This is a genomic window from Streptomyces sp. B6B3 (assembly GCF_039871525.1).
Taxonomy (GTDB): Bacteria; Actinomycetota; Actinomycetes; order Streptomycetales; family Streptomycetaceae; genus Streptomyces.
Window position 1 is genome coordinate 1 of sequence record NZ_JBDPLU010000009.1, and the last position, 55042, is coordinate 55042.

Below are 55042 nucleotides of genomic sequence, written 5' to 3' on the forward strand. Positions count from 1 at the left end.
CACGTGTTACTCACCCGTTCGCCACTAATCCCCGACCGAAGCCGGATCATCGTTCGACTTGCATGTGTTAAGCACGCCGCCAGCGTTCGTCCTGAGCCAGGATCAAACTCTCCGTGAATGCTTCAAACCATCCACGCGAGCAAGAACATCCTCGCTGAATGCGCCAAACAAACCCCAGGAAACCCCAAGGCCCTGTCTGGCAGTCAAATCATCTGGCATTGACAACATGACACGCTGTTGAGTTCTCAAGGAACGGACGCCACTCGGACGTTTCCGTCGCGTTCTTCCTCCATATTAGCCAACTTTCCTTGCGGATCCTAATCCGCTCTTCCCGGGTCGCTTTTCGGCGCACCGAAGAAACCCCGAGAGGGAAAGTCGTGGCTGAGATGGTAGATCGCTTCCCCGGCACCGCTCCCCGCACTGTCCCGCGTCTAGCCGTGAGCTAGATCGTTTGACCGGCTTCATGGAGCATGCCGCTTGAAGCGACTCGACCAACGTTACGACCTTGTCCCCTCGTCGTCAAGTTCAGCGGTTTCCGCAGGTCGGGTGTGGCGCGGATGGGCCCGGTAGGGACTGACCGTGGGGTCGGCGTGGATCCAGAAGCGCCAGGGCGGGAGGGCGCCGTCACCGCGGATGCCGGTGCGCGGCCCGCTCCTGATCAGCTCCCCCGGCGGTGGCTCGCCGTGCAGAATGCCCAGCTCAGAACCGCCGCAGACGTCGGTGCCGTCCAGGCCGCGGTCCAGGGCGAGGGCCGTGGCCAGTCTCGCCGGCCCTCGCGCCAGATCCGCCTCGACCCGCGACGACGGTCGTCGGCTCCGCGCCAGCTCGACGCCCGAGAGGACCTCGCCGGCCCGCAGCAGCACACCGCGGGCCTCGTCCGGCGGGCCGCAGACCAGGTTCGCGCAGTGCCACATCCCGTAGGTGAAGTAGATGTACGCGTGTCCCGGCGGCCCGTACATCGTTGCGTTCCGCTTGGTGCGCCCGCGGTAGGCGTGCGAGCCGGGGTCCCGCTCACCGTCGTAGGCCTCGACCTCGGTGAGCCGTATCCGGATCTCCCCCTCGGCCCCGTGGCGCACCAGGGTCCGACCGAGCAGGTCGGGGGCCACGTCCAGGACCGGCCGGTCGAAGAAGTCCCGGGACAGCGGTCGGTCCGCTCGGGCGCCTCCACTCATCGTTCCCTCCTGGTCCCTCCCCGTTCCGCGCGCTCCGGCCGGCGGCCGACGCGAGCTCCGACCCTAACGCCCACGACGCGCGGACCCGGGTGGCGCTGGCTAGGCTGACCCGGGCCAGAGATCCGTTCCACGAGGAGGTTTCGACATGCCCGAGTCGCCGCGGCGCCCGCTCCCCCACGACTTTCACCCTCCGGTGGCGTCCTTCACCGTGGTCAGCGACGACGTGCGGGACGGGGAGACCCTGAGCGACGCCCAGGTACAGGCGGCCGGGAACACCTCGCCGCAGCTGAGTTGGAGCGGCTTCCCCGCGGAGACCCGCAGCTTCGCCGTCACCTGCTTCGACCCGGACGCCCCGACCGGGAGCGGCTTCTGGCACTGGGTGCTGTTCGACATCCCGGCCTCGGTCACCTCGCTGCCGACGGGCGCGGGCGGCGGCGACATGGCGGGGCTGCCGGCGGGTGCGGTGCACGCGCGCAACGACTACGGCAGCCGGGACTTCGGCGGCGCGGCGCCGCCGCCCGGTGACGGTCCGCACCGGTACGTGTTCACGGTGTACGCGGTGGACTCCGAGAAGCTGGGCGCGAACGCGGACTCCAGCCCGGCGGTGGTGGGCTTCATGCTGCGCTTCCACGCGATCGGCCGGGCGCAGCTGATCGGCGAGTACGAGAACCCGGCCGCGGGCTGACGGGCTCCCACCTCGCCCTTAATTGCGTTGTCCGTCACACCGGCCGCGGGCACAGTGGTGCCATCCCGCCACGGGGCGGGGGGACACGTGGGAGGTGGGCGGGATACGGCAGACCCTTGTGCTCAACGCGAGCTACGAGCCGCTGTCGACGGTGGCGCTGCGGCGCGCCGTCGTCCTGGTCCTCCAGCACAAGGCGGTCGTCGAGCACGCGCATCCGGGTCTGCGGGTGCGGGCGGCGACGCTCGACCTCCCGGTGCCCCAGGTGATCCGACTGCGGCGGTTCGTGAAGGTGCCGTTCCGACAACGGGCCCCGTGGTCGCGGCGCGGCGTGCTGGTGCGGGACGGGCACCGGTGCGCGTACTGCGGTCGCCGGGCGACCACGATCGACCACCTCGTGCCCCGGTCCCAGGGTGGCCGGGACACCTGGCTGAACACCGTGGCGGCCTGTGCGGAGGACAACCATCGCAAGGCGGACCGGACGCCGGCGCAGGCGGGGATGCGCCTGCTGACCCAGCCGTTCGAGCCGACCCCGGCGGACGCGCTGGTGCTGGCCCTCGGGCCGCGGGACGGGGACGCCGCGCTGCCCGAGTGGCTGCCGGTGCCTCAGGCCGCCGGCGTCTGATCGCTTGATCGCCGATTGTTCGGATCGGCCGATCGTCCGACGTTCCGCTGACAACGCCGCCCCGCCGGCCTCAGGGCCGTGGCGGGGCGGCGGGCTGTCGCCGGGGGTGGGGCGAGTCGCGGGGAGGGACGCGCTATTCGATGCGCGGCCGCTGCTGGTGGATGCCGCCCGGCTTGTCGAACCGGGGGGACGCGTCGCCGCCGTCGCCACCGCCCTCGCCGCCGCCGGAGCCCCCGTTCGCGAGCTTGCCGAGGTTGCCGCCGAGCCCCTTCAGGGCCTCGCCGATCTCGCTGGGCACGATCCACAGCTTGTTCGAGTCGCCCTCGGCGATCTTCGGCAGCATCTGGACGTACTGGTAGGAGAGCAGCTTCTGGTCGGCGTCGCCCGCATGGATCGCCTCGAAGACGGTGCGGATCGCCTGGGCCTCGCCCTCGGCGCGCAGCGCGGACGCCCTGGCGTCACCCTCGGCGCGCAGGATCTCGGCCTGCTTGGAGCCCTCGGCCTGGAGGATCTCCGACTGCCGGACGCCCTCGGCCTGGAGGATCGCGGCGCGCTTGTCACGGTCGGCGCGCATCTGCTTCTCCATCGAGTCCTGGATGGAGGTCGGCGGCTCGATCGCCTTGAGCTCCACGCGGTTGACGCGGATGCCCCATTTACCGGTGGCCTCGTCCAGGACGCCGCGCAGCGCGGCGTTGATCTCCTCGCGGGAGGTGAGGGTGCGCTCCAGGTCCATGCCGCCGATGATGTTCCGCAGCGTGGTGACCGTGAGCTGCTCGATGGCCTGGATGTAGTTGGACACCTCGTACGTCGCCGCGCGGGCGTCGGTCACCTGGTAGTAGATGACGGTGTCGATGTTGACGACGAGGTTGTCCTGGGTGATCACCGGCTGCGGCGGGAACGGCACGACCTGCTCGCGCAGGTCGATGCGGTTGCGGATGCGGTCGATGAACGGGACGACGATGTTGAGACCGGCGTTCAGGGTGCGGGTGTAGCGGCCGAAGCGCTCGACGATGGCGGCGCTGGCCTGCTGGATGACCTGGATCGTCTGGACCAGCGCGATGACCACCAGCACCACCAGGATCACCAGCACGATGATGATGGCGTCCATCGTGTATTCCCCCTGCGGCTAGCTGAGTTGGAACAGTTGTCGGTGGAGTGACCGGTCCATCACATCACGACAGCGGTGGCTCCGTCGATCTCGACGACGCTGACCTGACTGCCGGGTTCGAAGGTGTCGTCCTCGCTGAGGGCGCGGGCGGACCACGTCTCCCCGGCGAGCTTGATGCGTCCGCTGGAGCCGTCGACGCGCTCCAGCACCACGGCCGACCTCCCCATCAACGCGTCGACGCCGGAACGGGAGCCCAGGGGCTGTGGCCCGGATCTGGCACGACGTGCGACGGGCTGGACGGCGAGGATGAGGGCGGTGGACACGACGGCGAAGACGACCACCTGGATCACCAGGCTGTCGGTCATCCCGGCGGCGACCGCGCCGGCCACCGCGCCGGCGGCGAGCATGCCCAGCTCCGGCATGGCGGTCAGGACGAGCGCGATCGCGAATCCTCCGGCGGCTATCAGCCACCACACCCAGAAGTCCACGATGTCATGGTAGTTCGCCCGTCAGGCGCCGAACAGGGGTCCGCGACGCGTCGTCAGCTCAGCGGCAGGCCCTGGGCGGTCCACCGCTCGCCCTGCCGTTCGACGATCAGCGGCAGGCCGAAGCAGTGGGAGAGGTTGGTGGACGTGAGGGTGGTCTCCATCGGGCCTGCGCTGAGCACCTGGCCCTGCCGGATGAGCAGGGCGTGGGTGAAGCCCGGGGCGATCTCCTCGACGTGGTGGGTGACCATCACCATGGAGGGCGCGTACGGGTCCCGGGCCAGCCGGCCGAGGCGGCGCACCAGGTCCTCCCGGCCGCCGAGGTCGAGCCCGGCCGCGGGCTCGTCCAGGAGCAGCAGTTCGGGGTCGGTCATCATGGCGCGGGCGATCTGCGTCCGCTTCCGTTCGCCCTCGGAGAGGGTGCCGAATCTGCGGTCCAGATAGGCGGTCATGCCGAGCCGGTCGAGGAACGCGCGGGCGCGGCGCTCGTCGATCTCGTCGTACTGCTCCTGCCAGCCGGCGGTCATGCCGTAGGCGGCGGTGAGCACGGTCTGCAGGACGGTCTGCCGGCGGGGCAGCTTCTCGGCGAGCGCGCTGCTGGCCATGCCGATGCGTGGCCGGAGCTCGAACACGTCGACGCTGCCGAGCTTCTCGCCCAGGATCTGGGCGGTGCCCGAGGTCGGGTAGAGGTAGCTGGCCGCGACGTTCAGCAGCGTGGTCTTGCCGGCCCCGTTCGGTCCGAGGATCACCCAGCGCTCGCCCTCGGCGACCGACCAGGAGACGTGGTCAACCAGAGCCCTGCCGTCGCGGACCACGGATACGTCCACCAGCTCCAGTACATCGCTCATGCGCGCGGTCTCTCCCCTTGCGGTCGCCGACTTCCGTGCCTGGCACTGTCCCGGGTCGGGCCCAGGCGAGTCCCCGAGTCAAAACCTACGCCACGCCCCGGCCGTACCGGTCGCCAGGAGGCTCGTTGGGCTCTCTTCCCTAAGGTAGAGGTCATGTTGGATGAACCACGTGCGGGGCGGCTGGCCACCTGGGGGAATGCCCTCTTCGCCGGACTTGTCTCGCCGGACGACGCGGCGATGCGGACGGTGGGCCCCGATGCGGTTCACCGGGTCGCCGAGTTGCCGGGCGAGCCGGGCCCGGTGGGGCTGACGCTGGCGTTCGGCCGGCTGCGCGCCCTCGGGGTGGTCGGGCTGCGGGTGGCGCTGCCGGCTCCCGGGCATCCGCTGGGCCTGTGTGGGCCGCCGGAGTTCAACATGGCGGCGCTGGAGGCCGGCGAGGCGGTGCTGACGGCGGCGGGGTCCGAGCGGGCGCCGGCGCTGGGGTTGGTGCCCGAGGTCAACGAGGCGGGGCCGGCGGGCGACGTGTTGACCGAGGTGCTCTGGCGCTGTCTGCCGGTGCGGCAGGCGCCGCCGGCGGACGTGCCGTCGCTCGGCGAGGCGGAGCGGGAGTTGGCCGAGGTGCTGCGCGAGGCCACGGAGGCGCTGACGGCGCTCGACGTGGCGGGCGCGGGGCCGGTGGCACTGGCCCGGCTCGAGGCGTACCGGGCCAGGTCGGGGCCGCGCGAGCTGCTGGCGCCCGGCTATCCGCCGCGGGCGGTGCGGGTGCTGGAGCTGGCGCAGCGAGTGGGCGCGCTGGTGGCGATCGCCGAGGAGTCGACGGAGCACGGCGCGGCGGTGAGCGCGGCGCAGATCGCCGAGCGGGACCGGCTGTTGCGTCCGGTGGAGCGGGCGGCCAGGCGGGCCCGGGTGGCGGCGTACAACGCGTACGCGGAGGAGGCGGAGCGGCAGCGCGGCTGACCGCGACGCGGCCGGGCCACGCCGGGTGCCCCCGGAGCGTGGCTGCTCCGGGGGCCGGGACGACCGTGGGTGCGGTGGCGGCTCAGCCGGCGACGTCCGTCGTCCGGGCCCACGGTGGCGTCAACCCGATCAGTGGTTGACGCTGCTGTTGCCGAAGACGGGGTTCAGCACACCGATGACGTTCACCGAGTTGCCGGTGACGTTCACCGGGACGTGCACCGGAGCCTGGACCACGTTGCCGGAGCCGACGCCGGGCGAGTTGGTGGCGGCACCGTTGGCACCCGCGTCGGCCGAGGCGACGCCCGCTCCCGCGGCGACGATCCCGCCGGCCAGCAGGGTCACGGCGGCAGCCTTCTTCAGGTTCTTCACGAGGTTGACCTTCCTTGCACGTTTTGCGCGTTTTCGCGAGTTTTTGCGCGTTTCGGCTTTCTTATGGCCGCATGCGTTCGCGGCACGCCATGCAGAACGGTTCAACCCCGATCCGGTTGCGCCATTCGGGGGACATTCACCCGACGGTATGAATCTCTGATCAGAAGCTGCCGTTCGGCGGGTTCAGTCGGTGACCCCGTGGCGCACGGCCCACAGGGCCGCCTGGGTGCGGTCGGCGAGGTCCAGCTTCATCAGGATGTTCGACACGTGCGTCTTGACCGTCTTCTCCGACAGCACCAGGGCACGGGCGATCTCCCGGTTCGACCGCCCGCGGGCGATCAGCGCCAGCACCTCGCGCTCCCGGTCGGTGAGCGAGCCGCCCCGCCCGCCGCCCGACGCCTCCTCGGCGAGCAGCGCGCCCGCCACCTCCGGCTGCAGCAGCACGTGCCCGGCGTGCACCGAGCGGATCGCCCCGGCCAGGGCGTCCGGGTCGATGTCCTTGTGCACGTAGCCGGCCGCGCCGGCCCGCAGCGCGGGGACCACGGTGCGCCGCTCGGTGAAGCTGGTGACGATCAGCACCCGGGCCGGGAGGCCGAGATCGCCGAGCCGGCGCAGCGCCTCCACGCCGTCGGTGCCCGGCATCTTGACGTCCATCAGGATCACGTCGGGGCGCAGTTCCTCGGCGCGGGCCACGCCCTCGGCGCCGTCGGCCGCCTCCCCCACCACCTCGATGTCGTCCTGCACCTCCAGGAAGGTGCGCAGGCCGCGCCGCACCACCTGGTGGTCGTCCACGAGCAGCACGCGGATGGCGTCAGCCACCTGGCACCTCCACCTCGATCACGGTGCCCTTGCCGGGCGCCGACTCCACGGTCAGGTCGCCGCCGACGGAGGCGGCACGTTCGCGCATCGACACCAGGCCCAGGTGCCGGCCGGCGGCGCGGACCGCCGCCGGGTCGAAGCCGCCGCCGTCGTCGGCGACCCGCAGCACGGTGGCCAGGCCGCGCCGGAAGAGGCTGACGGCGACCCGGCGGGGCTCGGCGTGCCGTAGCGCGTTGTGCAGGGCCTCCTGGGCCACCCGCAGCAGCGCCTCCTCCTGGGCGGCGGGCAGCGCCCGCACGTCCTGGCAGTCCAGCGTGACCCGGGCCGGATGGGCCCGGTCCAGCACCTGGATCTGGGCCCGGAGGGTGGCGTGGAGGCCGTCCTCGTCCAGTGCCGCGGGCCGCAGCTCGACGACGGCGGCGCGCAGTTCGTCGGCGGCCTCGGCGGCCAGCGCGGTCACCTGGCGCAGCTCCTGCCGGGCCCGCAACGGATCGCGGTCGACCAGGGTCGCGGCGGCCTGGGCGGTGAGGCGCAGCGAGAAGAGCTTCTGCGCCACCGCGTCATGCAGCTCGTGGGCCAGCCGGGCCCGCTCCTCGGCGATGGTCAGCTCGCGGCTGCGCTCGTACAGCCGGGCGTTGGTCAGCGCGATGGCGGCGTGCGCGGCCAGCAGCCGCAGCAGTTCCTCGTCCTCGGCGGTGAAGGCGCAGACGCCGGGGCGCGGGCGGCTGCCCGGCGGGCAGCGCTTGTTCGCCAGGAAGAGCGCGCCGAGCACCTCGTCGCCGTCCACGATCGGCATGCCGAGGAAGTCGATGATCTCCGGATGGGCGCTGGGCCAGCCCTCGAAGCTGGTGTGCTCGCGCACGTCGGCCAGCCGCACCGGGACGCCGTCGTGCAGCATCGCGGCCAGCACGCCGTGCTGCCGCGGCAGCGGGCCGATGGCCTGCCACTGGCGGTCGCTGACGCCGTCCACGATGAACTGGGCGAAGCCGCCCTGGCCGTCCGGCACGCCGAGCGCGGCGTACCGGGCGGCGAGCAGCTCGCGGGCGGAGCCCACGATCGTCTGCAGCACGTCGCGCACCTCCAGGGTGCGGTTCATGGCGAGCAGGGCGGCGCTGACGGCGGCGAGGCCGGTTCCGGGGGCCATCAGGTCCCCCGTCCGGGCGGGGTGCCGCCAGGACGGCGCGAGGGCCGGAAGGAGGCGGGATGGGGCGTCACGCTCTGCACCGTAACGCGGCGGGCCCGCCGGCCGTATCGGGCCCTCGGCGGTGCGTCCTGCGGCAGGAGGCGTAGGACCAGCGACGGACCGCCCGCGCGGGGCTCTCTCCCCGCCGCGCCTCCGGGCACCCGGGGTGCCGGCCCGGACACCCCGGGGTGAGGGCGGTCGGCGGCGGTTGTGAGGCGGCGCACAGGACGGAGGTCCCGCTACGAGGGCGGATAGGAGGTGGGGCGGTCGGGTGGGGCGGTACGAGGGCGCGTCCGGGACGGTCCCGGGCCTCCCGACGGTTCACGATGCGGGGTAGTAGATGACCTCTTTGACCCGATTTTTCGGCCTCGTTAAGACTGGGCGCAATCCCGATCGAAGGCCGTCCGACGCGGCCGGAAGCTGAGGTTGAACTCCATGTCCCTTCGCACCGCCCTGCGCCCGAACCCGATCCGCACCCGCCGCCTGGCGACCGCCGGCGTCGTCGCCGCGTCCGCCGTGACCCTCGGCGTGACCGGGATGTCCGGCTCGGCCAGCGCCGCCGACACCGGCAGCTCCCAGGCCATCGCCCAGGAGATGATCGGCGACCCGGTCCAGTACCAGTGCTTCTCGAACATCGTGTCGAACGAGAGCGGCTGGGACTACACCGCGACCAACGCCGAGAGCGGCGCCTACGGCCTGGTGCAGGCGCTGCCCGCGGAGAAGATGGCGACCGCCGGCTCCGACTGGCAGACCAACCCGGCCACCCAGATCGAGTGGGGTCTCGGCTACATGAACGAGCGCTACGGCAGCCCGTGTGACGCGTGGGCGTTCTGGCAGGCCAACGGCTGGTACTGACCGGCCGCGCAGACAGCAGACCCGCCGGTGGCGGGCATCCGGATCCCCGGATGCCCGCCACCGGCACTGCTGTTCGCTGTTCCCGGCCGCCGTGGCGCCCGTCAGGCGCGCATGACCTCCGGCTCGTGACGGCGCAGGAAGCGCATCACCAGGAAGCCGCAGATCACGGCGATCACGCCGAGCATCGCGACGTCCAGCAGCCACATCCCGGCCTCGTGCTTCCACAGCGGATCGGGGTCGGCGTCCGCCTCGCCCGTCGCCGTCAGGGTGTTCAGGTCCGTGCTGGTGCCGACGCCGGCCAGCGCCCAGCGGGAGGGCATCAGCCAGGCGACCTGCTCCACGCCGAGGGTGCCGTGCACGGTGAACAGCGCGCCGGTGAAGACCAGCTGGATCACCGAGATCATCACCAGCAGCGGCATGGTCATCTCGGAGGTGCGCACCAGCGAGGAGATGACCAGGCCGATCATCATCGAGGTGCAGCCGAGCGCCATGATGACGATCGTCATCTCCAGATACGGGCTGCTCTCGAAGAGCACACCCTCGGCGGGCTCGTCCCGCGGCAGGAAGCCGATCATGCAGAGCAGGGCGCCCTGGATGACGGTGACGATGCCCAGCACGAACACCTTGGACATCAGGTAGGCGGAACGGGACAGTCCGACCGCCCGTTCTCGTTCGTAGATCGTCCGTTCCTTGATCAACTCACGGACCGCGTTGGCCGCGCCGCTGAAGCACATGCCGACGACGATGACCAGCAGGATGATGCTGGCGTCGTTGTTCCGCAGCGGGATGCGGGTGTCCGCAGGGCCGTAGCCCAGGCCGAAGTCGGACGGGATGATCGCGCTGACCAGGCCGAGGACGACCGGCAGCGCCACGGTGAGGCCGAGGAAGCCCTTGTCGGCGACGATGACCGCCGAATAGCGCTTCATCAGCGTCCACACCTGGGAGCCCCAGGTCTGCGCCTTGTGCTGCATCGCGGCCATGGCCATCGGCTGCACGTGCGCGGCCTGCGGCTGCACGGCGTCCAGGTCCGCGGCGTACATCTGGTAGTGCTGGGAGCCGCGCCAGCGGCCCATCCAGTCGAAGTCGCGGTAGTTCTCGAAGGCCGAGAAGACGTCGGCCCAGTTGTCGTAGCCGAAGAAGTTCAGGGCCTCCGCGGGCGGGCCGAAGTAGGCGACGCCGCCGCCGGGCGCCATCACCAGGACCCGGTCGCACAGGCTCAGCTCGGCCACCGAGTGGGTGACCACCAGCACGGTCCGGCCGTCGTCGGCCATGCCGCGCAGCAGCTGCATGACGTCGCGGTCCATGCCCGGGTCGAGGCCGGAGGTCGGCTCGTCCAGGAAGATCAGCGACGGCTTGGTCAGCAGCTCCAGGGCCACCGAGACGCGCTTGCGCTGACCGCCGGAGAGCGAGGAGATGCGCTTGGTGGCGTGCGGGCTGAGCTTGAGCTCGGCCAGCACCTCCTCCACCCGGTTGTTGCGCTCCGCCTCGCCGACGTCGCCGGGGAACCGGAGCTGGGCGGCCAGCCGCAGCGCCTGCCGGATGGGCAGCGCGGTGTGCAGAATGTCGTCCTGCGGCACCAGGCCGATGCGGTGCCGCAGCTCGGCGAAGTGGGTGTAGAGGTTCCGGTGGTCGTAGAGCACCTCGCCGTACGTGGCCGGGCGGTAGCCGGTCAGCGCGCGGAGCAGCGTGGACTTGCCGGATCCGGAGGGGCCGATGACGCCGATCAGCGACTTCTCGGGAACGCCGAAGGAGACGTCGTTGAGGATCGTGGTCTGGCCGTTGTTCACCTGGACGGTGAGGTGGCGGGCGGAGAAGGAGACCGCACCGGTGTCGATGTCCTCCTGGAGCTGGTTGCCCACCAGCCGGAAGGTCGAGTGGCCGATGCCGACGGTGTCGTTCTGGCCCAGGTAGCGGCGGCCGTTCTTGGGCAGCTGCTGGCCGTTGACGTAGGTGCCGTTGTGGCTGCCCAGGTCGTGGATCTCGAAGCGCCCGTCGGCGTGCGCGAGGAACTCCGCGTGCAGCCGGGAGACCTGCAGGTCGGAGACGACCAGCTCGTTCTCCAGGGCACGACCGATCCGGGTCACCTGGCCGACGGTGAGGTGGTGGAACGTGGTCGCCGGGGCCGCACCGCCGCCGCCACCACCCGCGGGCGCGCCGCCCTGGGGGAAGCCCGGGGGCGGACCCTGCGGCGGGGCCTGGCCCGCGCCCTGCGGCGCCATCTGGGGCGCGCCCTGCGGCGGGCCCTGCGGTGGGAAGCCCGGTCCCTGTTGGGGCATCGCCGGCGGCTGGTTGGCCATCGCGGCGGCGGGGGCCTGCTGCCGCGGCACGGGCGCCGAGGAGGAGAAGGTGAGCCGCGGGCCGTCGACGGCGTTGCCAAGGTGAACGACCGAGCCGGGGCCGAGCGGAAGCTGCTGGATGCGCTGGCCCTGGGCGTACGTCCCGTTGGTGCTGCCCTGGTCCTCGACGAGCCAGCTCTGGCCACCCCAGCGGATGGTGGCGTGCCGCCACGAGACTCTGGTGTCGTTGAGTACGAGGTCGCCCTGGGGATCTCGACCCGCGCTATAGGAGCGCGTTCGATCCAAAGTCCATGTCTGTCCGTTCAGTTCCAGTACGAGTTCCGGCACGCCATGCCCCACAAAACAAGTTGTCCCCCGAGAAGACCCCAGGCGGGGTCTAGGGATGGTTGAACATCGTTGGGAACTATTCCAGGCGTGGGCCGTTCGCGTGAACCCACCCCCCGGAAGTCACCGAGCTGGTGCACAGCGTCAGCTTCTTCGTGACGTTCGCTCCCCGCGCCGTTTCCCGCGGGGCGCGGCGGGTCGCGGCGGGTCGTGCCGTGTCCAGGAGCCGGACACCGCGGTCGGCGAACGCCGGGGGGCGACTACGGTGGGATCATCATGAGTGCGCCGCACAACCCGTCCGCCGGCGGCCCGCCCGCCGTGTCCGGCACGGACACCGCCACCCTGCTGGTGAAGATCTTCGGCAGGGACCAGCCAGGACTGACCGCGGGGCTCTTCGACGCCCTCGCCGCGTACGGCGTGGAGGTCATAGACATCGAGCAGGTGGTCACCCGTGGACGGATCACGCTGTGTGCCCTGGTGACCGCTCCGGCCCGCGGCCCGGCGGGTGGAGGGGACGCCGAGGGGCAGCTGCGGGCCACCGTGCACAGCTGGGCTGAATCGTTCCGCCTCCAGGCCGAGATCATCTCCGGAACCGGGGACAACCCGGCCCGCCGAGCCGGGCGCTCCCACGTCACGGTGCTGGGCAGCCCGCTCACGGCCGAGACCACGGCCGCCATCGCGGCTCGGATCGCCCGCTGCGAAGGCAACATCGACCGCATCAACCGGCTGGCGAAGTATCCGGTCACCGCCGTGGAGTTCGACGTGTCCGGGGTGGCCACCGAGCGGCTGCGCACCGAGCTGGCCACCGAGGCGGCGGCGCGCGAGGTGGACGTGGCCGTGGTCGCCTCCGGGCTGCACCGGCGGGCGCCGCGGCTGGTGGTGATGGACGTCGACTCCACGCTCATCCAGGACGAGGTCATCGAGCTCTTCGCCGGGCACGCGGGCTGCGAGGCCGAGGTCGCCAAGGTCACCGCCGCGGCGATGCGCGGCGAGTTGGACTTCGAGGAGTCGTTGCACGCCCGGGTCGCGCTGCTGGCCGGCCTCGACGCCTCGGTGATCGACGCGGTCCGCGAGCAGGTCAGGCTGACGCCCGGGGCGCGGACGTTGATCCGCACGCTGAAGCGGCTCGGCTGCCAGGTGGGCGTGGTGTCCGGCGGCTTCACCCAGGTCACCGACTCGCTGCGGGACTACCTGGGCCTGGACTTCGCCGCGGCCAACACCCTGGAGGTGGTCGACGGCCGGCTCACCGGCCGGGTCACGGGCGAGATCGTGGACCGGGCGGGCAAGGCCAGGTTGCTGCGCCGGTTCGCCGAGGAGGCGGGCGTGCCGCTGTCCCGTACGGTGGCGATCGGCGACGGGGCGAACGACCTGGACATGCTCAACGCGGCCGGGCTCGGGGTGGCCTTCAACGCCAAGCCGCTGGTGCGGCAGGCCGCGCACACGGCCGTCACGGTGCCGTTCCTCGACACCGTGCTGTACCTGCTGGGGATCACCAGGGAAGAGGTCGAGGCGGCGGACGCCCAGGCCCAGCGCTGAGCCGCGCCGGAGCCGGGGCCGGTCCGCCGCGGCTCATTCGTGCGGCGCCCAGTAGGCGACGAGTCGGCCGACCCCGAGTTCCACGGACGGCCAGCCGCCGGTCAGGCTGAGCACCGCCATGGCCGAGGTGGCGAAGCCGCCGCGGTTCATCCGCTCCCGCGCGTCGCCGTCCGCCTCGCGCGCCAGCCCGTCGGCCGCCGCGTGGATGCCGGGGTTGTGACCGACGAGCAGCACGTCCCTGACGGCGTCGTCCACCCCGTTGAGCACGGCGATCAACTCGCCCGCCGACGCCTCGTAGATCCGCTCGTCGTACACGGTCCGGGGCCGCTGCCGGAGCTCCGGGGCGGCCAGCTTCCAGGTCTCACGCGCCCGGGTCGCGGTCGAGCAGAGGGCCAGTTCTGGGGTGACTCCGGCGCCGGCCAGCCAGCGGCCGGCCAGGGGGGCGTCCTTCCTGCCGCGATCGGCGAGCGGACGGTCGTGGTCGGAGACGTCGGGCCAGTCGGCCTTGGCATGGCGAAGGAGAACGATCCTGCGGGGAACATCGACGCTCATGCGCCCCAGCTTCGCACGAAACGTGCTGGCGGTCGCCGGGGTTGACGATCTTCGCCGAACGTCAGTTCAGGGCAACAGCGCGCTGGTGAGGTGGGCGATCAGCTCGCCGGGCGCCGGCGGCTCGCCGAGGGTCTCGCGGTCGGCGCCGGTCCCCCCGAGCAGGAGTGCCAGCAGCGCCGAGAAGGCCACCACGGGGAGCAGCAGGGCCCACCAGCGGAGCCGCGTCCCGACGCCGGATCGGTGCGCGTGGGCGGTCATGGCGCTCGCCTCCATCCGTGTCATGAACGCTGGGAAGAACGCTACGGATTCGCGGCACGGCGGCCCATCCGGTGACCCACCCAGTGACCCCTGAACCTGGCCCCCTAGGGGATGGTGGGGCTAGCACCACCTCGGGGCGGGCGGGAGCCCGAACGGTAGGTCCGGACGGCGGGCTACAGGCGGCGGTTTCGGGTGGCGGTGCGTTACGGTGCGGCATGAGGGTCCTTCTGGTCGCCGGTGCAGATGTCGCAATCCACACCAGGCCAGAAGGCCCTCACCCATTTCGAGATCACACAACCGTGGCGTCCGTCACCAACCTCCGTGACGAGAACACCTAGGGCGAGGCGATCGTCGCGATGACCGCGATGACGACGCTGATCGCCATCATCGCGCCGAGGATCAGCAGCAGGGTCCGCTGGCCGCCTGTGGGGTTCGGGTCGAGCGCTGGCATGGGCACAGTCTCCCACCACGGCCGCGCCCGGCGGTGTCCGGGCGCCGCCCTCAGCCGCCGTCCTCGATCCGGCGGTCCCGGCCGGCGATCACCCCGGCCGCGATCTGCGCGAACATCAGCACCGTGAGGAACGCCAGCGGCAGCTCCCAGCCGCCGGTGGCCTCGTTCATCGTGCCCACCAGCAGGGGTCCCGGCACGCACAGCAGGTAGCCGGTGCTCTGGGTGAACGCGGAGAGCCGGGCCACCCCGTGGGCGGTGTGGGAGCGCAGGCCGATCATGGTCAGCGCGACCGGGAACGCGCAGTTCGATATGCCCAGGAAGAACGCCCATACCCAGGCGCCGCCGACCGGCGCCAGCCACAGTCCGGCATAGCCGATCAGCCCGCAGCCGCCCAGCACGACCGTCAGGGGACCCTGGTGCCGCATCCGGGCGGCGATCCGGGGCAGGACGAGGTTGAACGGCACGCCCACGCCCATGATCACCGCCAGCAGCACGCCCGAGGTGCCGGCCGAGACGCCGGCGTCGCGGAAGATCTGCGGGGCCCAGCCCATGGTGACGTAGGCGGCCGTGGCCTGGAGGCCGAAGAAGACCGCGAGCGCCCGGGCGGTGGCCGAGCGGGTGAGCCGGGGCAGCGCGGTCGCCTCACCCGGGACGGCCGCGCCACGGGCGCCGGTGGCCCCGGCCCGGCCCGCGGGCCCCGGGGCACCGGCCGCGCGGCGCCGTTGGCTGAGCAGCACCGCGATCCAGGGCGGCAGCGCGAGCACCGCCAGCGCCGCCCACACGCTGAGGCCCATCCGCCAGCCGCCGCCGAGGGCGTCGGTGGCCGGGATGGTGAGGCCGGCGGCGGCCGCGGTGCCCAGGGCGAAGCCCGTGGAGTACAGGCCGGTGACGGCGCCGACCCGGTCGGGGAAGAAGCGGGTGACGAGCACCGGCATCAACACGTTGCCGATGGCGATGCCGGCCAGGGCGAGCGCGCTCGCGGCGACGAAGAACCAGGTGCCGCCGGCGAGCGGGCGCAACGCGAGCCCGGCGACGACCGCCGTCAGGCCGAGCAGCATCACGGCCACGGGCCCGTGCCGGCGGGCCAGCCGGGGGGCGGAGAGGCCGACGAGGCCGAAACACAGCGCGGGCAGGGAGGTGAGCAGGCCGGCCACGACGCCGTTCATGTCGAGGTCCCGGCGCACCTCCGCCAGCACGGGCCCGAGGCCCGCGATGGCCGGACGCAGGTTGAGCGCGGCGAGCACCAGACCCGCCATCACCAGCCAGGCTGCCGGGGAGCCGGGAACCGACGGTGCGCGGGAACGCTCCGAAAGGGTACGGTCATCCTTCGTCAACGGCATGCCCAACATCATAGAATCATGGGATGTATCCGTGACCCGAAGGAGTGGCCACGGATCCGGAGAGCCCGGGAGAGATATGTCACTCACCGCGCCCCGCCGCTCGGCCCTCGCCGACCAGGTGATCAACCAGCTGCGCCAGCAGATCACCTCGGGCGCCTGGCCGGTCGGTTCGCGCATCCCCACCGAGCCGGAGCTGGTCGAGCGGCTCGGGGTGGCGAGAAACACCGTCCGGGAGGCGATCCGGGCCCTCGCGCACAACGGGCTGCTCGACATCCGGCAGGGCTCGGGCACGTACGTGGCGGCGACCAGCGAGCTGGCCGGCGTGATGCACCGCCGGTTCGCCGACGCGGATCCGGGCGACGTCGCGGAGCTGCGCAGCGCGCTGGAGGCCGCGGCGGCCCGGCTGGCCGCGCGCCGGCGCACCGAGCGCGACCTGCGGCAGCTGGAGGCGCTGCTGGGCCGGCGCGAGTCCGCGTGGGCGTCGGGACAGGTGGAGGCGTTCGTGGAGGCGGACGCGACGTTCCACATGGCGGTGGTGCAGGCCTCGCACAACGAGGTGCTGACGACCGTCTACGCGGACCTGGGCTCCGTGGTGCGCGCGCTGCTCAGGCACGACGTGGGCGAGGAGCTGCGTCCGGAGGACCATGTGGACCACGCCCGGCTGCTGGACGCGATCCGCGCGACGGACGAGGGGACGGCGGAGGAGGAGGCCGGCTCGTACGCCCTGCGCTGTCGCGCCGTCGCGGAGCGGGCGGCGAACGAGGCGCCGAGGTCCGACGAGGCGTAGCGGCCGGAGCCGCCACGCCTCGGGTGCCGCGGGTGGCGGCCCGCTGCCCGGAGGGGCCGGTCTGGCGGGTCAGGCCCCCATCATGTGGACGCCGCCGTCCACGTGCACGATCTCGCCCGTGGTCTTGGGGAACCAGTCGGACAGCAGGGCGACCACGCCGCGCGCCGCGGGCTCCGGATCGGCCAGGTCCCAGCCGATCGGCGCGCGGGTGTTCCACACGTCGGCGAGTTCCTCGAAGCCGGGGATCGACCGCGCGGCCATCGACTTGATCGGGCCGGCAGAGACCAGGTTGCAGCGGATGTCGCGGTCGCCGAGGTCGCGGGCGAGGTACCGGGTGGTGGCCTCCAACGCGGCCTTGGCCACGCCCATCCAGTCGTACTTTGGCCACGCCACCTGCGCGTCGAAGTCCATGCCGACCACCGAGCCGCCGCGCTGCTCCAGCAGCGGCAGCAGCGCCATGGTGAGGGACTTCAGCGAGTACGCGGACACCTCGACCGCCGTGGCGACGGACTCCCAGCCGGTGTTGAGGAAGTTGCCGCCGAGCGCGTCCTGCGGCGCGAAGGCGATGGAGTGCACCACGCCGTCCAGGCCGACGCCCTCGCCGAGCTGTTCGCCGACCCGGCCGGCCAGCGACGCGAGGTGCTCGGCGTTCTGCACGTCGAGTTCGAGTACCGGGGCCGGCTTCGGCAGCCGTTTGGCGATCCGCTCCACCAGGCTGAGGCGCCCGTACCCGGTGAGCACCACCTCGGCGCCCTCCTCCTGGGCCAGCCTGGCCGCGTGGAAGGCGATGGACGCGTCCGTGAGCACGCCCGTGACGAGGACGCGCTTGCCGGCGAGAAGTCCGCTCATGTCAGTGCCCCATGCCCAATCCGCCGTCAACCGGGATGACGGCTCCGGTGATGTACGCGGCGTCGTCCGAGGCGAGGAAGCGCACCGTGGCGGCGACCTCCTCGGGCTGGGCGTAGCGCCCCAACGGCACCTGGCCGACGATCTCGGTACGCCGCTCCTCGGTCAGTGCCCGTGTCATGTCGGAGTCCACGAAGCCGGGCGCGACCACGTTACAGGTGATGCCGCGGGAGCCCAGCTCGCGGGCGATCGAGCGGCCGAAACCGACGAGCGCGGCCTTGGACGCCGCGTAGTTGGCCTGGCCGGCCGAGCCCGACAGGCCGACCACCGAGGAGATCAGCACCACGCGGCCGGCGCGTGCCCGCAGCATGCCCTTGGTGGCCCGCTTGACCATCCGGAAGGTGCCGGTGAGGTTCGTGTCCAGGACGGCGGAGAAGTCCTCCTCCGACATGCGCAGCAGCAGTTGGTCGCGGGTGATGCCGGCGTTGGCCACCAGCACCTGGACCCTGCCCTGGGTGTCCTCGATCACCTTGTACGCCTGCTCCACCTGCTCACCGTCGGTGATGTCGCACCGCACCGGCAGGCAGCCGCGCTCGGTGAGCTCCGCGGGGGGCTCGCCGGAACGGTAGGTGAAGGCGACCTGGTCGCCGGCGTCGGCGAAACCGCGGGCAATGGCCAGGCCGATGCCTCGGTTGCCGCCCGTGACGAGTACCGACCGGCTCACGGGACCACCCCTTTCTGGTCATGCTGTCGTCGCTCGGCAGACACGCTAGTGCGCGGCGCCGGCGTTCCGGGGCTCGGTGGACGACAGGCGCATCGCCGCCGTCCTGTCGGGTTCCTACAGCCCACCGGCCCGCCATCGGCGATAACCCTTGGGCGCCGCCCGTCGGGGGAGGCATGATCGGACGGGGCGCCACCCACCGCCCCGGTCACCGCCGACGGCGACGGACAGGAGAGACCGTGCCAGACACCGCGTCCAGATCCCTAGACGACACATTTCTCGCGCTCCCGCTGCGGCAACTGGCCGACGCGGCGCTGGCCCGTGCGAGGGCGCTGGGCGCCGACCACGCCGACTTCCGTCTCGAACGCATCCGCGACGCCAACTGGGTGCTGCGCAACGCGCGTCCGGCAGGCATGCAGGACACCACCGACACCGGCTACGCGGTGCGGGTGGTGCACAGCGGCAGTTGGGGCTTCGCCGCCGGCGTGGAGATGACCATGGACGGCGCGGCGCGGGTGGCCGCGCAGGCGGTGGCGATGGCCAGGCTGTCGGCCAAGGTGATCGCGGCCGCCGGCTCCGACGAGCGGGTGGAGCTGGCGCCCGAGCCGTCCTACGGCGAGCAGACCTGGGTCTCCGCCTACGAGGTGAATCCCTTCGCCGTCGCGGACAGCGACAAGACCGAACTGCTGGCCGACTGGAGCGCGCGGCTGCTCGGGGCCGAGGGCGTCACGCACGTGGACGCGCGGCTGTGGGCGGTGCAGGAGAACAAGTTCTACGCCGACACCGCGGGCACGATGACCACCCAGCAGCGGGTCAGGATCCAGCCGGAGCTGACCGCGACCGCGGTGGACGCCGCGAGCGGCGCGTTCGACACCATGCGCACGCTGGCGCCGCCCGCCGGCCGCGGCTGGGAGTACCTGACCGGCACCGGCTGGGACTGGGACACCGAGCTGGACCAGCTGCCCACGCTGCTGGCCGAGAAGATGGCCGCGCCCTCGGTCGAGCCCGGCCGCTACGACCTGGTCATCGATCCGTCCAACCTCTTCCTCACCATCCACGAGTCGATCGGCCACGCCACCGAGCTGGACCGGGCGTTGGGCTACGAGGCGGCGTACGCCGGGACCTCGTTCGCCACCCTCGACAAGCTCGGGACGCTGCGCTACGGCTCCGAGGCGATGAACGTGACGGGCGACCGGACCGTGGAACACGGCCTGGCCACCATCGGCTACGACGACGAGGGCGTGCGGACGCAGTCCTGGGACCTGGTGAAGGAAGGCGTGCTCGTCGGCTACCAGATGGACCGTCGGATCGCCCGGCTGAAGGGCTTCGAGCGGTCCAACGGCTGCGCGTTCGCCGACTCCGCCGCGCACGTGCCGCTGCAGCGGATGGCCAACGTCTCGCTCCAGCCGGCGCCCGACGGGCCCGACACCGAGGAGCTGATCTCCGGCGTGCGGCGCGGCATCTACGTCGTCGGCGACGGCTCGTGGTCCATCGACATGCAGCGCTACAACTTCCAGTTCACCGGGCAGCGCTTCTTCAGGATCGAGAACGGCCGGCTCGCCGGCCAGCTCAGGGACGTCGCCTACCAGGCCACCACCACCGACTTCTGGGGCTCGATGGAGGCCGTGGGCGGTCCGCAGACGTACCTGCTCGGCGGCTCGTTCATGTGCGGCAAGGCCCAGCCCGGACAGACCGCGGCGGTCTCGCACGGCTGCCCGTCCGCGCTGTTCCGGGACATCACCATCCTCAACACCACCCAGGAGTCCGGCCGATGAGCGCCAGCCAGCCGAGCAGACCACACGAGATCGTCGAACGCGCGCTGGCCCTGTCCCAGGCGGACGGCATGGTGGTCATCGCCGACGAGGAGTCGACCGCGAACCTGCGGTGGGCGGCCAACGGGCTGACCACCAACGGCGTCACCCGCGGGCGGCGGCTGACCGTGATCGCCACCGTGGCCGGCGCGCAGGGCGTCTCCGCGGGCGTGGTGACCAGGTCGGCGGTCACCGACGACGAGTTGGAACCGCTGGTGCGGGCGGCGGAACAGGCGGCCAGGCAGTCGCCGTCGGCCGAGGACGCGCAGCCGCTGGCCCAGGACGCGCCCGCCTCCCCCGACTTCGCCGAACCGCCGGCGGAGACCTCCTCCGACGTCTTCGCCGCCTTCGCGCCGGCGCTCGGCGAGACGTTCGCCCGGGCCCGGGCCGAGCGGCGGGAGCTCTTCGGTTTCGCCAGCCACGAGATGGTCTCCAGCTACCTCGGCACCTCCACCGGGCTGCGGCTGCGGCACGACCAGCCGACCGGCAGCGTCGAGCTCAACGCCAAGTCGCCGGACCGGGAGCGGTCCGCGTTCGTGACCACGCCGACCGACGACTTCCGCGACGTGGACATCGCCGCGCTCGACGCCGAGCTGGCCACCCGGCTGCGCTGGGCGGAGCGCCGGATCGACCTGCCGCCCGGGAGGTACGAGACGCTGCTGCCGCCCACCTCGGTGGCGGACCTGATGATCTACCAGCACTGGATGAGCGACGCCCGGAACGCCCACGAGGGGCGGACGGTGTTCAGCCGGGCGGGCGGCGGCACCCGGGTCGGCGAGCGGCTCAGCGAGCTGCCGCTGACGCTCTACAGCGACCCCGCCGCGCCGGGTCTGGCGGCGGCCCCGTTCCTGCTGGCGCACAGCTCGACGGACATCTTCACGCCGGGCCTCTCGGTCTTCGACAACGGCCTGCCGCTGTCCCGGGCCGACTGGATCCGCGAGGGGGTGCTGCACCAGCTGCCGACCAACCGGTACTCCGCCGAGCTCACCGGGCTGCCGGTGGCGCCGCTGGTGGGCAACCTGCTGCTGGACGGGGGCGGCGAGCGTTCGCTGGACGAGCTGGTCGCGGACACCGAGCGCGGCCTGCTGATCTCCACCCTGTGGTACATCCGCGAGGTGGACCCGAAGACGCTGCTGCTCACCGGGCTCACCAGGGACGGCGTCTACCTGGTGGAGGGCGGCGAGGTGTCGGGCGTGGTGAACAACTTCCGGTTCAACGAGTCGCCGGTGGACGTGTTCGGCCGCGCCACCGAGGCCGGCCGCACGGAGCGCTGCCGGTCCCGCGAATGGGGCGAGTACTTCCCCCAGGTCGCGATGCCGGCGCTGCGCATCCCCGAGTTCAACATGAGCTCCGTCAGCCCCGGCGTCTGACCCCTCGGCGCCCGTCCCGCGGCCGGTCAGGCCGGCCGTAGGATGGGCGCCGACCGCTCTCCCCCTCCGACCTCCGGGACTGATCGTGACACGCCTCGGCGAATCCGTGCAGCGCGTTCGGGCGCTGCTGGCGCAGGACCTCTCGACGGACGACACCGTGCGGGAGCTGCTCACGGAGACGGGGGCGCGCCGCTCGTTCGAACTGACCGACCTGTCGGCCAAGGAGCAGGCGGAGCTGATCGCGGGCCGGGCGGTCGACGTGCTGCCGTCGGTCGCGGCGCTGGCCGAGCGGATCGAGGCGGCGCGCGCCGAGGGGCGCGGGCTGCGGGTCAAACTCGGCATCGACCCGACCGCCGTGGACGTGCACCTGGGACACGCGGTGCCGATCATCGCGCTCAGCCGCTTCCAGCGGATGGGGCACGACGTGACGCTGATCATCGGCGACATCACGGCGAAGATCGGCGACCCCTCGGGGCGCTCCAGCGAGCGGCCGCCGCTGACCGACGAGGACATCGCGCGGAACCTGGCGGGCTACCGCGACCAGGTCAGGCCGTTCTTCGACTTCGAGCGGGTGCGGTTCCGGCACAACAGCGAGTGGCTGTCCGGGGTGGCGCTGCCGCGGCTGATCGGCCTGCTGGCGCAGGTGCCGGCCTCCGCGCTGTTGCAGCGCGAGGACTTCCGCACCCGGCTGGAGGCCGGGCACGGGCTCAGCATGTCGGAGCTGATCTACCCGGTGGCCATGGCCATCGACTCGGCGGAGATCGACGCCGAGGTCGAGCTGGGCGGCGTGGACCAGCTGCTGAACATGCAGATGGGCCGGCGGGTGATGGAGATCTACGGGCTGCCGCCACAGCTCGTCGTCACGATGCCGCTGATCGAGGGCACCGACGGCACCGGCGCGAAGATGTCGAAGTCCCAGGGCAACTACATCGCGCTGGGGGCGACCGCCGACGACGTGTTCGGCAAGATCATGTCGGTGCCCGACCGGCTGATGGAGCCCTACCTGCGCGCCTGGACGGAGTGGACGGACGCCGAGATCGGCATGGTGGCCGAGCGGCTGGCGGACTCCTCGCTGCACCCGATGGACCTCAAGCGGGTGCTGGCCGGCGAGGCGGTCACCGCGCTGCACGGCGTGGACGCGGCGATGGCGGCGCGGGCCGGGTTCGCCGCGCAGTTCTCCCGCCGCAGCTTCGGCGAGGTGGCCACGCTGCCCGAGGTGGACCTCGCCGAGCACGGCGCCGAGGGGGTGGCCACCGTGCTGACCCGGGTGCTGGAGTTCACGCCGAGCGCCTCCGCGGCCCGCCGGCTGGCCAAGCAGAACGCGCTGCGGCTGGTGCTGGAGTCCGACGGGGGCGAGCAGCGGGCCGCCGTGCTGACCGAGCCGGACGCCCTGCGCCCGTTGGGCGAGATCGTGGCCGAGCAGCTGGCGGGGGCCAGCGGGACGACCGGGGTGTTCCTCAAGGCCGGCCGGAAGCTGGCCGTGCTCCGCGGTGCCCCGGTCCCCGCGGCCTGACCCGGCGCCCCGCTCCGGGACGGCCGAGTCCACCCTGACCTGCCCCTGAGGTCCGGCGTAGGGTGGGCAGGGAGGGATGGTGATGGGTGTGACACGGCGACGCACACAGGCGGATCCCGCCGTCTTCCGGATCACCAGCGCCCGGCAGAGCCTGGACGACGACGTGCGCGGGCGGCAGCGCCGCTACGTGATCTCGATGCTCGTCCGCACGGCCGCGGTGTTGCTCACCGTGCTCCTGTGGGACGTCAGTCGCCCACTGGCGGTGGTGGCGCTGGTGCTCGGCGCGGTGTTGCCGTATGTCGCCGTGGTGATCGCCAACGCCGGTCGGGAGAACGCGCCGAAGCTGCCCTCCACCTTCCTCACCAGCACGTCCGGGCATGAGCTGCCGCCCTCGGAGCGGAATTCCGAGGACGATGATCACAAGCGGAGCTGAGCCCTCCGCAGAGAAAGCTCAAGAAATCCTCAGATGATTTGAGCGCTTCCGGTGCCGCGGGCCCGGCGTTGCATGTCATACTTCAAGAGCGCTCCGTATCCCCCGTCGGAGCGACGGACCGACGCCGGGCGGCTCCCCCCGTGGCCGCCCGGCGTCGCCATGTTCATCACGTGAGGCACTTGAGGAAGTTGGATGGATTCGGTGTTCGATGAATCCACGGACGGCCCGGTCGTGTGCTCGGCGAAGGGGTGCCGCGCGGACGCCGTGTGGGTGCTCGTCTGGAACAATCCCAAGCTGCACACCCCGGAGCGGCGCAAGACCTGGGTGGCCTGCGCCGAGCACCGCGAGCATCTGAGCCAGTTCCTCGGCGTGCGCGGGTTCCTGAAGGACGTGGTGCCGCTGGAGGAGTGGCGGCGGTCAGCCGCCGATGGCTGACATCGGGCGGCTCGGCTGACGGAACTCCGGCTCGTCCAACCCGGACCCGGCCTTCTTGCCCCACGTCGCGGCCCGCCAGCGGGCGGCCAGCTCGGCGTCGGTGGCCCCGGCGCGCAACGCGCCGCGCAGATCGGACTCCTCCCGGGCGAACAGGCAGGTGCGCACCTGACCGTCGGCCGTCAGCCGGGTGCGGTCGCAGGCCCGGCAGAACGGGCGGGTCACGGAGGCGATGACACCGACCCGCGCCGGCCCGCCGTCGACCAGCCAGCGCTCCGCCGGAGCCGCGCCGCGCTCCCCGTCGTCCTCCGCGGTGAGGGTGAACCGGGTGCGCAGCGACGCGAGGATGTCCCCGGCGGTGACCATCCGGTCGCGCTGCCAGCCGTGCTGCGCGTCCAGCGGCATCTGCTCGATGAACCGCAGCTCGTACTCGTGCTCCAGGGCCCAGGCGAGCAAGTCGGGCGCCTCCGCCTCGTTCAGCCCGGGCAGCAGCACCGCGTTCACCTTGACGGGGGTCAGTCCGGCCTCCCGCGCGGCGGCCAGGCCGCGCAGCACGTCGCCGTGCCGGCGGCGCCGGGTGATCCGGTGGAACATCTCCGGATCGACGGTGTCCAGCGAGACGTTGACCCGGTCGAGGCCCGCCTCGCGCAGCTGGCCGGCGACCCGCTCCAGGCCGATGCCGTTCGTCGTCAGGGAGAGCTGGGGGCGCGGGCCGAGCTCGGCACAGCGCGCCACGATGCCGACGAGCCCGGGGCGCAACAGCGGCTCCCCGCCGGTGAACCGCACCTCGGTGACGCCCAGCTCGACCACCGCCACCCGCACCAGCCGGACCACCTCGTCGTCCGTGAGCAGCTCCGGCTTGGCCAGCCAGGCCAGCCCCTCCTCCGGCATGCAGTACGTGCAGCGCAGGTTGCAACGGTCGGTCAGCGAGACCCGCAGATCGGTGGCGGTCCGACCGTAGGTGTCGAGCAGCATGCGAGGACCTCCGGCCCGTGAGCCCGGTGCGAACGGCTGCCAAGCAGCGTACGCCACTGGTCTGACATGCCCCGCGCCCGCCGGGGCGGCGGCGCGGTGGCGGTTCGGTGGTGGCGGCGCGGGCCGCGGTGCGGCCGGCGGGAGGTCGGAGCTGGTCGGGCGTCAACTCCGGGGCGCTTGGCGGGCGCTGTCGGTGGCGACCCGTATCCTCAGGGACCATGCTTGAAGACCACCAGGCAGCCGCGACGCAGGCTCCCGCACAGCAGTCCGTCTCCGGCTCGTGGCCCTCCGGCTATCCCGCCGGGTATGCCGTGGTCGACGTCGAGACGACCGGACTCTCGCGTGACGACCGGATCGTCTCGGCCGCGGTCTACCAGTTGGACGCCAAGGGCGAGGTGGAGGACCACTGGTACACGGCGGTCAACCCGCAGCGCGACCCGGGACCCACCTGGATCCACGGGCTGACGGCCGACATGCTCGCCGACGCCCCGCTGTTCGCCGAGATCGCCGGGGACCTGTCGGACCGGCTGGCGGGCCGGGTCCTGGTGGCGCACAACGCCGAGTTCGACTGGGCCATGATCGCCCGGGAGTACGCGCGGACCCAGGGCGCGGCCCCGGTGGACCACCGGCTCTGCACCATCAAGTTGTCCAAGGCGCTGGCGTTGCCGCTGCGGAACCACAAGTTGGAGACCCTCGCGGCGTACTTCGGGGTGGCGCAGCGCCGGGCCCACCACGCGCTGGACGACGCCCGGGTGCTGGCCGAGGTGTTCCGGCCGAGCCTGCACCAGGCCGCTGGCGCCCGGTTGCCGCTGCCGCTGCTCGCCTGCCGGCCGCTGACCGTGTGGACCGAGCTGCCCGACCCGGACGAGGAGACGGACGGCGAGCTGGCGCGCCGCGACCGGCCCTGGCGCGCCGGGCGGCGCCCGGCGCGGCGGCGCGCGCCGTGCCCGTACCCCAATCCGGGTCGGTGGGAGCCGGGCGGGCGGCTGGTGCAGGGGATGCGCGTGGCGTTCTCCGGGGACACCTCGGTCGAGCGGGAGCTGCTGGAGGACCGGGCGGCGGCGGCCGGCCTGCAGGTGGCGCCCACGCTCTCCCGGCTGACGAGCCTGCTGGTCACCAACGATCCGGAGGCGGCGACGGCCAAGGTGATCAGGGCCAGGGCGTTCGGCACCCCGGTGGTGGACGAGGCGGCCTTCACCCGGCTGCTGGACGACGTGGCCCCGGCGCGGGAGGGATAGCTGACTTCGGGTACGGTCGGGGGCTGTGTACCGCTTTCTGCTGTCGCGGCAGTGGGTGATCCTCACGCTCGTCGCGCTGGGCCTGATCCCGACCATGGTGTGGCTGGGCTTCTGGCAGCTGCACCGGCACGAGCAGCGGGTCGAGCGCAACGACCTGATCGCCGGCAGCCTGGACAGCCCGCAGGTCGCCATGGCCGAGCTCACCGAGGTCGGCGGCGAACCGGACCCGGACGACCGGTACCGGCCGGTGACGGCCACCGGCGAGTACCGCGTCGCGGACCAGGTGCTGGCGCGGCAGCGGGCCAACGACGCGGGAGCCGTCGGGTACTACGTGCTCACCCCGCTGATCCAGGAGGACGGCACCGGGGTGCTCGTGAACCGCGGCTGGGTCCCGGCGGGCAACGACCCGACGCGGGCGCCGGCGGTCGCCGCGCCGCCCGCCGGCGAGGTCACGGTGACCGGCCGGCTGATGGTCGACGAGACCAGTGGCACCACCGGCATCCGGGACCGTTCGGGCCTGCCCGAGGGCATGGTGATGCTGATCAACGCCGAGCGGCTGGGCGCGGAGCTCGGCACGCCGATGCTGGGCGGGTACGTGGAGCTCACGGACACCGCACCGGCGGCGGCCGAGGACGGCGGAGGCGGCGGCAGCCGCCCGGAGCCGCTGCCCGAGCCGGACCACACCAGCATCGGCGCGCACTTCGCCTACGCCATCCAGTGGTGGCTCTTCGCCGCGGGCGTCCCCGTCGGCTGGGTCCTGCTGCTCCGCCGCGAGCTGCACGACCGGCGGACCCAACGTGAGCCCGGGACGGGCGGCACGAGCGGCGTCCGGAGCGCCGGAGACGCGGGAGACGGCGGCGCGGGTGGCGCCCGGGGCGCCGAGAGCGCCGCGCCGAGCCCCCGCGGCACCGCGGCGGGCGACCCGAACGGCTCGGCCCCCGAAGCCGCCCCCGGTCCCGCGGCCGCCCGGCTCTGACCCACGTCCTCCCGGACCCGCGCCCGACCCTGCCCCCGCCGGGATCGCCGTCACCCGTCACCCGTCACCCGTCACCCGTCACCCGTCACCCGTCGGGCAGACGTTCTCGTGGTCGCTGGACGATCCGGGCCCGGGCGGGCGGTTGGCCGGTGCGCCGGACCGATGTCGGCTCCGGCAGCGCGGGCCAGTAGTGGTCGGTGAACAGGCGGGCGACCAACGCGCCCCGGCTTGAGACGCCGGCCTTGGCGAAGATCGTCTTGAGGTGGTCGCGGACCGTGTGCGGCGAGATGAAAAGCGCCGTCGCGATCTCGGCGGTGGTCATCCCGCGTGCGGTGAGCTGGGTGATCTGGAGCTCCCTCGGGGTCAGGCCGTACGCCTCCGCGACCAGCACCGCCAGGTCGCCGGGGGTCGCCGGCTCGATGACCAGCGCCACCGGTCCCGGGCTGCCGCCCTGGCCGGTGAGGCATGAGGCGTGGCAGGTCAGCCAGCGGCCCTCGGTGGTGCGGATGCGCACGCGGGCGCCGCCGCGATCCCGGCCGGCGGCGACGGCGCGCGCCTGGAACGCCGTGCCGATCACCCAGATCGGCAGTCTCAGGCCCAGCGCGGTGGGAAACGAGGGCCCGTCCGGCAGCCGCGCGAGAAGGTGTCGCGCCTCGTCGTTGGCCGACATGGCCTGGCCGGACTCGTCGAAGAGGACCAGGCCGGGCGCCGGGGAGTCCGTGCCGCGCGCGGACGCGGGCGGCCGGGCCAACGCCCGCAGCCGCTCGGCCAGCGGACGGGACAGGTCGGCGAGCAGCGCGGTCTCCCGGGCGCGGAAGGCGTCGGTGACGCGGAACAGGCTCACCAGGCCCCAGGGGCGGTCCCCGATCCGGAACACGGCGCGCAGCTCGTCGTGCACGCCCTGGTCCCGCAGCAGGCGCCGGAACCGGCTGCTGCGGGCGGGCAGGTCACCGGTGGCCGCGCGCAACCCGGCCGCCGGCACGGCGGCCCGGGCCAGGTCGCGGAAGGGCAGGACGTTCTCCTCCAGCAGCTCGCTGTGCCAGTAGGCGGCGCAGTCCTCGCCCGAGCCCAGGTTCTCCACCAGCATCGGCGCGGTGATCAGGCCGGTTTCCGGGTCGGTGGCGGTCCACACGGCCGAGTGGAACGGCATCAGCCGCCGCAACCGGGCCGAGACGCGGCCGAACAGGTCCAGGGCGTCGCCGGCCTGTTCCGCGGCGGCGAGCACCGGTCGGCGTTGATCGGTCATGCGTGTCCCCCTCGACTGCTCGGCCCGGCCGTCGCCTGCCCGCTCCCCCCGTTCCCTCAGCCTGCCCTGCCGCCCACACCGCGCGGAACCCCTCGTTCGAGGGGGTCGTGCCCCGCCGATCTCCCGGAAGCGCGGGATGGGGTGCGCCGGCGGGGACGGGCAGGGTCGGTGGTACCGAAGACGGGGAGGCAGATCATGGACATCGCGATCGTCGGGGGAGGCGCGGCGGCCGTCGGCCTGTTGGACGCGCTCGCCGTCGCCGAGGGGAACGCCGGAGTGGCCGGGACCGGCACCATCACGGTCTTCGAGCCGTCGCCGCACCTGTGGCGGGGGCGACCCTACGGTCCGGACCTGGACGCGGTGCTGGTCAACACCCCGCCGGCGCTCATGTCCGTCCGGGGCGGTGACTTCGGCCATTTCGCGGCCTGGCTCGGGACCCGCGGCGCCGACCACCTCGACCCGCTCCTCGGCCAACCCCTGGTCCCCCGCGCGCGCTACGGCGACTACCTGGTCCACGCCGCGGAGAAGGCCGTCGGGGCGCTGGGCGAACGCGGCTGGCCGGTGCGCGTCGTGGCCGCGCGGGTGACGCACGCCGTCGTCCGCTCCGGCGGGCGCCTGGTCCTGCGCACGGACGACGGGCAGGAGCACGAGGCGGACCGCGTGGCGCTGTGCACGGGCGGGGGAAGGCTCCCGGACCCGTACCGGCTGTCCGGCGCGGCGGGCTACACGGCCGACCCCTACCCGCTCGCGGACACGCTCGACGGCATCGCCGCCGGCGACGACGTGGCGGTCGTCGGCAGCGGCCTGACCGCCGTCGACGTCGTCGTGGCACTGGCCGCGCGCCGGTATCCGGGACGGATCACGCTCCTCTCACGCGGCGGGGTGCTCCCGCACGTCTGGCAGCGTCCGGACGGCCGGCGCCCGAGGCACGTGACCGTCGAGCGGGTGGCAGGGCTGCACCGCGCTCGGGGGCGGCTCGGGCTCGACGACCTCGTGGGCCTGCTGCGCGAGGAACTGGCCGACGCGGGAGAGGACTTCGACGAACTCGCGGCCGAACTCCGGGACACCCGGACGGCCCACCCCGTCCGACGGCTCCGGCAGCAGCTCGCCGCGGTCGCCGACCCCCGGATCGGGCGCCGGGTGGTGCAGGAGACGGCACACACCGTCGGCCCGTACGCCTGGCGTCTGCTGCCCGAACCCGACCGCGCGTGGCTGCGGCGCCACCTTCGCACCGTCACGAGCGTCGCCTCGCCGATGGTCCCGGTGAACGCCTCCGTCCTGATGCGGCTCCTGGACTCGGGGCAGCTCACCGTCTCCGCGGGACTCGAAGCGATCGAGCCGGCGAACGGGCGGTTCCGGGTGCTCGACGCCGATGGCCAACGCACCGCGCACGTCGTCGTCAACGCCGTGAACCCGCCCGCGGCGGCGGTCCCGGACGCGGCCGGGCCCCTGGTCGGCGCGCTGACGGACGCCGGTCTGACCGCCCGCCACCCGTCCGGCGGGGTGGTCCCCGCCGACCCGCGCGTGCACGTGGTCGGCGATCTGGTCGGCGGCGGCTCGTTCATCACGTCGAGCATCGCGGGCGTCGCCGCGCAGGCGTCCCGCACCGCCGTGGCGCTCCGGACGCCCTGACCGTCAGCCGTCTCCGCGCCGGTCGAGACGCGCGGGGCCGGGAGAGGGTCAGCTGACGCGTTCCGCCGCGTGCTTGGCGGAGCTGATGCGAACCTCCGCGGGGAGGCTGGGCAGGCCCGTGGAGGCGCGGGCGTGTTCGAGCGCCTCGGCGCGCAACCGGCGGACCGCGTCGCCCGGGTGGGCCTGCGGCGCGAGCAGCAGGCCCACCCGGACCCGCGGCTGGTTGCGGCGGCCGACCAGCGTGACCCGGGCCCGTTCGACGCCGGGCTGTGTCTCCACCTCCGCGGTCACCACCTCCTCCATCGCCCGCCCGCGCAGCAGCGCGCCGCTGCCGTCGCCGCTGTCCACCAGCACCTCCGTGAGCCGCTTCCGCCGCAGCTGGGCCAGCAGCCACCACAGGGCGAGCAGCACCAGCACGGACAGGCCGCCGATCACCACCGGCCACCACCAGCCCTCGGCCCGCCACTGGACGCGGTCGGCCCGGGTCAGCAGCACGTCGTCGGGGCCGCGCCAGGACCACCAGGAGGGCGGCGTGAAGCCCCAACGGCGGGGCAGGTCGAGCGCGGCCAGCGTGGCCGCCAGGCCGAAGCCGAAGAGCGCGAGGCCGCACAGGCCCATCAGCACCCGGTTCACGATCCGCAGCATGCTCTCCCCCGCCCTCTCAGCGCCGCACCGGGCGGCTCACGTGCACGGACAGGGCGAGCTGCCGGGCGAGCCCGAGCTCCCCGATGCCATGGTCGAGCACCCGGTCCAGGTCCGCCCTGACCTCGTCCAGGTCCCGGAAGTGCGCCTCGGCCAGCACCCGCACCCGGCGTCGGCCGACCGCCACCCGGACCGTCCGCACCCCGGAGACCTCCATCGCCCGGTCGCGGAGCACCACGGCCGCGGCCCGGCGGTCGATACCGGCCCGCAGTTCCTCGCCCTCCAGCCGCATCGGCAGCAGGGCGCGCAGTCCCGGGGTCACCGCGAGCACGACCAGCGAGATCCCGAGCAGCATCGCGACGATCGCCCCGAACACCACCCAGCCGTCGTCGAGCGTGCGGGTGGCCAGGCCGTCGGCCAGGTCGCGCCGCCATTCGGCGGCCGGGCGGTCGGACCGCACCAGGACGACGTCGTAGAGCAGCAGGCCGCAGGCGCCCAGCAGCACCGCGCCGACCAGGGTGGCCGGGACCCGGCGGGGCGACCAGAAGCGCCCGGCGGGCCCCTCCTGCCGGCCCTCCGGCTCGTAGCGGGCCGCGGAGGCGGACTGGGCCATGGCGGGCCCGTGCTCCTCCGGCGGCGGGCCGGTCTCCGGCTCCGACTTCTCCAGCGTGGGTGCGGGCGGCCCACCGCCCGGCTCGTCGCTCACGCCGCGTTCACCTGACCCTCCCGGAACCGGGTCCGCGCCCGTCGAGGTGCGCGGAGTGCAGCCGCTCCACGTCCACGGTCACCTCGGCCGTGTCCATGTCCGCCAGCTCCTTGACCCGTCGGCTGATCTGTCGCCGCACCGCGCGGCACTGCGCGCCGATGTCGGAGGGGTAGCCGAGCTCCACGGCGACGCGGATGCTCGCCACCCCACCGGTGCCGTCGGCGCCCGGCGGGCGACGCAGCACTGCCGTGGCCTGCGGCCCGGCGCCGCGGCGCGGGCCCGCTCCGACCGCCGTCGCGGCGGCGACGGCCGTTTCCACCAGGGCCTCCCTGGCGGCCTGGATCGCGAGCTTCGCGATCACCCGTTCGGCGACGCGGGTCGAGCCCCGCTCCGCGGCGGGCACCACGGGCTGCACCGGTCACCGCCGCCGTTCGTCGTCGCGCTCCCTGGGACGGAAGAAGTCCCCGGGCTCCAGGTCTCCGTCGGCGAACCTGCCGACCAGGAAGCCGATGGCTCCCAACGCGGCCACCAACAGGAAGGCCGCGAAACCGCCGAAGTATCCGGCGAAGCCCAACGCCATGCCGGCGATCATGCCGGCCACCGCCATGCTCATGTCTGTCCGCTCCTAGGCTCGGCGAGGCTTCCGGTCACTGCAACGGCGGCCGTTCTTCGTCATCTTCCTCGCTCTCGGGCAGCTTGACATCACCCACGTTGATATTGACCTCCACGACCTCCAGGCCGGTCATCCGCTCCACCGCGGAGATCACGTTCTCCCTGACGGTCCGCGAGACGTCGGCGATGGACACCCCGTACTCGACGACGATCTCCACGTCGAGCGCGGTCTGCACCTCGCCGACCTCGGCCTTCACGCCGCGGGTCGCCGACTTGCTGCCGCCCGGCACCCGGTCCCTGACCGCGCCGAACGTGCGGGTCAGGCCGCTGCCCATGGCGTGGACGCCGACCACGTCGCGCGCCGCCATGCCCGCGATCTTCGCCACCACGCCGTCGGCGATGGTGGTCCGCCCGCGGGTCGCGGGGTCGCCCGTGCCCCGGCGGGTGCCCAGCGCCCTGGCCGGTACCGGGAACTCGGTCGTCGTCCCCGCGTCGGTGTCCGTGTCGGTCACTTCGCCCTCACTCCCTTCCGGCGACGGTCACCGCCCGCCGCTTCCTGTGCCACATTAAGCGTGTTCCCACGCCCGGGACCGGGCCGGTCGCCCCGATCGAGTGGCCGTGACGTGTAGGACATGCTGTACCCAGGTCTGGCCGGTTCGCACGAAGTGGGCGGGCGGCGAGGGGCAGGGCGGACGGAGGCGAGGCGGATGACCGCGGACGAGCGGCTGGTGGCGGCGGTCAGGGAACAGCTGGGTCTCGGCAGACTGGTGGCGCTCGGGGACCCCGAGGACGGCGCGTGGTTGGCGGAACGCGCCGCCGCGCGGGTGCTCCGGCGCGCGGTGGCCGAGGCGGTGGGCGACGTCCGGGTGGCCGGCCTTCGGCTGGCGCTGGCGGATCCGACGACCGCCGCCGCTCCCGTGGTCCCGCCCCCGCCCAGCGGGCTGCCGTCGGGACCGCTGCGGATCGCGGCCGAATGCGCGGTGGGGATGACCCGGCCGTTTCCCGAACACGCGGCCGCGGTGCGGGCGGCGCTGGTCCGGGCCGCCACCGAACGCGTCGGCCTCACGGTGTCGGCGGTGGACGTGCACGTGGTGGCGCTCCTCGACGAGACCGAGCCGGCCGAGCCGGTCCCGGGGGCGGCGCCCGCTGCGGTACGGCCGACCCGCGACAGGTCCGCCGACCCGGTGGCCGAGGCGGTGCTCGCGGTGCCCGGGGTGCTCGGGCTGTCCGACGCGCTGCCGGGCGCGTCGCGCCCCCGGGTCCTCGGCGGCCCGGGCGGCGATCCGGAGCCCGGCGGTGCCCCGGCACCGTCCCGGCGGCTGGTGCGGATGCAGCTGGTGCTGGACGCCGGGCGGCGCACGCTCGACGTGGTCCGCGACGCGCGGGCCGCCGCGGCCGAGGCCGCGGCGGCCACGTCCCCGGACCCGGTGGTCGTCTCCCTGCTGGTCACCGACCTGACCGACGAGCCGCCTCCGACCGGTCCCTGAACGCGGGAGGGCTCCCCCGCGCCGGGGCGCCGACCGGGCCGGGCGGGCTGGCGGCGCGCCCGCCGCCGGAACCCGCGGTCCCCTGTGCCCCGCGCCCTCTTGCACGCACGGAGTGACCAGTGCCCACCCGCTCCGTGGCGCCTGTGCGGCGGCGCGCTGCGCCCACCACGTGCCCCCGGGATGACCGAGCGCCAGCCCGCAGCTCGGCGGCAGCCTCTCGGTTGGGCGATCGCCGCCCCGGGGGGCGGCGCCGCCCGCATCGCGGGTGGGTCGGCCGCGACGCGCAGCGGTCCCGACGGCAGCCCGCCGGGCGGGGGCGGGACCACGGGCACCGCCTCGGCCGCCGCGCGCCGGAGCCCGCGCGCGGCGGCGTCCGCAGCCGGGCCGTCGGCCGGGCCCGCACGGCCGCGGTCCACGACCCACCGCCGCGGACCGCCCTGCGGGAAGCCGCGGCGCGGCGAGCGCTACTCCGCGAGGCCGGCGAGGTCGCGGAGGCGGCGGGATTGGGCGGCCCGTTCGGCGGCGCGTTGGGCGTCGTAGTCCTGGGTCGCGGCGGCGCGCAGCAGCGCCTTGGTCTCGATCACCGCGTCCCGCGGGGCCGCCAGCAGGGCCGCCGCCAGATCGTCCACGGTCGCGTCGAGGTCGGCGCGGGGCACGACCAGGTTGGCGAGGCCGAGCCGCTCCGCCTCGGCGGCGTGCACCGCGCGGCCGGTGGCGCAGATCTCCAGGGCCCGCGGGTAGCCGACCAGCGCCACCAGCGGGTGGGTGCCGCCGAGGTCGGGCACCAGGCCGAGCGAGGTCTCGCGCATCGCGAACTGCGCGTCGTCGGCGCAGACCCGCAGGTCACAGGCCAGGGCAAGCTGGAATCCGGCACCGATCGCGTGCCCCTGCACGGCGGCGATGGAGACCAGGTCGCCGCGCCGCCACCAGGTGAACGCCTCCTGGTAGCCGGCGATCGTCGCCAGGAGTTCGGCCTCGGGCAACCGGGCCAGTTCGGGGAGCCCGGGCTCGCCCTCGATCCCGCCGGGCTCGAACGCCCGCCGGTCGAGGCCGGCGGAGAAGGACGGACCTTCGCCGCGCAGCACGACGATCCGCACGTCACCGGGCAACAGCCGGCCGGTCTCGGCCAGCGCCCGCCACAGGGCGGGGGTCTGGGCGTTGCGCTTGTCGCCGCCCGTGAGCGTGACGGCGGCCACGGCGTCGCGCACGGTGACACGCACGCCGTCACGGTCGAGCAGGTTCATCGGCCCTCCGAAAAGTTACCCAACGGTATGGACAGACCGCAGGGTAACGGCTCGGGGGGCCCGCGCCGCGCTCAGGACGCCGTCGTGGCCTTCTTGCCGCGCGTGGCGCCGCCGCGCCCGCGGAGCGTCACGTCGGCCTCGCTGAGCATGCGGTGGACGAAGCCGTACGACCGGCCGGTCTCCTCGGCAAGGGAGCGGATGCTCTGCCCCGCCTCGTACTTCCGCTTCAGATCTGCCGCGAGCTTCTCGCGCGCGGGCCCGGTCACCCGGCTGCCCTTCTTCAGAGTCTCGGCCACCCGTGCCTCCTCGTGGGAAGTGCGCTCTGGACTCTCATGATCACCCCTATCCGGTTTCCTGGCCACCCATGCGCAAAGGTCCGTACGACAAGCGGACTTCTGTGCCGCACCGGCGCGGGGGCGCGCGGCGGGCCGGTACACGCCGTGGACGGGCGCGGCCGGGCGCCGCGAGACGCGAACGGGCAGGTCAGTCGCGGTGTGCGGCCCGCCGGGCGACCGGCGGGCCGCCCGGCGGCGGGCGGTGGACGCCGCCCAGCGGACACGCCGGGGTACCAGCCGCCTTCACACAGATGACGGAGCGGGGTTCGGCCGAATGATCCATCGCGGGTGATCACATCCGCCGGGCGACGAGCGGTGCCGCCGCTTCCGACGGGCCTCAGGCGAGCGCGACGAGGTCCGCGTAGTCCTGGCTCCAGAGGTCCTCGACGCCGTCGGGCAGCAGGATGATCCGCTCCGGCTGGAGCGCGTCCACGGCGCCCTCGTCGTGCGTCACGAGCACCACCGCCCCGGCGAAGCCGCGCAGCGCCCCCAGGATCTCCTCCCGGCTGGCGGGGTCGAGGTTGTTGGTCGGCTCGTCCAGCAGCAGCACGTTGGCCGAGGAGACCACCAGGGTGGCCAGGGCCAGCCGGGTCTTCTCGCCGCCGGACAGCACCCGGGCGGGCTTCTCCACGTCGTCGCCGGAGAACAGGAAGGAGCCCAGGGTCTTGCGCAGGTCCACCAGGTCCATGTCGGGCGAGGCCGAGCGCATGTTCTCCAGCACCGTGCGGTCCGGGTCGAGCGTCTCGTGCTCCTGGGCGTAGTACCCGAGCTTCAGGCCGTGGCCCGGGGTGACCTCGCCGGTGTCGGGCTTGTCGATCCCGGCCAGCAGCCGCAGCAGGGTCGTCTTGCCGGCGCCGTTGAGCCCGAGGATGACGACCCGGGAGCCCCGGTCGATGGCGAGCGAGACGTCGGTGAAGATCTCCAGCGAACCGTAGGACTTCGACAGGCCCTCGGCGGTGAGCGGGGTGCGACCGCACGGCGCGGGGTCGGGGAAGCGCAGCTTGGCGACCTTGTCGCGCTGCCGCTCGCCCTCCAGGCCGGCGAGCAGCCGTTCGGCGCGGCGGGCCATGTTCTGCGCGGCGACGGCCTTGGTGGCCTTGGCGCGCATCTTGTCGGCCTGGGCGTTCAGCGCGGCGGCCTTCTTCTCGGCGTTGGCCCGCTCCCGCTTGCGGCGGCGCTCGTCGGCCTCGCGCTGCACCTGGTACTGGCGCCAGCCCATGTTGTACTGGTCGATCTGCGCCCGGTTGGCGTCGAGGTAGAAGACCTTGTTCACGACGGTCTCGATGAGGGCCACGTCGTGGGAGATCACCACGAGACCGCCGCGGTACGTCCTGAGGAAGTCGCGCAGCCAGACGATGGAGTCGGCGTCGAGATGGTTCGTCGGCTCGTCGAGCAGCAGCACGTCGGCGTCGGAGAACAGGATGCGGGCCAGCTCGACGCGGCGCCGCTGGCCGCCGGAGAGCGTGTGCAGCGGCTGCTCCAGCACCCGGTCCGGCAGCCCCAGGCTGGCCGCGATGGTGGCCGCCTCGGCCTCGGCCGCGTAGCCGCCCTTGCTGAGGAACTCGGTCTCCAGCCGCTCGTAGCGCCGCATGGCGCGCTCCCGGGTGGCGGGCAGACCGCTGGCCATCCGCTCCTCGTCCTGCCGCATGCCCCGCAGCACGGTGTCCAGGCCGCGCGCGGACAGGATGCGGTCGCGGGCCAGCACCTCCAGATCGCCGGTGCGCGGGTCCTGGGGCAGGTAGCCGACCTCGCCGGTGCGGTTCACCTGGCCGCCGGCCGGCAGTCCCTCGCCGGCCAGACAGCGGGTGAGCGTGGTCTTTCCGGCGCCGTTGCGGCCGACCAGGCCGATCCGGTCGCCGCGGGAGATGCGGAGGTTGGTGGGCTCGAGGAGGATGCGGGCGCCGGCGCGCAACTCGATGCCGGTGGTGGTGATCACGGACGGACTCCAGGCAGCACAAGGGGGCGGACGTACGGGCGAGGGAGGGACTGCGCGCGGGTACGTCCGCTAATGCACGAGGAGCGATGTGTCCATGCGGCCATTCTAGCGGCGGGGCGCAAGCCGTTTTCCCGTCTCAGCTCCCACCGGTGTGCAGTTGGAAGGCCGCCCGCCTGATGCGGCGGGCGAGCGCCGGCTCCGGGTGGGCCGCGGCGAGCGCCAGCAGCACCTGGACGGTGCGCGGATGGCCGCAGGTGCGGATCTCGTCGACGAGCTCGTGGATGCTCGTCTGCCGGGCCGCGTCGAGGTGGTCGAGCAGCAGCCGCTCGGCGCCGTTCTCCTGGGCGGCCGAGGCGGTGTCCACCCACAGCCAGGTGGCCTCCTCGCGGGTCAGCACGCCGACCGTGGAGTCCGTGGCGTCCCGCGGGTCCCCACCCTCGTGGTCGGCCAGCCACAGCAGCGCGTACGGGCGCAGCATCGGCTCCTCGGCGACCGCGCGGACGGCGGCCTGGGCGGGGGCGCCGACGACCTTCAGGGCCTCGAAGGCCAGGCCGCGGATCAGCGCGTCCTCGCCCCGCGCGGCGTCCAGCAGCTCGGTGACGGCGGGTCCGGAGGGCCGGGCGGCGAGCCAGGCCCGGTACTCGGCCCGGGCCGGCCCTGGCGTCAGGGTGGCGCAGCCACGCAGCATGTCCACGGCGGACTGCTCGATGTTGCCGGCCGGACTCTGGGCGGCGATGCAGATGTGCTCCAGCTTGGTCCACATCGCCCAGCCGCCGAGCGCGGTCAGCCGGGCCCGCACCGGGCGCGCGCCGCGCGCGTGCAGGGTCAGCGCCCCCACGGAGGCCAGCGCGTCCAGGGCCCAGCCCAGCAGCCGGACCAGCTCGGCGTCGTCCGCGGGCGCCGGCGGGGCGGGCGCGGCGTCGGCGTCGGCGTCGGAAGCGGCGTCCCGTGCTATCTCCTCGGGTCCGGGTCTGGTCTCCTCGGCGGGCCGCTCCGCGCGCAGCTCGCCGATCCGCTGCCGCAGCAGGTCGACGAGGCCGGCGGCGGTCACCGGGCCGTCGGACAGCTGCATCACGGACAGCAGCTGCGGCACCGCGGCCACCACCTCGGCCACCGCGCCCGGTTCGGCGTCCGGCGGGGCGGGGCGGGCCAGCGACCAGGCGTCGAAGAGGGCGACCCAGCCGCGCAGCGCGGCGGTGTCGTCCTCCTCCCAGGCGCGCAACCGCCATCCCGCCCGGACGGTGCCGCCGTCCGCGCTGTCCGCGCCGTACTCGACGAGACCGGCGAGGCGGGCGCGCCCCCAGTGGTCCCGCACCTGACTCGCGGTCAGACCGAGTTCGGCCGCCGCCTCCCGGCCCGCCGCCTCCGGCGAGGTGCCGGTGCGGTCCGCCCACCGGGCGAGCCGCACCGCCTCGGCGAGTTGGGCGCGCGCCTGCCGGGCGAGCCGGGGGCGGGGCACGGCGTCGTTGGGGGGCGCCGGGGTACGTCGGCCGGGGCCGGGGCGCCCGGATGCGGAGGCGTGGGGAGACGCCGCCTGGGGGACAAGTCGCAACCGGGGCTCACGCGGAGTTCGGGACGTCACGTGAGCAGTTTCACGCCTTCGGGTCCGAAAGCCCAAACTCCCCGCACAGAGCCACACATGACGGGGGTCGTCACATGAGCGGAGTGAGGAAACGTCCCAGCGCCTCCTCGTAGGCCCGCGGGTCGGCGTTCCACATGGCCGCGTGCTGCGCCCGCGGCACGGTGTGCAGCACGACGCTCTCGGCGTGTCGCGCGGCCAGCGCGTGGGAGGCGGCGTACGGGGCGATGGTGTCGTCGGGTCCGTGCACCAGCAGGACCGGCAGCGGCCTGCCGCGGGGCCCGGTGGGATGGTCGGGCGGGCCGTCGAGGGCGTGGTCGGAACGCGCGGCGGTGGCCCGGGGCCCGGCCGTGGGGTCCGCGTCCACATGGGCCGGCGGGCCGCCGTCGAGGCCGATCCTGGCCCGGGCCGCGCTCACGGCCAGCGGCACCAGCGGCCCGGGCACCCCGCGGTGCGCGGCCAACGCCCGCACGGTGGCGGCGGGGTCGAGCACCGGCGAGTCGAGCACGATGCCGCTGATCCGCCCGCGCAGCGGCGAGTGCGCGGCGGCGTACAGGGCCATCGTGCCGCCGGTGGACCAGCCGTAGAGCACCAGGCGCCGGGCGCCGTTCCTGACCGCGTACCGCAGCGCGGCGTCGGCGTCGGGCCATTCGGCGGCGCCGAGCATGCTGACGCCCGAGCGCGGACGCGGCGCGCCGGGGTCGCCCCGGTAGCCGGGCAACAGCACGGGAAAGGCGCGCCGGTGCAGGAACGGGACGAGGTTCAGCGGATGTTCGCGGGTGGCGCCGAGGCCGTGCAGCGCGATCACCCAGGTGTCGCGCTCGCCGGGCACGAACCAGGCGGGGAGCGAGCCGCCGTCGCCGGGGATCTCCACGTCGGCGTGCGGGATGCCGAGCGCGGTGCGCGGGTCGCCGCGGTGCAGCTGCGGGGTCAGCGCCACGGTGGCGCCGGCCAGCAACTCGCCGCGGTTCACCCGCTCCAGCCGGCGCACCACCGTGTCGGGGTCGCTCGCGACGTCCAGGACCGGGCCGACCACGGCGTGTCTGGTGCCCGAGGCGACGGCGAAGGTGCCGGGCAGCTGCGAGTCCAGCGAGCGGGTGAGCGTCACCCGCCCGGCGGCGACCCCGTGCACCGTCAGCCGGGGCCCGGCGAAGCCGGCCGGGCGAGGGGAACGGGAGGCGGCACCCAGCGCCGCGCCGCTGGCCCACCGGCCCGCGGCGAGCGTGACCGCCCCCGTGGCGAGCAACGTGGTGGCGGCCACGGCCGCCGTCGTGCGCCGACGCATACCTCCCAGCATGGGGGCAGCGCGGCGCGGCGGCCAGCGGAGCGGGTTGGCGAGAAGTGACCCATCGGCGACACCGACCGGAATGCCATATAGCATACTGATGGCAGCACATTGCACAGCGGCGATTTGTTAGGTGCACCTTAGTTAGGTGGCACTAAGTCAGCTTCGTTCAGCCAGAGATCGATCAGCAATCTGTCGAACTTGTCTCCCACCAGTCCGACATCCGCAAAGGAGCGACCATGCCCAGGGCAGACGACCCGGCTATCAACCGCCGCAGGCTGAGCACCGACCTGCGCCGGGCTCGGGACAAGAGCGGTCTGACCCAGCACCAGGCCGCGGAGGCCCTGGAGTGGTCCGTTTCCAAGATCATCAGAATCGAGAAGGGCACCGTCGGGCTCTCGGTGACCGACCTGCGGGCGATGCTCCAGGAGTACCGCGTGGAGGACCCCGAGCAGGTCGCCTCCCTCGAACAGGCGGCCAGGCACAGCAAGGGCCAGTCCTGGTGGGTGGACTACCGGGACGTCATCGGCCCGAAGTTCGCCCTCTACCTGGGCTACGAGGGCGCGGCGACGGTGATCCGCGCCTTCCACCCGATCTACTTCCCCGGCTTCCTCCAGACCACCGACTACACCATGGCCCTGATGGAGCCGGAGGGCAGCCCGGACCGCGCCCGGCGCACCGCAGAACTGCGAACGGCCCGCCAGGAGCGCCTGTTCGAGGAGCCGGACGGGCCCGAGACGTACTTCATCGTGGACGAGGCGGCCATCCACCGGCAGATCGGCGGGCCGCCCGTCATGCGCCAGCAGCTGCGCTACGTCAGAGGGCTGATGGCGAGGGACCGGGTCCGCGTGCGGGTGCTCCCGTTCACCGCCGGGGCGCATTTCAGCACCATCGGCTCCTTCGCGCTGCTGAGCTTCGCGGACGACGAGGACCTGGTCAACGTGGAGGCCATGACCGGCACCCTGGCCAGCCGGGACGACCGCGAGCTGATCGCCAACTACCAGGAGTGCTTCGAGTTCCTGGACCAGAAGGCGCTCAGCGACCAGGAGACGGCCGAGATGATCGACCGGGCCCTGGAGGCGCTCGGCACGAGTTGACGCCGGGCGGCGTCGCCGCCGGGGGAGGGAGTCAGGGGAGGTCCGATGTCGGTCTTCAGAAGGCGAGAGGCCCAGCCGGAGGACGTGCTGTCTCCGGCCTGCCCCGCCGACCCCTCCCCCGAGTCCCCCGAGTCCCCCGAATCCCGCGAGCCCGCGCCGGACGAGCAGGGGTCGTGGGAACGCGGGCTGACGGCCCACGACATCACCCGGCACGCCATGGTGAACGAGGCCGCCCTCGACCGGCTCATCCGGCTGGAGCGCAGCAGGAACCGGTGGAACATAGGGCGGTTCGTCGCCAAGATCGCCGCGCTGACCGCGGCCGTCGTGGTCGTGGTGCACGCCGCGCGGGGCATCGACGTGAACGTGCCGGCCGCGGTCTGGCCGGCCGTCAGCCTGGCCGGGGCCAGCGCGGTGACGGCGCTGGTCACGCTGGCGGGGGGCCGCCTTCTCGGGCGGCGGGGCGGCCGGGCGGGCGCCCCCGGAGACGGAACGGGCCAAGCACCCGGCGACGCGCCGTAGCGGGGTCGCGGACCCACCACAGGCCGGCGCCACCCGCCACGGTGACGGCCACGGCCAGCCAGACGAGCAACCGGGCCGCGGCACCGTCGACGAGCAGCGAGGCGCAGGCTCCGCCGACGGTGGCGCTCCCGCCGGACACCAGGCAGTAGCTCAGGAACGCGTCAGCGGCCGGCTTCCGCCGCTCGTCTCGGTCCCGCATGGCGCCTCCGATCGCGCCTCGCCGCACATGGTCAGGGAGCGGTCAGCCCTGTCGAACGGAGCGCCACCAGCGCGGCGCGCCACGAGGTCGCCGAGAATCGCAACTCCGGTCCCCGCCGCTTCTTCGAGTCGCGCACCAGCACGTCACCGCCGGTACGCGCGACCTCGCAGCACTCGCCGTCCGGGATGCTGAAGCTGCTCTTCCTCCAAGTCCGCGCGGACGGCTCCGAGACGGTCACGCTGCCCTCCTGACACCCGAGAGCCAGCGTCCCCGGCGCGTTGACTCGTCGCCCGGACCGTCTCACCCTAACGCCGCGGCCGTCGGACCGCACGGGGGATCAGGGAGCCGGCCATATCTGGGTCTTACCCCGCGCGATCCGTTCATGAGCCGTTCCCCCGCGGTCACTTCAGGACAACCGGGATCAGCCGACGATGCGGCCGGCCAGCACGATGCGGGTGGGGTGGGCCAGCACCCGCACGTCCTCGCGCGGGTCCTCGGGGTAGAGGACCAGGTCCGCGGGGGCGCCCTCGGTCAGTCCCGGACGGCCCAGCCAGTCCCGGGCCCGCCAGGTGGCCGCGGAGAGCGCCTCGACGGGCGGCAGGCCGGCCGCCACCAACTCGGCGACCTCGCCGGCGATCAGCCCGTGCGCCAGGCCGCCGCCGGCGTCGGTGCCGGCGAAGATCCGCACGCCCGCCTCGTACGCGGCCCGCACCGTGTCGTGCCGGCGCTCGTACAGGCGCCGCATGTGGTCCGCCCAGCGCGGGTAGCGCGCCTGCCCGGCGAAGGCCAGCGCGGGGAAGGTGGCGATGTTCACCAGGGTCGGCACGATGGCCACCCCGTGCTCCACGAACAGCGGGATGGTGTCCTCGGTCAGCCCGGTGGCGTGTTCGACGCAGTCGATTCCGGACTCGACCAGGTCTCGCAGCGAGTCCTCGGCGAAGCAGTGCGCGGTGACCCTGGCGCCCTCCTCGTGCGCGGCGGCGATCGCCGGGCCGAGGGCCTCGCGCGGCCAGCAGGGCGCCAGGTCCCCGCGCTCCCGGTCGATCCAGTCGCCGACCAGCTTGACCCAGCCGTCGGAGCGGCGGGCCTCGCGCCGGACGAACTCCGTCAGCCGCTCCGGCTCGATCTCGTGGGCGTACTCCCTGATGTAGCGCCGGGTGCGGGCGATGTGCCGCCCCGCCCTGATGAGACGGGGCAGGTCGTCCCGCCCGTCCATCCACCGGGTGTCGGCCGGCGAGCCGGCGTCGCGCAGCAGCAGCGCCCCGGCGTCCCGGTCGATGACCGCCTGCCGTTCCGCGGTCGCCTCGTCCACGGCGCCGTGCGCGTCCAGGCCGACGTGGCAGTGCGCGTCCACCAGCCCGGGCAGCGCCCAGCCGGAGACGGTGACCGAGCCCCGGGTGTCGGTCGGGCGACGCAGGCTGATCCGGCCGCCCACGACCCACACCTCGTCGAGCACGTCGGTCTCGGGGCACGGGCCGGTCAACACGCGGCCGCGGATGCGCAGCACTGGTCCGTCGGTCATCTCGGCAGCGTACGCATCCCCTGCTACTCTCCAGATTCGTTGGGGGTTTGAACGCACGGACGAACACTGCACGGCCTGTCGAACGCTTTCGACAGGCTTCCCGAGCCGCAGACCGAGGAGGCCGGCGTGGGCACCCCCACCGAAGACTTCCACGCCTTCTTCGAGCAGCATCATGCCGAACTGTCCCGACTCGCCCATCTTCTGTTGGGCAACGCCGACGGCGCGGACGGCGCCGACGATCTGGCGGCCGACGCCCTGGTCGCCATCTGGCACCGTTGGGACCGCGTGAGCGCCGCCAACCATCCCCTGGCCTACGCCCGTGGCGTGGTGGCCAATCTCGCCCGTTCGCGGATCCGCAGCAGAACCCGCGAGCGGCGCCGCGTGGCCCTGTTCTGGTCCAGACACGGGGAACACGCGGAAGGGCCCGACGTACCGGCGGTGCTGGACGTCCGGGCCGCCCTGAACCGGCTGCCGTACCGGAAACGCGCCTGTGTGGTGCTGCGGCACGCGTTCGATCTCTCGGAGCGGGAGACGGCACGCGCGCTCGGCATCTCGATAGGTACCGTGAAGAGCCAGACCTCACGCGGTATCGCCGAGCTGGAACGGCTGCTCACCCAGACTCCGGCCCGGCGGGACGAGCGGGGTACGCACGAGACCCTCCGGGTGCTACCCACCGCTCCCGCGGAACGGAGAACGTGAATGTCGGACCGCCCCGACGCCGCTGAGCTGCTGCGCGCGGCCGCCCGCGCGCACCGGCCCGACCGGGAGCGGATGCTGGCGCGCGTCGAGCGCGGCATCCGCGGCACCGGCGCGGCCGGCGGCGCGGGACGGTCCGCCCAGGCATCCCTCGGACGAGGGCTCGACCGGCTGCGGGGCAAGGCCCGGGTGGTCGGGGCCGCGGCGGCGCTCACGGTCACCGTCGGGGTGGCCTCGGCCGCCGTGGCGTGGACCGCCGACCAGCCGTCCGAGCCCACCGCGCGGCCGGCCGACCCCCCGGCCCAGACCGGCGCCGGGGGCGCCGGGGGCACGGGGGGTCCCGCTGCGCCGGACGCCGAGGTGCGGACCTCGGCGGAACTGGATCCGGGCAGCAATCCCTACTGGTCGCAGAGCAACGTCACGGTCCGGACCAGCGCGCCGTTGACGGCCTTCACGCTGGAGCTCCGCATCGCGGCGACCGGCGGCGTGGCGGCGACCGGCGCATGGCGCACGCTGCCGAGCGACGACTTCGAGCTGGACGTGGCCGCCGAGGGCGGGGCGCTGGTCTTCCGCTGGACGCTGCGCCAGGGCGCCGAGATCCCACCCGGCGAACACGTGTTCGCCGGCCAGTACGACCACGGCGAGGGCCGCCGCATCGGCGACGACTTCTACCGGGTGACCGGCAGAAGCGCCAGCGGGCCGGTGTCGGCGCGCGGCGACTTCGAATCCCGCTAACCCGATCGGACCACTCGAGGAGACTTGAGTGATCCAATGTGCGGCCCGTACCAGAAGTTTTCTCCGGCAATTCATCGGAGCGTTTGCGAGGCAATTGAGAGCAGAGGTATCGGTCCGCTTCTGCCCCGTTTCCCGTGCCTTAAACGCAGGCATTCTCGTGATGTTGAGCGTCACTGTACGGGGTCGCGAGCATCACAACTCCGTTACAAACATGTGACAAACCCTCCACGTGCGCCCGCTTTGTCCGGTAACTAACGGTCATACCAGCGGATTTCGCCGCCCCCTGCGCATCGCGCGCCTGCGCGCGATAACACACCCCTCTGGCCCTGTTAACCCCCTCCCCCGATGCGATCTCAACTTTCCCTCGGTAAATTTGATGTGCATGAAGCCCGCACCAGCAGACCATGCACCTGCCGATAGCGATTACCTGGAAATGCCCCCGGGAGTGGTGCTGGACAGTCCCCGCACGGAGGACGGAGCGGTTCTCTGGCGGATTGCCCGCGACTCCCGGGTACTGGATCTCAACTCGTCCTACAGCTACCTGTTGTGGTGCCGCGACTATGCCGCTACCTCCATCGTGGCCCGGGACGCCACCGACCCTCTGCAGGCCCCGGTCGGCTTCATCACCGGCTACACCCGCCCCGACGCGCCACGCACCCTGCTCATCTGGCAGGTGGCCGTCGACAGCTCCCGGCGCGGGCAGGGCCTGGCCGGCGCGATGCTGGACGCCCTGGCCCTGCGGGCCGGAGCGACGTGCGGGGTGGACGTCATAGAGACGACCATCACGCCCGGTAACAAGGCTTCGCACCGGCTGTTCACCTCCTTCGCGGAGCGGCACTCGGCCGCGGTGGCACGCGAGGTGCTCTTCGACGCGGGCGCCTTCCCGGAAGCGGGCCACGAGCCCGAGGTGCTGTACCGCATCGGGCCACTCACGGCCGACCGGCCGTGACCCCGGCCCCCACCCCGGTTCCCCTGAACCCATCGGACCCCGGACCCCGCGGAACTCACACCCTGGAGAACGCCGTGACCATCACCCAGCCCGACCTGAGCGTCTTCGAGGCCGTGGAGTCGGAGGTGCGCAGCTACTGCCGTGGCTGGCCCACGCTCTTCGACCGCGCGCAGGGCAGCTACCTGTACGACGAGGACGGCCACACCTACCTGGACTTCTTCGCCGGAGCCGGCTCCCTGAACTACGGCCACAACAACCCCGTGCTGAAGCGAGCCCTGATCGACTACCTGGAGCGGGACGGGATCACGCACGGCCTGGACATGTCCACCACCGCGAAGCGCGCCTTCCTGGAGACCTTCAGGGACGTGGTGCTGCGCCCGCGGGCGATGGACCACAAGGTCATGTTCCCGGGCCCCACCGGCACCAACGCCGTCGAGGCGGCGCTGAAGCTGGCCCGCAAGGTCAAGGGCAGGGAGGCGATCGTCTCCTTCACCAACGCCTTCCACGGCATGTCGCTGGGCGCGCTGGCGGTCACCGGCAACTCGTTCAAACGGGCCGGCGCCGGGATCCCGCTGGTGCACGGCACGCCGATGCCGTTCGACGACTACCTCGACGGGCAGACGCCCGACTTCATCTGGCTGGAGCGGCTGCTGGAGGACTCGGGGTCCGGCCTCAACACGCCGGCCGCCGTCATCGTCGAGACGGTGCAGGGCGAGGGCGGCGTCAACGTCGCCCGCGCGGAGTGGCTGCGGGGTCTGGCCGACCTGTGCCGGCGTCACGACATGCTGCTGATCGTCGACGACATCCAGATGGGTTGCGGGCGCACCGGGCCGTTCTTCTCCTTCGAGGAGGCCGGCATCGTGCCCGACATCATCACCGTCTCGAAGTCCATCAGCGGCTACGGCCTGCCCATGTCGCTCACCCTCTTCCGGCCCGAGCTGGACATCTGGGAGCCCGGCGAGCACAACGGCACCTTCCGCGGCAACAACCCCGCGTTCGTCACCGCGGCCGCCACGCTCAACACCTACTGGACCGACGACCAGATGGAGAAGCAGACCCTCAGCCGCGGCGAGCAGATCGAGGTCACCCTGCGCGCGCTGGTCGCCGAGCACGCCCGCGCCGGCGCCAGCTACCGGGGTCGTGGCCTGGTCTGGGGCCTGGAGTTCACCGACCGGGACCGGGCCACCGCGGTCTGCCGGCGGGCCTTCGAACTGGGGCTGCTGCTGGAGACCTCGGGACCGGAGAGCGAGGTCGTCAAGCTCCTGCCGGCGCTGACCATCACGCCCGAGGAACTGGACGAGGGCCTGCGCATCCTGGCCCGCTCGGTGCGGGAGACCGACTGAGCCCCGCGAGGGCGGGCACCCGTCAAGAGAAGATCGAAGGGAAGAAGAAACTGTGATCGTCCGATCGATCAGCGAGATCGAGGGCAGCGACCGGGACGTCCGGTCCGCCTCGGGAACCTGGCGCAGCAAGCGCATCATCCTCGCCAAGGAGGGCGTCGGCTTCTCGCTGCACGAGACCGTGCTCTACGCGGGCACGGAGACCTCGATGTGGTACGCGAACCACATCGAGGCCGTGTACTGCGTGGAGGGCGAGGCCGAGCTCACGAACGACGAGACCGGCGAGAAGCACATGATCCGCCCGGGCACGATGTACCTGCTGGACGGCCACGAGAAGCACACGCTGCGTCCCGTCACCGACTTCCGGGCCATGTGCGTCTTCAACCCGCCGATCACCGGCCGCGAGGACCACGACGAGAACGGCGTCTACCCGCTGCTCACCGAGGCGTCGTAGGAAGAAGGAAGGAGCGCTCATGACCACCGCACCCGAACGAACCGCCGACCTGTACCCCACTCGTGGCGCCACCGAGGCGATCACGCCGCGCCAGGACCCGGTGGTCTGGTCGGAGCCCGGCGCCCCGGGACCGCTCGACACCGGGCAGCTGGCCGGCTTCGAGCGGGACGGGTTCGTCGCACTCGACCAGCTGATCACGCCCGAGGAGGTCGGGGTCTACAAGGCGGAGCTCGACCGGATGGTCAGCGACCCCGCGATCCGCGCGGACGAGCGTTCGATCATCGAGCCGAGCTCCCAGGAGATCCGCTCGGTGTTCGAGGTGCACCGGCTCAGCACGGTCTTCGCCGGTCTGGTGCGCGACCCCCGGGTGGCCGACCTGGCCAGGCAGCTGCTGGGCTCGGACGTGTACGTCCACCAGAGCCGGATCAACGTGAAGCCGGGCTTCGGCGCGAGTGGGTTCTACTGGCACTCGGACTTCGAGACGTGGCACGCCGAGGACGGGCTGCCGCGGATGCGGGCCGTCTCGGTGTCGATCGCGCTCACCGAGAACTACGACACCAACGGTGGCCTGATGATCATGCCGGGCTCGCACAAGACGTTCCTCGGCTGTGCCGGTGAGACGCCGAAGGACAACTACAAGAAGTCGCTGCAGATGCAGGACGCCGGCACGCCGTCCGACGAGGCGCTGACCTCCCTGGCCGGCGAGTACGGCATCCGGCTGTTCACCGGCAGGGCCGGCTCGGCGACGTGGTTCGACTGCAACTGCATGCACGGTTCGGGCGACAACATCACGCCCTACCCGCGCAGCAACGTGTTCATCGTCTTCAACAGCGTGGAGAACACGGCGGTCGAGCCGTTCGCGGCGCCCATCCCCCGCCCGGACTTCATCGGGGCGCGGGACTTCACCCCGGTGAGGTGACGGGAGCGGACCGCATCGCCGGGCCAGTTCATGCCGGGGAGGGCGCGGTCGTCGTAGTCGAACCAGGCCTGGTTCTCCCAGCCGTTGCCGGAGGACGGGTCGGTCTCGTCCCAGCCGTTGCCGGGGGTGGCCGTCCAGGCCGGCTCCCAGTAGAAGACGCCGAGCCCGCGCCCGTTCGGCACGGCGGCGACCACGGAGCAGATGTCCTCCAGCCAGGCGACCTGGCCGTCGGTCGTGGCCGGATAGCCGGACACCAGCTGGGACTGCTGGCCGATGATGTCGGCGTGGCCGTCGTCGCTGCCCAGCCGGAACGGGTAGGCGGTCTCGGCGACGAACACGTCCTTGCCGTACCGGTTGGCCATGTCGTTGAGGTTCGACTGCAGCTCGCCGAGCGTGCCGTGCCAGTAGCCGTAGAACGACGCCCCGATGACGTCGAAGGGCACACCCTGGTTCACCGCGTTGTCGAACCACCAGCGGAAGAGCGAGTTGTCGCCGCCCTCGGCCAGGTGCAGGGCGATCCGGGTGCCCGGCGACGCGTCGCGCGCCGCCTCGGCGCCGGCGGTGAGCAGCCCGCCGAGCGCCGACCAGTTGTCGGTCGAGCCGTTCGGCCACACCGTGCCGCCGTTGATCTCGTTGCCGATCTGCGCCATCGCGGCCGGGGTGCCCTGGTCGGCCAGCCCGCCCAGGATGTCGGCGGTGTGGTCGGCGAGCGCCTGTTCCAGGGCGCCGCCGCTGAGGCCCTCCCAGGCGGACGGCTTGTACTGCTTGCCGGGGTCGGCCCAGGTGTCGGAGTAGTGGAAGTCCACCAGCAGGCTCATGCCCTGGCCGGCGACGCGCCGGGCCATGGCGAGGATCTGCTCCCGACCGTGGTAACCGTCGGCCGAGTCGACCCAGACCTTGAGCCGGACCCAGTTGGAGCCGGCCTGGCGCAGGATGGTGACGGGGTCGCCCACCGTGCCGTCGGCGTAGCGGAAGACCGCGCCGAGGTCCTCGGCCTTGGGGACGGAGGAGAGGTCCACCCCGCGGATGGACAACGCCGCCGCCTGGGCGGTGCCGGTGGGCAGGGCGGCGAACGCGGCCGGCGTGGCCAACGCCGCCGTGCCCAGCCGGAGGATGTCGCGTCGGTGCATCATGGGTCGTCCTTCCATGAGGGACAAATGACGTGCGCGTGTTGCGGTGTGGGGATCCCCCCGGCCGGAGGCCGGGGTGGGGGTGGGAGCGCGCGGACGCGGCGGTTCAGTCGTCCAGGCGCACCACCCGGACGGCACCGGCCGGCACCGCGAGCCGGGCGTCGGCCCTGGTTCCGGTGAGCAGTTCGGTGCCGGGGGAAGCGAGCGGCACCTTGGCCTCGGCCCCCGTGTGGTTGATGACGAAGACGAACGTGCCGGTCTCCCCCGTGCGGCGCACCACCTCGACGTCGTGCGGCAGATCGTCGCGGGACGCCAGGCCGGCGTCGGCGGCGGCCGCGGCCAGCACCGGATCCAGGTCCGCCCGGTCCAGGCGGGTGGAGACGTACCAGGCGGCGCCCCGGCCGTACGCGTGCCGGGTGACGGCGGGACCGCCCGCGGCCGGCCCGTCGGCGTAGCGCCAGACCGGTTCGGCGCCGTCCAGCAGCAGGGTCTCGGCCCAGACGTCGCCGCGCAGCCGCGCCCCGTCCGGGCCGTCGATCCGGACCTCCTGGCCGGCCCGCAGCGGCTGGAACTCCTCGACGCGCAGCCCGAGCACCTCGCGCAGCGCGCCGGGATGCGGCCCGGGGTGAACGGCGTCGTGCTCGTCGACGATGCCGGAGAAGTACGAGACGAGCAGCGTGCCGCCGTCGGCCACGTACCGGGACAGCGCCGCGCCGGCGGCGGCCGTGGCCAGGTACAGCGCGGGCACCACGACCAGCGGGTGGCCGGCCGATCCCGCCGCGTCGGGGTGGGCGAAGTCGACGGTGAGATGCCGGTCGAAGAGCGCCGCGTAGTACGCCTCGGCGCGCTCCCTGGTGTCCAGGTCCTGGCTCGGGCGCCACTCCAGCTTCTGCGCCCACCAGGACTGCCAGTCCCAGGCCACGGCCACGTCGGCGACGGTGCGGGTGCCGCGGACGTCGGCCAGCCGGCCCAGGTCGGCGCCGAGTTCCACCACCTCCCGCCAGATCCGGCTGTCGGTGCCGGCGTGCGGGAGCATCGCGGAGTGGAACTTCTCGGCCCCGAACCGGGAGGCGCGCCATTGGAAGAACATCGCGCCGTCCGAGCCGCGGGCCACGTGGGCCAGGCTGTTCCGCGCCATCTCGCCCGGCGCCTTGGCGATGCCGCGCGGCTGCCAGTTGACGGCGCTGGTGGAGTGCTCCAGCAGCAACCAGGGCCGGCCGCCGCCGACCGAGCGGCTCAGGTCGGCGGCCATCGCGAGGTTGACGTGGTTCCGGTCCTCCTCGGCCACCAGGTAGTGGTCGTTGGTGACCAGGTCCACCTCGCCGCCCCAGGCCCAGTAGTCCACGGAGTCGCACTGGGTCGGCGAGACCATGAAGTTGGTGGTGACCGGCACGCCGGGCGACAGCTCCCGCAGCAGGTCGCGCTCGCGACGGAAGTTGGCCAGCGCGCTGTCGCTGGCGAAACGGGCGAAGTCCAGGCGCTGGGCGGGGTTGGCCACCGTGGGGGTGGCCCGGGGTGGCTGGATCTCCTCCCAGTCGCCGTACGCCTGGCCCCAGAACGTGGTGCCCCAGGCGTCGTTGAGCGCCTCCAGCGTGCCGTGGCGCTCGGCGAGCCAGCGCCTGAAATGCGCGGCCGACGTCGCGCAGTAGCACTCCAGCACCGGCACGCCGTACTCGTTGTGCACGTGCCACATCGCCAGCGCCGGATGGTCGCCGTAGCGCTCGGCGAGCGCCCGGGTGATCCGGGCCGCGGCCTCCTGGTAGGCGGGCGAGCTGTGGCAGATGGCACCGCGCGAGCCGAACTCGTAGGTGACACCCTCCCGGCTGACCGGCAGCGCCTCCGGATGCGCCCGGTAGAACCAGGCGGGCGGCACCACGGTCGGCGTCCCGAGGTCGACCCGGATTCCGCCGGCGTGCAGCAGGTCGAGCAGCCGGTCCAGCCAGCCGAAGTCGAGGGAACCCTCGCGGGGCTCCAGCCTGGCCCAGGAGAAGATGCCGACGCTGACCATCGTCACCCCCGCCTCGCGCATGAGGGCGACGTCCTCGCGCCACACCTCCTCCGGCCACTGCTCCGGGTTGTAGTCACCGCCGAACGCGAGCCGGCGCAGGCCACGGGGCGCGGCGTGCGACATCGGCACCTCCCTGAATGGATAACTGGGAAGAACGGGAAGAACTGGGAACGTGCACAGCCCGAACTGACTGCACAACCCAACATAAGCCCACAGTCCCGAGCATTGACAAGCTCTGGACCGGCCTCTCTACTGTGAACGCTCACAGCCTCAGTCCTGGGAGGGACCATGAGATTCCGGACCGTCGCGGCATGTGCCGCGGCCGTGCTCACCGCCGTCGCGGCCACCGGCTGCGGCTCGTCCGACGACTCGGCCGACGGCCCGGTCAAGCTCACCTACTGGGCCTGGGCGCCGGGCCTGGACAAGGTGGTGGAGCTCTGGAACGAGACGCACCCCGACATCCAGGTCACCGTGAAGGAGCAGGCCGCCGGCGACGACCTGGTGACCAAGACCATCACGGCGGCCAAGGCGGGCAACGCGCCCGACCTGATGCAGGCGGAGTACCAGGCGCTGCCGACGCTGGTCAGCAACGACGTGCTGGCCGACATATCGGGGCAGGTGGCCGACGCGGAGGCGGAGTTCCCCGCCGGGGTGTGGCAGCAGGTGACCCTCGGCACGGACGCGGTCTACGCGCTGCCGCAGGACTCCGGGCCGATGATGTTCTACTACCGGGAGGACCTCTTCGAGCAGTACGGCCTGAACGTTCCCGGGACGTGGGAGGAGTTCGCGGACACCGCCCGCGAGGTCCGGGACGTGGCGCCCGACGACACCTACCTGACCACCTTCTCGGCCAACGACGCGGGCCTGTTCGCCGGGCTCGCCCAGCAGGCCGGGGCCGAGTGGTGGACGGTCGAGGGCGAACGGTGGCGGGTCGGGATCGACGAGGAGCCCACGCAGCGGGTCGCCGACTTCTGGGGCGGGCTGGTCGCGGAGGGCGCGATCGACAACCAGCCGATGTACACCCCCGCGTGGAACCAGGCGATGAACACCGGGAAGCAGATCGCCTGGGTGAGCGCCGTGTGGGCGCCCGGCACGCTGACCACGGCCGCCGCCGACACCTCGGGCAAGTGGGCCATGGCGCCGCTCCCGCAGTGGGAGGACGGCGCGAACGCGACGGGCAGCTGGGGCGGCTCCACCACCGGCGTGACCAACGACTCCGAGCACCCCGAGGAGGCCGCCGAGTTCGCCACCTGGCTGAACACCGACCCGGAGGCGCTGGCCGCGCTGGTGCGCGAGGGCGGCATCTACCCCGCGGCCACCGCCGCCCAGACCGGCGACGCCCTCGCCGAGCCGCCGGCGTTCTTCGCCAACCAGCCCGACTTCTACGAGCTGGCCGCCAGCGTCGCCGAGGGCACGGCGCCCGCCGCCTGGGGGCCGAACGTCAACGTGGCCTACAGCACCTTCAACGACGCCTTCGGCCAGGCCGCCGACGACCGCGGCGACTTCGGCGCCGCGCTGACCAGCATGCAGGAGGCCACCGTCACCGATCTCACCGACCACGGCTTCCAGGTCGCCGAGTGACCGCCGACTCCCCCGCCACCGACCGGCGCCAGCGCCGGGCGTACCGGGTGCGCCGCGGCGCGCCGTACGCCTTCCTGCTGCCGGCCGGCGTGCTGTTCGTGCTCTTCTTCGCGCTGCCCATCGGCTACGCCGGATACCTCAGCCTGCGCCGGGTGGAGGTGCAGGGCCTCGGCCTGGGCAGCGGCGCCCGCCAGGAGGTCTGGGCCGGCCTGGCCAACTACACCGACGCGCTGACCGACGCCGAACTGCTCGACGGCGCGCTGCGGGTGCTGGGCTACGGCCTGCTCGTGGTGCCCACCATGCTGGGCCTGGCGCTGCTGTTCGCGCTGCTGCTGGACGCCGAGCGGGTGGGCGGGCGCCGCTTCAGCCGGCTGGTGATCTTCCTGCCGTACGCGGTGCCGGGGGTGATCGCCGCGCTGCTGTGGGGGTTCCTCTACCTGCCCAGCGTCAGCCCGTTGCACTACGGCCTCGACCGGCTCGGCCTGCCGCAGCCCGACCTGCTCGACGGCGGCGCGCTGTTCGTCGCGCTGGCCAACATCGCGGTCTGGGGCGGCACCGGCTTCAACATGCTGGTCATCTACACCTCGCTGCGGGCCATTCCCGCGGAGATCTACGAGGCGGCGCGGCTGGACGGCTGCACCCAGGCGCAGATCGCGTGGCGGATCAAGATCCCCATGGTGACCCCCTCGCTGGTGCTCACCTTCTTCTTCTCGGTGATCGCCACCCTCCAGGTGTTCAGCGAGCCGACCACGCTGCGGCCGCTCACCAACGGCATCCCGACCGACTGGAGTCCGCTGATGAAGGTCTACCAGGACGCGTTCGTCACCGGGGACATCCACGCGGCCGCGGCCACCGCCGTGGTCATCGCCGTGGTCATCCTGGTGCTGTCGTTCGGCTTCCTGCGGGTGGCCACCGCCCGGACCCGGCAGGAGGGACTCCGGTGACCGCCACCTACCCGGCCGCCCCCACGGCCGGCGCCGCGCCGGCGCGCGGCACGACCCCGCGGCCGGCCCGACGCCAGCGCCGGATCGCCGCGCTGCCCACGGCGGCGCTGCTGGCCGGCGCGGTGTACTGCCTGCTGCCGGTGACCTGGGTGCTGGTCGCCTCGACCAAGGCGGGCGACGAGCTGTTCTCCACGTTCACCTTCGCGCCCGGCACCGGGTTCCTGGAGAACGTCGGCGACCTGTCGGCCTACCGGGACGGCGTCTACTGGCAGTGGATGGCCAACTCGGCGCTCTACGCGGGCGTGGGCGCGCTGCTGTCCACCGCGGTCTCCGCGGTGAGCGGCTACGCGCTGGCCGTCTACCGCTTCCCCGGCCGGGAGACGATCTTCAACGTGCTGCTGACCGGCGTGCTGATGCCGCCGGTGATCCTGGCCGTGCCGCAGTACCTGATGCTCGCCGAGGTCAACCTCACCGACAGCTACCTGTCGGTGCTGCTGCCGGTGATCCTCTCCCCCTACGGCGTCTACCTGGCGCGGATCTACGCGGCGGCGGCGATCCCCGAGGACGTGGTGGAGGCCGCGCGGATCGACGGCTCCGGCGAGTGGCGGATCTTCCGGGCCATCGCCCTGCCGATCATGCTGCCGGGCCTGGTGACGGTCTTCCTCTTCCAGTTCGTGGCGATCTGGAACAACTTCCTGCTGCCGTACATCATGCTCAGCGACGACGAGAAGTTCCCGCTGACCCTGGGACTCTTCACGCTGCTCAACCAGGGGTCCAACTCGCCCGCGCTGTACACGCTGGTGATCACGGGTGCGCTGCTCGCGGTGCTGCCGCTGATCGCGCTGTTCCTGTTCATCCAACGGTTCTGGAGTCTCGACCTGCTCACCGGGGCCGTAAAGTCGTGAGGGTGAGCAGTTCCCCTTCCCGCCCCCGGCGACCGACGATCCACGACGTCGCCCGGGTGGCGGGAGTCTCCCGCGGCACGGTGTCCCGGGTGCTGAACGGCGGGCACCACGTGTCCCAGGAGGCGGCGGACGCGGTCAACGCCGCGATCCGCACCACCGGGTACGTCGTCAACCGGCACGCCCGCAGCCTGATCACCGGGCGTTCGGGCTCGGTGGCGTTCCTGCTGACCGAACCGCAGGAGCGGTTCTTCGAGGACCCGAACTTCAACGTGCTGCTGCGCGGCTGCACGGCCGCGCTGGCCACGCACGACATCCCGTTGCTGCTGATGATCGCCGGCACCCGCACCGAGCAGCGCCGGATCACCCGGTACGTCACC

At 73.0% G+C, this 55042-nt stretch carries 56 protein-coding genes, 1 rRNA gene and 1 pseudogene (1 of these 58 cut by a window edge); 27 read left to right on the forward strand and 31 right to left on the reverse strand.

Features of this window, described 5'->3' with window-relative positions:
• Positions 1 to 118, reverse strand: a 16S ribosomal RNA gene (locus ABGB06_RS19540); the annotation flags it as partial.
• Between the two features lie 379 nt (positions 119 to 497).
• Positions 498 to 1172: a DNA-3-methyladenine glycosylase gene (locus ABGB06_RS19545; RefSeq protein ID WP_347591081.1), complete on the reverse strand. Its 675-nt coding sequence runs from the start codon at positions 1170 to 1172 to the stop codon at positions 498 to 500.
• A 145-nt stretch (positions 1173 to 1317) separates the two neighbouring features.
• On the opposite strand from ABGB06_RS19545, the gene ABGB06_RS19550 reads away from it, so the two are divergent.
• Positions 1318 to 1857, forward strand: a complete 540-nt coding sequence (locus ABGB06_RS19550; RefSeq protein WP_347591083.1) for a YbhB/YbcL family Raf kinase inhibitor-like protein — start codon at positions 1318 to 1320, stop codon at positions 1855 to 1857.
• 103 nt (positions 1858 to 1960) lie between these two features.
• Positions 1961 to 2479, forward strand: a complete 519-nt coding sequence (locus ABGB06_RS19555) for an HNH endonuclease (protein WP_347591593.1) — start codon at positions 1961 to 1963, stop codon at positions 2477 to 2479.
• 133 nt (positions 2480 to 2612) lie between these two features.
• Here ABGB06_RS19555 and ABGB06_RS19560 read toward each other — a convergent pair whose 3' ends face one another.
• Genes ABGB06_RS19560 through ABGB06_RS19570 form a run of 3 tightly spaced genes read right to left on the reverse strand, consistent with a single transcriptional unit; the run spans position 2613 to position 4920 of the window.
• Positions 2613 to 3587, reverse strand: coding sequence for an SPFH domain-containing protein (locus ABGB06_RS19560; RefSeq protein ID WP_347591085.1), 975 nt, complete (start codon positions 3585 to 3587; stop codon positions 2613 to 2615).
• A 59-nt stretch (positions 3588 to 3646) separates the two neighbouring features.
• Positions 3647 to 4075, reverse strand: coding sequence for an NfeD family protein (locus ABGB06_RS19565; RefSeq protein ID WP_347591087.1), 429 nt, complete (start codon positions 4073 to 4075; stop codon positions 3647 to 3649).
• Positions 4076 to 4128: 53 nt separating this feature from the next.
• Positions 4129 to 4920, reverse strand: a complete 792-nt coding sequence (locus ABGB06_RS19570; protein WP_347591089.1) for an ABC transporter ATP-binding protein — start codon at positions 4918 to 4920, stop codon at positions 4129 to 4131.
• 153 nt (positions 4921 to 5073) lie between these two features.
• Between ABGB06_RS19570 and ABGB06_RS19575 the strand changes: the two genes are divergently transcribed.
• On the forward strand, positions 5074 to 5877 hold the full coding sequence (locus tag ABGB06_RS19575; protein WP_347591091.1) for a hypothetical protein: 804 nt from the start codon (positions 5074 to 5076) through the stop codon (positions 5875 to 5877).
• A 129-nt stretch (positions 5878 to 6006) separates the two neighbouring features.
• Here ABGB06_RS19575 and ABGB06_RS19580 read toward each other — a convergent pair whose 3' ends face one another.
• The 3 genes from ABGB06_RS19580 to ABGB06_RS19590 all read right to left on the reverse strand — a co-directional run bounded on the left by ABGB06_RS19580 (position 6007) and on the right by ABGB06_RS19590 (position 8209).
• Positions 6007 to 6246: a chaplin gene (locus tag ABGB06_RS19580; RefSeq protein WP_347591093.1), complete on the reverse strand. Its 240-nt coding sequence runs from the start codon at positions 6244 to 6246 to the stop codon at positions 6007 to 6009.
• Between the two features lie 183 nt (positions 6247 to 6429).
• Positions 6430 to 7065 carry a response regulator transcription factor gene (locus ABGB06_RS19585; protein ID WP_347591095.1) on the reverse strand — a complete coding sequence of 212 codons (636 nt, stop codon included), beginning with the start codon at positions 7063 to 7065 and terminating at the stop codon, positions 6430 to 6432.
• Positions 7058 to 8209, reverse strand: a complete 1152-nt coding sequence (locus ABGB06_RS19590; protein ID WP_347591097.1) for a GAF domain-containing sensor histidine kinase — start codon at positions 8207 to 8209, stop codon at positions 7058 to 7060. Before ABGB06_RS19590 ends, ABGB06_RS19585 begins: the two co-directional genes overlap by 8 nt.
• A gap of 474 nt (positions 8210 to 8683) precedes the next feature.
• Between ABGB06_RS19590 and ABGB06_RS19595 the strand changes: the two genes are divergently transcribed.
• Positions 8684 to 9103, forward strand: a complete 420-nt coding sequence (locus ABGB06_RS19595; protein WP_347591099.1) for a transglycosylase SLT domain-containing protein — start codon at positions 8684 to 8686, stop codon at positions 9101 to 9103.
• Between the two features lie 101 nt (positions 9104 to 9204).
• Here the strand turns inward: ABGB06_RS19595 and ABGB06_RS19600 are convergent, their stop codons facing one another.
• The gene (locus tag ABGB06_RS19600) at positions 9205 to 11727 is read right to left on the reverse strand and encodes an FHA domain-containing protein (RefSeq protein WP_347591101.1); all 2523 of its coding nucleotides are present in this window, start codon (positions 11725 to 11727) and stop codon (positions 9205 to 9207) included.
• 273 nt (positions 11728 to 12000) lie between these two features.
• Between ABGB06_RS19600 and serB the strand changes: the two genes are divergently transcribed.
• Complete coding sequence (gene serB, locus ABGB06_RS19605) at positions 12001 to 13260, forward strand: phosphoserine phosphatase SerB (protein WP_347591103.1); 1260 nt, start codon at positions 12001 to 12003, stop codon at positions 13258 to 13260.
• Between the two features lie 33 nt (positions 13261 to 13293).
• Here serB and ABGB06_RS19610 read toward each other — a convergent pair whose 3' ends face one another.
• The 4 genes from ABGB06_RS19610 to ABGB06_RS19625 form a co-directional block, all read right to left on the reverse strand.
• Positions 13294 to 13812 (reverse strand): histidine phosphatase family protein, encoded by a 519-nt coding sequence (locus ABGB06_RS19610; protein WP_347591105.1) that lies wholly within the window; start codon positions 13810 to 13812, stop codon positions 13294 to 13296.
• Between the two features lie 66 nt (positions 13813 to 13878).
• Positions 13879 to 14070, reverse strand: coding sequence for a hypothetical protein (locus tag ABGB06_RS19615; RefSeq protein WP_347591107.1), 192 nt, complete (start codon positions 14068 to 14070; stop codon positions 13879 to 13881).
• 334 nt (positions 14071 to 14404) lie between these two features.
• Positions 14405 to 14521: an SGM_5486 family transporter-associated protein gene (locus tag ABGB06_RS19620; protein ID WP_347591109.1), complete on the reverse strand. Its 117-nt coding sequence runs from the start codon at positions 14519 to 14521 to the stop codon at positions 14405 to 14407.
• 50 nt (positions 14522 to 14571) lie between these two features.
• Complete coding sequence (locus tag ABGB06_RS19625) at positions 14572 to 15861, reverse strand: MFS transporter (RefSeq protein WP_347591111.1); 1290 nt, start codon at positions 15859 to 15861, stop codon at positions 14572 to 14574.
• A 76-nt stretch (positions 15862 to 15937) separates the two neighbouring features.
• On the opposite strand from ABGB06_RS19625, the gene ABGB06_RS19630 reads away from it, so the two are divergent.
• Complete coding sequence (locus tag ABGB06_RS19630) at positions 15938 to 16648, forward strand: FCD domain-containing protein (RefSeq protein ID WP_347591113.1); 711 nt, start codon at positions 15938 to 15940, stop codon at positions 16646 to 16648.
• 69 nt (positions 16649 to 16717) lie between these two features.
• Here ABGB06_RS19630 and fabI read toward each other — a convergent pair whose 3' ends face one another.
• Together fabI and fabG are read right to left on the reverse strand one after the other, a co-directional pair.
• Complete coding sequence (gene fabI, locus ABGB06_RS19635) at positions 16718 to 17497, reverse strand: enoyl-ACP reductase FabI (protein WP_347591115.1); 780 nt, start codon at positions 17495 to 17497, stop codon at positions 16718 to 16720.
• A 1-nt stretch (position 17498) separates the two neighbouring features.
• Positions 17499 to 18218: a 3-oxoacyl-[acyl-carrier-protein] reductase gene (gene fabG / locus ABGB06_RS19640; RefSeq protein WP_347591117.1), complete on the reverse strand. Its 720-nt coding sequence runs from the start codon at positions 18216 to 18218 to the stop codon at positions 17499 to 17501.
• 236 nt (positions 18219 to 18454) lie between these two features.
• Between fabG and ABGB06_RS19645 the strand changes: the two genes are divergently transcribed.
• The 5 genes from ABGB06_RS19645 (at position 18455) to ABGB06_RS19665 (ending at position 23777) form a co-directional block, all read left to right on the forward strand.
• Complete coding sequence (locus tag ABGB06_RS19645) at positions 18455 to 19990, forward strand: TldD/PmbA family protein (protein ID WP_347591119.1); 1536 nt, start codon at positions 18455 to 18457, stop codon at positions 19988 to 19990.
• On the forward strand, positions 19987 to 21396 hold the full coding sequence (locus tag ABGB06_RS19650; protein WP_347591121.1) for a metallopeptidase TldD-related protein: 1410 nt from the start codon (positions 19987 to 19989) through the stop codon (positions 21394 to 21396). The genes ABGB06_RS19645 and ABGB06_RS19650 overlap by 4 nt, the downstream gene beginning before the upstream one ends.
• Before the next feature lie 85 nt (positions 21397 to 21481).
• Positions 21482 to 22909: a tyrosine--tRNA ligase gene (gene tyrS, locus ABGB06_RS19655; protein ID WP_347591123.1), complete on the forward strand. Its 1428-nt coding sequence runs from the start codon at positions 21482 to 21484 to the stop codon at positions 22907 to 22909.
• 82 nt (positions 22910 to 22991) lie between these two features.
• A complete protein-coding gene (locus ABGB06_RS19660) occupies positions 22992 to 23342 on the forward strand; it encodes a DUF3099 domain-containing protein (protein WP_347591125.1) in 351 nt (116 codons plus the stop codon).
• Positions 23343 to 23534: 192 nt separating this feature from the next.
• Positions 23535 to 23777, forward strand: coding sequence for a hypothetical protein (locus ABGB06_RS19665; protein WP_347591127.1), 243 nt, complete (start codon positions 23535 to 23537; stop codon positions 23775 to 23777).
• Here the strand turns inward: ABGB06_RS19665 and moaA are convergent.
• A complete protein-coding gene (moaA, locus tag ABGB06_RS19670) occupies positions 23760 to 24749 on the reverse strand; it encodes a GTP 3',8-cyclase MoaA (RefSeq protein ID WP_347591129.1) in 990 nt (329 codons plus the stop codon). The two genes, ABGB06_RS19665 and moaA, sit on opposite strands and share 18 nt — an antisense overlap.
• Positions 24750 to 24967: 218 nt before the next feature.
• Between moaA and ABGB06_RS19675 the strand changes: the two genes are divergently transcribed.
• Complete coding sequence (locus tag ABGB06_RS19675; protein ID WP_347591131.1) at positions 24968 to 25987, forward strand: DEDDh family exonuclease; 1020 nt, start codon at positions 24968 to 24970, stop codon at positions 25985 to 25987.
• Positions 25988 to 26012: 25 nt separating this feature from the next.
• Positions 26013 to 26963 (forward strand): SURF1 family protein, encoded by a 951-nt coding sequence (locus tag ABGB06_RS19680; RefSeq protein ID WP_347591133.1) that lies wholly within the window; start codon positions 26013 to 26015, stop codon positions 26961 to 26963.
• Positions 26964 to 27048: 85 nt separating this feature from the next.
• Here the strand turns inward: ABGB06_RS19680 and ABGB06_RS19685 are convergent, their stop codons facing one another.
• Positions 27049 to 28209, reverse strand: a complete 1161-nt coding sequence (locus ABGB06_RS19685; protein ID WP_347591135.1) for a LuxR C-terminal-related transcriptional regulator — start codon at positions 28207 to 28209, stop codon at positions 27049 to 27051.
• Between the two features lie 195 nt (positions 28210 to 28404).
• Between ABGB06_RS19685 and ABGB06_RS19690 the strand changes: the two genes are divergently transcribed.
• Complete coding sequence (locus ABGB06_RS19690) at positions 28405 to 29841, forward strand: FAD/NAD(P)-binding protein (protein ID WP_347591137.1); 1437 nt, start codon at positions 28405 to 28407, stop codon at positions 29839 to 29841.
• A gap of 48 nt (positions 29842 to 29889) precedes the next feature.
• Here ABGB06_RS19690 and amaP read toward each other — a convergent pair whose 3' ends face one another.
• From amaP to ABGB06_RS19715, 5 genes are all read right to left on the reverse strand, one after another.
• Positions 29890 to 30486, reverse strand: coding sequence for an alkaline shock response membrane anchor protein AmaP (gene amaP / locus ABGB06_RS19695; RefSeq protein ID WP_347591139.1), 597 nt, complete (start codon positions 30484 to 30486; stop codon positions 29890 to 29892).
• A gap of 16 nt (positions 30487 to 30502) precedes the next feature.
• Positions 30503 to 31096: a DUF6286 domain-containing protein gene (locus tag ABGB06_RS19700; protein ID WP_347591595.1), complete on the reverse strand. Its 594-nt coding sequence runs from the start codon at positions 31094 to 31096 to the stop codon at positions 30503 to 30505.
• 100 nt (positions 31097 to 31196) lie between these two features.
• Positions 31197 to 31604, reverse strand: coding sequence for a hypothetical protein (locus tag ABGB06_RS19705; RefSeq protein ID WP_347591141.1), 408 nt, complete (start codon positions 31602 to 31604; stop codon positions 31197 to 31199).
• A gap of 3 nt (positions 31605 to 31607) precedes the next feature.
• Positions 31608 to 31802: a hypothetical protein gene (locus ABGB06_RS19710; RefSeq protein ID WP_347591143.1), complete on the reverse strand. Its 195-nt coding sequence runs from the start codon at positions 31800 to 31802 to the stop codon at positions 31608 to 31610.
• A gap of 34 nt (positions 31803 to 31836) precedes the next feature.
• Positions 31837 to 32253 (reverse strand): Asp23/Gls24 family envelope stress response protein, encoded by a 417-nt coding sequence (locus ABGB06_RS19715; RefSeq protein ID WP_347591597.1) that lies wholly within the window; start codon positions 32251 to 32253, stop codon positions 31837 to 31839.
• A gap of 255 nt (positions 32254 to 32508) precedes the next feature.
• Between ABGB06_RS19715 and ABGB06_RS19720 the strand changes: the two genes are divergently transcribed.
• Positions 32509 to 33288: a nucleopolyhedrovirus P10 family protein gene (locus ABGB06_RS19720; protein ID WP_347591145.1), complete on the forward strand. Its 780-nt coding sequence runs from the start codon at positions 32509 to 32511 to the stop codon at positions 33286 to 33288.
• Between the two features lie 464 nt (positions 33289 to 33752).
• Here the strand turns inward: ABGB06_RS19720 and ABGB06_RS19725 are convergent, their stop codons facing one another.
• The 5 genes from ABGB06_RS19725 to ABGB06_RS19745 form a co-directional block, all read right to left on the reverse strand.
• Positions 33753 to 34532, reverse strand: coding sequence for an enoyl-CoA hydratase/isomerase family protein (locus ABGB06_RS19725; protein WP_347591147.1), 780 nt, complete (start codon positions 34530 to 34532; stop codon positions 33753 to 33755).
• 71 nt (positions 34533 to 34603) lie between these two features.
• Positions 34604 to 34828 carry a helix-turn-helix domain-containing protein gene (locus ABGB06_RS19730; RefSeq protein WP_347591149.1) on the reverse strand — a complete coding sequence of 75 codons (225 nt, stop codon included), beginning with the start codon at positions 34826 to 34828 and terminating at the stop codon, positions 34604 to 34606.
• A 376-nt stretch (positions 34829 to 35204) separates the two neighbouring features.
• Positions 35205 to 36803: an ABC-F family ATP-binding cassette domain-containing protein gene (locus ABGB06_RS19735; protein WP_347591151.1), complete on the reverse strand. Its 1599-nt coding sequence runs from the start codon at positions 36801 to 36803 to the stop codon at positions 35205 to 35207.
• 136 nt (positions 36804 to 36939) lie between these two features.
• A complete protein-coding gene (locus ABGB06_RS19740) occupies positions 36940 to 38385 on the reverse strand; it encodes a hypothetical protein (protein ID WP_347591153.1) in 1446 nt (481 codons plus the stop codon).
• A 70-nt stretch (positions 38386 to 38455) separates the two neighbouring features.
• Entirely contained in the window at positions 38456 to 39667 is a 1212-nt protein-coding gene (locus ABGB06_RS19745; RefSeq protein ID WP_347591155.1) for an alpha/beta fold hydrolase, read from the reverse strand.
• 239 nt (positions 39668 to 39906) lie between these two features.
• On the opposite strand from ABGB06_RS19745, the gene ABGB06_RS19750 reads away from it, so the two are divergent.
• Together ABGB06_RS19750 and ABGB06_RS19755 are read left to right on the forward strand one after the other, a co-directional pair.
• Entirely contained in the window at positions 39907 to 40764 is an 858-nt protein-coding gene (locus ABGB06_RS19750; protein ID WP_347591157.1) for a helix-turn-helix transcriptional regulator, read from the forward strand.
• A 45-nt stretch (positions 40765 to 40809) separates the two neighbouring features.
• Positions 40810 to 41283, forward strand: coding sequence for a hypothetical protein (locus tag ABGB06_RS19755; RefSeq protein ID WP_347591159.1), 474 nt, complete (start codon positions 40810 to 40812; stop codon positions 41281 to 41283).
• A gap of 230 nt (positions 41284 to 41513) precedes the next feature.
• Here ABGB06_RS19755 and ABGB06_RS19760 read toward each other — a convergent pair whose 3' ends face one another.
• Together ABGB06_RS19760 and ABGB06_RS19765 are read right to left on the reverse strand one after the other, a co-directional pair.
• Complete coding sequence (locus ABGB06_RS19760; protein WP_347591161.1) at positions 41514 to 41720, reverse strand: DUF397 domain-containing protein; 207 nt, start codon at positions 41718 to 41720, stop codon at positions 41514 to 41516.
• Between the two features lie 183 nt (positions 41721 to 41903).
• The gene (locus ABGB06_RS19765) at positions 41904 to 43004 is read right to left on the reverse strand and encodes an amidohydrolase family protein (RefSeq protein ID WP_347591163.1); all 1101 of its coding nucleotides are present in this window, start codon (positions 43002 to 43004) and stop codon (positions 41904 to 41906) included.
• A gap of 126 nt (positions 43005 to 43130) precedes the next feature.
• Here ABGB06_RS19765 and ABGB06_RS19770 point away from each other — a divergent pair, with 126 nt between their 5' ends.
• The 6 genes from ABGB06_RS19770 (at position 43131) to thpD (ending at position 48097) form a co-directional block, all read left to right on the forward strand.
• On the forward strand, positions 43131 to 43703 hold the full coding sequence (locus tag ABGB06_RS19770; protein WP_347591165.1) for a SigE family RNA polymerase sigma factor: 573 nt from the start codon (positions 43131 to 43133) through the stop codon (positions 43701 to 43703).
• Positions 43704 to 44435 (forward strand): hypothetical protein, encoded by a 732-nt coding sequence (locus ABGB06_RS19775; RefSeq protein ID WP_347591167.1) that lies wholly within the window; start codon positions 43704 to 43706, stop codon positions 44433 to 44435.
• A gap of 433 nt (positions 44436 to 44868) precedes the next feature.
• Complete coding sequence (ectA, locus tag ABGB06_RS19780) at positions 44869 to 45384, forward strand: diaminobutyrate acetyltransferase (protein ID WP_347591169.1); 516 nt, start codon at positions 44869 to 44871, stop codon at positions 45382 to 45384.
• 74 nt (positions 45385 to 45458) lie between these two features.
• Positions 45459 to 46727: a diaminobutyrate--2-oxoglutarate transaminase gene (ectB, locus tag ABGB06_RS19785; protein WP_347591171.1), complete on the forward strand. Its 1269-nt coding sequence runs from the start codon at positions 45459 to 45461 to the stop codon at positions 46725 to 46727.
• 52 nt (positions 46728 to 46779) lie between these two features.
• The gene (locus ABGB06_RS19790; protein ID WP_347591173.1) at positions 46780 to 47178 is read left to right on the forward strand and encodes an ectoine synthase; all 399 of its coding nucleotides are present in this window, start codon (positions 46780 to 46782) and stop codon (positions 47176 to 47178) included.
• A gap of 19 nt (positions 47179 to 47197) precedes the next feature.
• On the forward strand, positions 47198 to 48097 hold the full coding sequence (gene thpD / locus ABGB06_RS19795) for an ectoine hydroxylase (protein WP_347591175.1): 900 nt from the start codon (positions 47198 to 47200) through the stop codon (positions 48095 to 48097).
• Between the two features lie 38 nt (positions 48098 to 48135).
• Here the strand turns inward: thpD and ABGB06_RS19800 are convergent.
• Positions 48136 to 49245, reverse strand: a pseudogene (locus tag ABGB06_RS19800) (arabinogalactan endo-1,4-beta-galactosidase); the annotation flags it as partial.
• An 88-nt stretch (positions 49246 to 49333) separates the two neighbouring features.
• Entirely contained in the window at positions 49334 to 51358 is a 2025-nt protein-coding gene (locus ABGB06_RS19805; RefSeq protein WP_347591177.1) for a beta-galactosidase, read from the reverse strand.
• A gap of 165 nt (positions 51359 to 51523) precedes the next feature.
• On the opposite strand from ABGB06_RS19805, the gene ABGB06_RS19810 reads away from it, so the two are divergent.
• The 4 genes from ABGB06_RS19810 to ABGB06_RS19825 all read left to right on the forward strand — a co-directional run.
• A complete protein-coding gene (locus ABGB06_RS19810) occupies positions 51524 to 52816 on the forward strand; it encodes an extracellular solute-binding protein (RefSeq protein WP_347591178.1) in 1293 nt (430 codons plus the stop codon).
• Positions 52813 to 53760: a sugar ABC transporter permease gene (locus tag ABGB06_RS19815; RefSeq protein ID WP_347591179.1), complete on the forward strand. Its 948-nt coding sequence runs from the start codon at positions 52813 to 52815 to the stop codon at positions 53758 to 53760. Before ABGB06_RS19810 ends, ABGB06_RS19815 begins: the two co-directional genes overlap by 4 nt.
• A gap of 83 nt (positions 53761 to 53843) precedes the next feature.
• Positions 53844 to 54665 carry a carbohydrate ABC transporter permease gene (locus ABGB06_RS19820; protein WP_347591599.1) on the forward strand — a complete coding sequence of 274 codons (822 nt, stop codon included), beginning with the start codon at positions 53844 to 53846 and terminating at the stop codon, positions 54663 to 54665.
• On the forward strand, positions 54662 to 55042 hold the 5' portion of the coding sequence (locus tag ABGB06_RS19825; RefSeq protein WP_347591180.1) for a LacI family DNA-binding transcriptional regulator. The gene runs 660 nt beyond the window's last position; only the first 381 of its 1041 coding nucleotides appear in the window; the start codon lies at positions 54662 to 54664; its stop codon lies beyond the right edge, outside the window. The genes ABGB06_RS19820 and ABGB06_RS19825 overlap by 4 nt, the downstream gene beginning before the upstream one ends.

Excerpts from the sequence above, each read along its gene's own strand:
- ABGB06_RS19560 (WP_347591085.1), bottom strand. The coding sequence starts at position 3,587 with ATGGACGCCATCATCATCGTGCTGGTGATCCTGGTGGTGCTGGTGGTC.
- ABGB06_RS19700 (WP_347591595.1), bottom strand. The coding sequence starts at position 31,096 with ATGGCCCAGTCCGCCTCCGCGGCCCGCTACGAGCCGGAGGGCCGGCAG.
- ABGB06_RS19775 (WP_347591167.1), top strand. The coding sequence starts at position 43,704 with ATGTCGGACCGCCCCGACGCCGCTGAGCTGCTGCGCGCGGCCGCCCGC.
- ABGB06_RS19805 (WP_347591177.1), bottom strand. The coding sequence starts at position 51,358 with ATGTCGCACGCCGCGCCCCGTGGCCTGCGCCGGCTCGCGTTCGGCGGT.
- ectA (WP_347591169.1), top strand. The coding sequence starts at position 44,869 with ATGCCCCCGGGAGTGGTGCTGGACAGTCCCCGCACGGAGGACGGAGCG.
- ABGB06_RS19595 (WP_347591099.1), top strand. The coding sequence starts at position 8,684 with ATGTCCCTTCGCACCGCCCTGCGCCCGAACCCGATCCGCACCCGCCGC.
- ABGB06_RS19665 (WP_347591127.1), top strand. The coding sequence starts at position 23,535 with ATGGATTCGGTGTTCGATGAATCCACGGACGGCCCGGTCGTGTGCTCG.
- ABGB06_RS19765 (WP_347591163.1), bottom strand. The coding sequence starts at position 43,004 with ATGACCGACGGACCAGTGCTGCGCATCCGCGGCCGCGTGTTGACCGGC.
- ABGB06_RS19750 (WP_347591157.1), top strand. The coding sequence starts at position 39,907 with ATGCCCAGGGCAGACGACCCGGCTATCAACCGCCGCAGGCTGAGCACC.
- ABGB06_RS19685 (WP_347591135.1), bottom strand. The coding sequence starts at position 28,209 with ATGACCGATCAACGCCGACCGGTGCTCGCCGCCGCGGAACAGGCCGGC.
- moaA (WP_347591129.1), bottom strand. The coding sequence starts at position 24,749 with ATGCTGCTCGACACCTACGGTCGGACCGCCACCGATCTGCGGGTCTCG.
- ABGB06_RS19570 (WP_347591089.1), bottom strand. The coding sequence starts at position 4,920 with ATGAGCGATGTACTGGAGCTGGTGGACGTATCCGTGGTCCGCGACGGC.
- serB (WP_347591103.1), top strand. The coding sequence starts at position 12,001 with ATGAGTGCGCCGCACAACCCGTCCGCCGGCGGCCCGCCCGCCGTGTCC.
- ABGB06_RS19725 (WP_347591147.1), bottom strand. The coding sequence starts at position 34,532 with ATGAACCTGCTCGACCGTGACGGCGTGCGTGTCACCGTGCGCGACGCC.
- ABGB06_RS19710 (WP_347591143.1), bottom strand. The coding sequence starts at position 31,802 with ATGAGCATGGCGGTGGCCGGCATGATCGCCGGCATGGCGTTGGGCTTC.
- fabI (WP_347591115.1), bottom strand. The coding sequence starts at position 17,497 with ATGAGCGGACTTCTCGCCGGCAAGCGCGTCCTCGTCACGGGCGTGCTC.
- ABGB06_RS19545 (WP_347591081.1), bottom strand. The coding sequence starts at position 1,172 with ATGAGTGGAGGCGCCCGAGCGGACCGACCGCTGTCCCGGGACTTCTTC.
- ABGB06_RS19575 (WP_347591091.1), top strand. The coding sequence starts at position 5,074 with ATGTTGGATGAACCACGTGCGGGGCGGCTGGCCACCTGGGGGAATGCC.
- ABGB06_RS19755 (WP_347591159.1), top strand. The coding sequence starts at position 40,810 with ATGTCGGTCTTCAGAAGGCGAGAGGCCCAGCCGGAGGACGTGCTGTCT.
- ABGB06_RS19620 (WP_347591109.1), bottom strand. The coding sequence starts at position 14,521 with ATGCCAGCGCTCGACCCGAACCCCACAGGCGGCCAGCGGACCCTGCTG.
- ABGB06_RS19745 (WP_347591155.1), bottom strand. The coding sequence starts at position 39,667 with ATGCGTCGGCGCACGACGGCGGCCGTGGCCGCCACCACGTTGCTCGCC.
- ABGB06_RS19650 (WP_347591121.1), top strand. The coding sequence starts at position 19,987 with ATGAGCGCCAGCCAGCCGAGCAGACCACACGAGATCGTCGAACGCGCG.
- ABGB06_RS19630 (WP_347591113.1), top strand. The coding sequence starts at position 15,938 with ATGTCACTCACCGCGCCCCGCCGCTCGGCCCTCGCCGACCAGGTGATC.
- ABGB06_RS19625 (WP_347591111.1), bottom strand. The coding sequence starts at position 15,861 with ATGCCGTTGACGAAGGATGACCGTACCCTTTCGGAGCGTTCCCGCGCA.
- amaP (WP_347591139.1), bottom strand. The coding sequence starts at position 30,486 with ATGCTGCGGATCGTGAACCGGGTGCTGATGGGCCTGTGCGGCCTCGCG.
- ABGB06_RS19660 (WP_347591125.1), top strand. The coding sequence starts at position 22,992 with ATGGGTGTGACACGGCGACGCACACAGGCGGATCCCGCCGTCTTCCGG.
- ABGB06_RS19720 (WP_347591145.1), top strand. The coding sequence starts at position 32,509 with ATGACCGCGGACGAGCGGCTGGTGGCGGCGGTCAGGGAACAGCTGGGT.
- ABGB06_RS19690 (WP_347591137.1), top strand. The coding sequence starts at position 28,405 with ATGGACATCGCGATCGTCGGGGGAGGCGCGGCGGCCGTCGGCCTGTTG.
- ABGB06_RS19810 (WP_347591178.1), top strand. The coding sequence starts at position 51,524 with ATGAGATTCCGGACCGTCGCGGCATGTGCCGCGGCCGTGCTCACCGCC.
- ABGB06_RS19675 (WP_347591131.1), top strand. The coding sequence starts at position 24,968 with ATGCTTGAAGACCACCAGGCAGCCGCGACGCAGGCTCCCGCACAGCAG.
- ABGB06_RS19590 (WP_347591097.1), bottom strand. The coding sequence starts at position 8,209 with ATGGCCCCCGGAACCGGCCTCGCCGCCGTCAGCGCCGCCCTGCTCGCC.
- ABGB06_RS19615 (WP_347591107.1), bottom strand. The coding sequence starts at position 14,070 with ATGACCGCCCACGCGCACCGATCCGGCGTCGGGACGCGGCTCCGCTGG.
- thpD (WP_347591175.1), top strand. The coding sequence starts at position 47,198 with ATGACCACCGCACCCGAACGAACCGCCGACCTGTACCCCACTCGTGGC.
- ABGB06_RS19550 (WP_347591083.1), top strand. The coding sequence starts at position 1,318 with ATGCCCGAGTCGCCGCGGCGCCCGCTCCCCCACGACTTTCACCCTCCG.
- ABGB06_RS19610 (WP_347591105.1), bottom strand. The coding sequence starts at position 13,812 with ATGAGCGTCGATGTTCCCCGCAGGATCGTTCTCCTTCGCCATGCCAAG.